A 54,528-nucleotide genomic window follows, 5' to 3' on the forward strand; every position below is an offset into this window, starting at 1 on the left:
GGCGTCGCGGCGCGTACCGCCGACCGGCGGGTACGGGTGCTCGCCCCGCTGGCCGGCCTGCTGCTGGCGATGATCCTGCACGGCACCTGGAACCTGCTGCCCTCGCTGGCCCAGGCCACCGGGCAGACGGTGATCGTGCTCTACGGGTACATCGGCGTGATGGTGCCGATCTTCTTCGCCATGGTGGGGCTGGCGATCTGGCTGCGCGCCTGGGAGGGCCGGCTCACCGAGCGCACGCTGCCGGACTACGTGCGGGCGGGCTGGCTCACCCCGCCCGAGGTGGCCGCGCTGGGCAGCCTGGGTCGCCGGCACGCGGCGCGTACGTGGGCCCGGCGGGTCGCCGGTGACGGCGGGGTGAAGGCGATGCGCGGCTACCAGTTCGCCGCGACCCGGCTCGCGCTGCTGCGCGACGGCATGCGCCGGGGACTGGACCGCAAACCCGCCGAGCGGGAACGGACAGCGCGGGAGGAACGGGAACTGCTGGAGGCGATCTCCGCGTACCGGTCGTTCTTCGTCGGCCGGGACCCGCAGGCGCCGGTCGGGGTCTGGGACGGTCAGCGCTACCACCTGCGGTTCCCGGACGGTTCGCAGCGCCCGGTGGAGGCGCCCGACGACCCGGTGGTGCCGATCCCGGTGGTGCTCGCCGCGCCGCCCGCGTACCCGCCGCCCGGCTACGGCCCGGGCGGCTGGCACGGCCCGGGCGCGCCCTGGCATCCCGGGCGCTGACGGGTCAGCTCATCAGGCCGGTCAGAAAGTCGCCGAGCCCCTGGGCGATCGCCATGAGCGCGGCCCCGATCCCCCTGAACACCTGCGCGGCCCCGTCCGGACGGAACGCCATGAAGTAGATCAGGAACGCGAGGAATCCCCAGGCGAGGATCTTCTTGATCACTACCGGCATGGTGTCCCTCCCCAGGGCGCTCAGGTGCCTGGGCTTCCCGCCGGGAAGCGCCGCAAACGGCGCCGATGCCGGGTCAGAGGGTGGAGAGCCGGATCAGAGGTAGAGACCGGTGGAGCCGGCGGCGGTGCTCTCCACCCGCTCGGCCGCCACGGCGTGCACGTCCCGCTCGCGCAGGAGCACGTACGCCCGCCCGTGCAACTCGACCTCGGAGCGGTCGTCCGGGTCGAAGAGCACCCGGTCGCCGGCCACGATCGAGCGGACGTTCGGCCCGACGCCGACGGCTGTCGCCCAGGCCAGCCGCTTGCCCACGGCGGCGGTCGCGGGGATCACGATGCCGGCGGTGGAGCGGCGTTCGCCCTCGGCGCCCTCGGTGCGCACCAGCACGCGGTCGTGCAGCAGGCGGATCGGCAGCCCGGCGTCGAGACTCTGGTCGGCGGTCACGCGAAGACGCTACCGCGTGCCCGGCTGTCGATTCCGCCGTGGTTCGCAGGAGCGCCGGGCGGGCAATGTGTGGCCGAGCCGCCCTAGGGTGGGGCGAGCAGACGTATCCTGTGCCCCCTGCGACGTGGTGGGGCCGACTTTGCCGGAGGTGCGCTTGAGCCGCTTCGAGCGGATGCGCGGACGGCTCCGCCGCGCGTACGAGTCGGGCCGGGAGGCCGCCCGGACCCGCCGGGCCGACCCGGAAGCGGCGCCGGGGGAGGCAGGAGTGGCCTCGCCCGCGTCACCGGGACCGTCGGCGTCGCCGGAGGCGACTGTGGTGGGCGTCGAGCCGCCGGCCGCGATGCACTCGTCGACTGTGAGCCGGGACGACACCGAGGTGCCGCACGCGCTGCGGATCACCGCCGCGTGGTGCTGGCGGCTGATCGTGATCGGCATCGTGACCTGGGCGCTCATCAAGATCATCGGCACGATCAGCATCGTGATCATCCCGCTGACCGTCGCGCTGCTGCTCTCCGCGCTGCTCGCCCCGGCGGTCGGCTGGCTGCTCCGGGCCCGCCTGCCCCGCTCCCTGGCCACCGGTGTGGTGCTCGTCGGCGGCCTGGCCGCCGTGGTCGGCACGCTGACGCTGGTGGTCAACGAGTTCATCAAGGGCGTACCGGAGCTGAGCGAGAAGTCCTCGCAGGGCATCCGGCAGATCCAGGACTGGTTCAAGACCGGCCCGCTGCACCTGTCCGACAGCCAGCTCGACCGCTACATCAACGAGGCGCAGAACTGGATCAACGGCAACACCGAGCGGTTCACCAGCGGGGCGCTCAGCACCGCCGCCACGCTGGCCGAGGTGCTCACCGGCACCGTGCTCGTGCTGTTCGCCACGTTCTTCTTCCTGCGTGACGGCAACTCCATCTGGCGGTTCCTGGTCCGGCTGCTGCCGGTCGCGGCCCGCTGGAAGGTCGACGACGCCGGTCGCGCGTCCTGGGCGACGCTCGGCGCGTACGTGCGGGCCACCGTGCTGGTCGCCTTCATCGACGCCGTCGGCATCGGCATCTTCCTGGTGCTGTTCGACATCCCGTTCGCGTTCCCGCTGGCCGCGCTGGTCTTCCTGGGCGCGTTCATCCCGATCGTCGGCGCGTTCCTGTCCGGCGTGGTCGCAGTGCTGGTCGCGCTCGTCGACAGCGGCCCGGTGACCGCGCTGATCATCCTCGGCGTGGTGGTCGGGGTGCAGCAGGTCGAGGGCCACGTGCTCCAGCCGCTGATCATGGGCCGGGCGGTGGCCATCCACCCGCTCGCCGTGATCATCGGCATCGCCGCGGGCGTGGTGCTGGCCGGCATCGCCGGCGCGCTGGTCGCGGTGCCGCTGATCGCCGTGCTCAACACCGCGGTCCGGCGGCTCGCCGCGCGTACCGTGCCGGACACCCCACCGGACGCGGTGGTGGTCGCCTCCCAGGCGCCCTGACCCGCACGACCCCCTGACGCCCGTGTCGCCCCGCCCGGGGAGGCGCGGGCGTCAGCTCTTGGCGAGCCGTTCCAGCGCGCCCCGGGCCACCTCGGGCCGGGTCGTGTACCAGAACGGCGGCAGCGAACGGCGCAGGAACGGGCCGTACCCGCGCGCCGTCTCCAGCCGCGAGTCGAGCACCGCCACCACGCCCCGGTCGCCGGTGGCCCGGATCAGCCGGCCGACGCCCTGGGCCAGCCGGACCGCCGCGATCGGCACGCTCACCGCCGCGAAACCCGAGCCGCCACCGGCGTCCACCGCCGCCGCGCGCGCCGCGGCGAGCGGCTCGTCCGGCCGGGGGAACGGCAACCTGTCGATCACCACGAGCTGGCAGGCGTCGCCCGGCACGTCCACCCCCTGCCAGAGCGACATCACCCCGAACAGGCAGCTCTCCCGCACCTCGCGGAACCGGCGCACCAGCAGCGGCAGCGCCTCCTCGCCCTGCAGCAGCACCGGCAGGTCGGTCCGCGCGCGGACCAGCTCCGCCGCCTGCTGCGCGGCCCGTCGCGACGAGAAGAGCCCGAGGGTACGACCACCGAGCGCCTCGACCAGCGCCAGCAGCTCCTCACCGGCCGGCCCGGGCAGCCCGGAGACGCTGGGGCGGGGCAGATGCGCGGCCACGTACAGGATGCCCTGCCGGGCGTAGTCGAACGGTGAGCCGACGTCCAGCGAACTCCAGCCCGGCCCCTCGGTGGCCGGTACGGTGCCGATCGACGCCCGGCTGCCCTCGGCGGCGGCCACCGGCGGCGTGACCGGGGTGCGGCCCGCGGCGGCAGCGGTGGCGATCGCGGCGGCGGCCGGGGACGGCGGGGCGGGCGGCGGCGCGTCCAGCCCCAGCGCCCGGGCCACCGTGTCGAAGCGGCCGCCCAGCGCCAGCGTCGCCGAGGTGGCGACGACCGTGCGCTCGTCGTACAGGTGGGTGGCGAGCGTGCCCGCGACCGACAGCGGCGCGACCACCAGCGCCCGGCGGCTGCCGTTGTCCGGCTTCTCGACCCAGGCGACGTCGTGGTCGGCCTCCTCCAGCAGCCGCTGGGCGGTGGTGGACAGCTCGTCCAGCACCGCCTTGGCCTGCTGCTTGCGTACCGGGTCGGGGTCGTCGGACTTCACGTCGCCGATCGCCTCCAGCGCGGCCCGGGTCGCCGAGTCCAGCAGCGTGCACGCCTCGCGCAGCGCGGACGGCAGACCGGCGGTGAGCCGCCCGGCCGGCGCCTCGGCCAGCCCCACGGCGAGCGCGTCACCGGCCTCGGTGAGCCGCTCGGCCAGGTCCGGGCGCAGCAGCGGCCGGGCCCGGCGGGTGGACCTGTCGATCAGCTCCGGCACCAGCTCGGCCTGGGCCGCCGAGGAGACCCGGTCGGCCAGCTCGTGCGCCTCGTCCACCACCAGCAGCTTGTGCGGCGGCACGATGTGCCGACCGGCGAGCATGTCGACGGCGAGCAGGCTGTGGTTCGTCACCACGATGTCCGCCTCGCGGGCGCGCGCCCGGGACGCCTCGGCGAAGCACTCCTGGCCGAACGGGCAGCGGCTCGCGCCCACGCACTCGCGCGCCGGCATGGAGACGGTGCGCCACACCTGGTCGTCCACGCCCGGATCTAGCTCGTCCCGGTCGCCGGTGGCGGTCTCCTCGGCCCAGTCACGCAGCCGCTGCACCTGCTTGCCCAGGCGGCCCGCCTCGCCGAGCCACTTGGTGCCGCCGTTGCCGGGGCGCGGCGCGTCGAAGAGCGCGTCGTCCGGCTCGTCCTCGACCGAGCTGTCCAACCTCGCCAGGCACAGATAGTGGTGGCGACCCTTCAGCACGGCGAACGTGGGGCGCCGGCCCAGCACCGGCTCGACCGCGTCGGCCAGCCGGGGCAGGTCGTGCTCGACCAGCTGGGACTGCAACGCCAGCGTGGCGGTGGAGACCACCACCGGCCCGTCCACCGTCAGCGCCGGCGCGAGGTAGGCCAGGGACTTGCCGGTGCCGGTGCCGGCCTGCACCAACAGGTGCTCGCCGGAGGCGATGCTGCGCTCGATCGCCTCGGCCATCTGCTGTTGACCGGGCCGGGCCGCGCCGCCGGGAACCGCGCCCACCGCGGCGGTCAGCAGCTCCCCGGCGCCGGCGCGACCACTGCGGCGCTTCTTCGGGACGGCCGGGCCGGTGGCGGTGCGGGACGGGGTCACCGTGCGACCGTACCCGCCGGCACCGACGGGGGTCCGGTCGCTCCGGCGGCGTGGCGGGACGGCGGGTCGCGTCCGGTTACCTCCCGATCGCGTGGCGTGGCCGGAATCGGTTAGGGTGCCAGGCATGCCGAGCGACGTGGTCCGCGTGATCTACCGCAAGTACGACGGCAGCGCCCACCGCGACTACCCGGCCCGCCGCCTCGCCGAGGACGATCTCGGCGTCTGGCTCGGCGTGCCCGCCGGCACCGAATCCGTCTACCACGGCCGCCCGTCCGTCGAGCAGATCCCGTTCGTCCTGCTGGTGCCCCACCACGGCTGGTGGACCGGCATGTTCAACCCGCCGCCGCGCACCAGCGAGGTCTACTGCGACATCGCCACCCCGGCCAGCTGGGAGGGCGCGGAGACGGTCCACCTGATCGACCTCGACCTGGACGTGGTGCGCCGCCGCGAGACCGCAGTGGTCGAGCTGCGCGACGAGGACGAGTTCGCCGAGCACCGGGCCCGCTGGGGCTACCCGGACGACGTGGTCACCGAGGCCGAGGCGGCCGCCCGCTGGCTGCTCGGCGCGCTCGGCGACGGCACCGAGCCGTTCGCCACGTCGTACCGGAAGTGGCTGGCGCTGGTGGTCTGAGCCGGCTCACCAGCGCGGCGGCCAGGCGGCGTCCGGCCCCAGCGGCGGCAGCTCGCCGACCTTGTCCGGGTTGAGCTGGTTGAACACCCCGGTGACCCGCCCCTCGTGGACGGCGAACGAGGTGACGATCCGCATGGTCCGCCCGTCCCGGTAGGGGACCTCCGACTGCCAGCCCAGCGTGCCGTCCACCACCACCGGCCGGACCCGCATCGCGCCCCACTTGCGGGCCTGGTTGAACAGGCCGAGGAGCAGGCGACCGGCCGCCTCCGCGCCGACCACCGGCTGGCGGGCCGCCGGGAAGTGGCCGCCGGAGTCGCCGATCGCCACCACGCCGGGTGCGAGCACCCGGACCAACTGCTCCAGCTCGCCGGACTCCACGGCGGCGACGAACGCGGTGAGTACCCGTCGCTGCTCGGCGAGGTCGGCGCTGTGCTGCGGCGCGTCCGGCCGGTGCACCGCCCGCCGGGCCCGCGACGCGAGTTGACGCGCCGCCTCCGGCGTGACCGCCAGTACGTCCGCCACGTCGGAGAACGGCACCGCGAACACGTCGTGCAGCACGAACGCCACCCGCTGCTCCGGCGTCAGCCGTTCCAGCACCACCAGCAGCGCGGTGCCGATCTGGTCGGCGCGTACCGCCCGCTCGGCCGGGTCGGGCGCGAACCCGTCCGCCGCCGGCACGGTGGTCACCACCGGCTCGGGGAGCCACTGACCCGGGTACGCCTCCCGGCGCACCCGGGCGGAGCGGAGCACGTCCAGGCAGATCCGCGAGCAGGTGGTGATGAGCCAACCGCGCAGATCGCGTACGCGGGCGCGCTGCTCGGGGTCGCTCAACGCGCCGGAGAAGCGCAGCCAGGTCTCCTGGACGGCGTCCTCGGCCTCGCTGCGGCTGCCGAGCATCCGCCGCGCGACCGCCAGCAGATGCCCCCGCTCCGCTTCGAACTCCCCCGTAAGTTCATCCACCCACCCATTCTCCCGCCCCACCACCCGCCCCGGCACCCCGCCGCCCACCCTCGCCGATCTTGCGCTTGCCGCCCCGGCAAAAGCCGCTTTCCGGATGCACCAGGGGCCGCAACTGCAAGATCAGCGGGGTGGGGCGGGCGGGAAAGGGCTTCGGGGGTGAGGATCGGGGGATGAGTGAGGTGGTGGGGCCCGAGGGCGGGCCGATGCGGGAACTGCTGCGGGTGGGGCCGGGGGCGGTGGACCTGGCGGCGATCGACCCCCGGTCGACGCCCGGGCTGCCGGCGGTGGCCGGGCGCGGGCCCGCGCGCAAGGAGTGGGCACGGGCCCAGGTCGAGCTGGTCGGCGCGGAACTGGGGCGGCAGCAGGAGATGCTGTACGCCTCGGCGCAGGGCGCCTCCGGACCGGGCAGCGCCACGAGCGCGCCGGTCCAGGCGGGCGCGGGGCTCGGTGAGGGCCGGCCGCGCCGGCTGCTGCTGGTGCTCCAGGCGATGGACTGCGGCGGCAAGGACGGCACGGTGAAGCGGGTGGCGGGCGCGATGAACCCGCTCGGGCTGCACATCCGCTCGTTCGGGCCGCCCACCGAGGAGGAGCTGCGGCACGACTTCCTGTGGCGGGTACGCCGGGCGCTGCCGCCACCCGGGTACGTGGGCGTGTTCAATCGCTCGCACTACGAGGACGTGCTGATCGCCCGGGTCGAAGGGCTTGTCGACGAGGCGACCTGGCAATCCCGGTACGCGATCATCAACGACTTCGAGCGGGAACTGGCCGAGCAGGCGGTGACCGTGATCAAAGTCATGCTGCACATCTCGTACGCGGAGCAGGGCGAGCGGCTGATGCAGCGGCTGACCGACCCGACGAAGTTCTGGAAGTACAACCCCAGTGACCTGGACACCCGGGCACGATGGGACGACTACCAGGCGGCGTACGCCGAGGCGATCGAGCGGTGCGGCGCCGACGACGCGCCCTGGTTCGTGGTCCCGGCGGACCGCAAGTGGTACCGGGACTGGGCGGTAGCCCACCTGCTGCGCGAGACGTTCGACGAGTTGCATCTGGGGTATCCGCCTGCCGATTTCGACGTTGAACGGGAGCGTGACCGGTTACGGAGCCAACTCGGCGGGTGATCAGGTGAACGGAAGGTGAACGAGCGGTGAATCGGGCTTGACCAGGGGTGGGCCGATCGAAAGCCGCCTGGACGCGATCCCTAGCATGCGCAATGCAGACGCCCGGGCGGCGACGGCCACCCTTCCACCGACACGACGAGGTCCGTGCTGTGAAGTTTTCCTTCCGTCCCACCGAGGGCGCCTTCTACGAGCTCTTCACCAGGGCCGCGCAGAACCTGGTCAAGGGGACCGACCTGCTCAACGAGCTGGGTCTGCCCGGCGCCGACGTGCAGTCGATCAGCGAGCGGCTGACCGACATCGAGCACGACAGCGACCAGATCACGCACGAGCTCTACAAGAAGATCAACTCCACGTTCATCACGCCGTTCGACCGGGAAGACATCTACCGGCTGGGCTCGCTGCTCGACGACGTGATGGACCACCTGGAGGCGGTCGGCAACCTGCTCTACCTGTACGGCCTGACCAAGCTCCCGTCCCTTCCGCGTGAGCTGCACGAGCTGGTCAACGTGCTCGACCTGCAGGCCAAGCTCACCGCCGAGGCGATGCCCCGGCTGAAGTCGATGAAGGATCTTGAGGACTACTGGATCGAGTGCAACCGGCTCGAGAACGACGGCGACCAGGCGTACCGGATGCTGCTGGTACGCCTCTTCTCCGGTGAGTACGACGCGCTCACGGTGCTGAAGATGAAGGAGGTGGCCGACGAGCTGGAGGCCGCCTGCGACGCCTTCGAGCACGTCGCCAACACCGTCGAGACCATCGCGGTCAAGGAGTCCTGATCCAGTGAGTCCCGAACTCATCGCCGTGCTGGCGGTGATCGCGGTCGCCATGGCGTTCGACTACACGAACGGCTTCCACGACGCGGCGAACGCGATCGCCACCAGCATCTCGACCCGGGCGCTGACCCCCCGGATCGCCCTGGCGCTGGCCGCCGTCGGCAACTTCGTCGGCGCGCATTTCGGCGCCGGCGTCGCCAAGACGGTCGGCGACGGCCTGGTCACGTTGCCGACCGGGGTGGAGAGCCTCGGCGTGGTCTTCGCCGGCGTGCTGGGCGCGATCATCTGGAACCTGATCACCTGGTACTTCGGCCTGCCGTCCTCTTCCTCGCACGCCCTCTTCGGCGGCCTGGTCGGCGCGACCCTGTTCGCCGCCGACGGCATCGTCCAGTGGGGCACCATCATCGAGAAGGTCCTCATCCCGATGGTGCTCTCGCCGGTGGTCGGCCTGGTGCTCGGCTTCCTGGTGATGCTGGCGATCATGTGGCTGTTCCGGAAGGGGCAGCCGGGCAAGCTCAGCCGCGGCTTCCGCTGGGCGCAGACCGCGTCCGCCGCCGCCATGTCGGTCGGCCACGGCATGCAGGACGCCGCCAAGACCATGGGCATCATCGTGCTGGCGCTCTACACCGGTGGCTTCCAGGAGAGCAAGACCCACATCCCGGGCTGGGTCTTCTGGACCTCCGCGGCGATGCTGGCCGCCGGCACGTACGCGGGTGGTTGGCGGATTATCCGGACGCTCGGCCGGAAGATCATCGACCTCGGCCCGGCGGAGGGCTTCGCGGCCGAGACCGTGGCCAGCGCGGTGCTCTACTTCAACGCGCTGGTGCTCAAGGCGCCGATCTCCACCACGCACACGATCACCTCGGCGATCATGGGTGTGGGCGCGACGAAACGGCTCTCCGCGGTGCGCTGGAACGTGGCCGGCAACATCGTGATCGCCTGGATCATCACGTTCCCGGCCGCCGCCGCGATCGCCTGCCTCGCGTACCTGCTGGTCCGCCCCCTGTTCTGAGCTCCCGCGCAACGACGTCGAGGGGTTCCCCGCCGTGGCGGGGAACCCCTCACGCGTAGGAGACGCCGATCCGGGCCTTGATGTCGTCGATCAGGCCCATCACCTCGAGCGTGGCGGCGTGCGGCACCAGCGGGCTCTCGGTCAGCCCGGCCGCCAGGCAGCGCTGCACCTCGATCGCCTCGTACTGGTAGCCGCCGCCGGTCAGGTCCGCCGGGATCGTCTCCGGCTCGGCGCCGGCCCGGTGCAGCACGGCGTGCGCGGGCCGGAAGAACAGCTCGGGCAGGTCGATCCGGCCGGTCGTGCCGGTGATCGACGCGGTGATCGCTGTCGCGCCGACCATGCCGCAGCTGAGCGTCGCCACCGCGCCGGAGTCCCAGCCGAGCACCATGCCGGTGTTCTCGTCCACCGCCTCCGGGGTCAGCTTCGCCCACGCCTGCACGTGCTGCGGCACGCCGAGCACCAGGTGGGCCAGGCTCAGCGGATAGACGCCGAGGTCGAGCAGCGCGCCGCCGCCGAGTGTGCGGGCCCGCATCCGGTGCTCCGGCGGGAACGGGCCGGCCACGCCGAAGTCCGCCCGTACGTGCGTCACCTCGCCGATCGCGCCGTCCCGGATCAGCTCCAGCACGCGCAGGATCAGCGGGTTGGTCCGCATCCACATGGCCTCCATGAGGAACAGGCCCCGGGCACGGGCCGTCTCCACCAGCTCGGTGGTGGTCGGCAGGTCCAGCGTGCACGGCTTCTCCACCAGCACGGCCTTGCCGCCGGCCAGGCACGCCAGCGCCGCCTCGTGGTGCGCCGCGTGCGGGGTGGCCACATAGATCGCGTCCACGTCCGGGTCCGCGGCCAGTTCCGCCCACGAGGCGTACGCCCGCGGCACGTCGTGCCGGCGCGCGAACAGTTCGGCGCTCTCCCGGGTACGCGAACCGACCGCGACCAGTTCGGCGTCCGGCACCAGCCGCAGGTCCTCGGCGAAGCGGGCGGCGATGTTTCCGGTGGCCAGGATTCCCCAACGCGTCATGCCCGGCACGCTATCCCTTCCCGCTGCGGGACCGGCAGGGTGATCCACCGGTCGGGACGGCTCAGCGGGAGGTGTCGGCGACGGCCAGGGCGGCCAGTTCGATCGTCGCCCGCCGCGTCGCCAGCGTCGGCCGGTCGGGTTCCAGGTGCGCGTACGCGGCCCATGCCCCGGTCGAGCCGTCGAGCTGTTCCCGCAGGATGTCGGCGTGCCCGGCGTGCCGGTTGGTCTCGGCCAGCACGTGGACCACGACGTTGAACAGCTTGACGTGGGGGCGGGGCCACCACGGCACGTGGCCGGGCGCGTCGATGGGGAGGGCCTCGATGGTCGCGTCCGCGTGCTCCCACGCCCGTCGGTAGCGGCCGATCACCTCCTCGCGGGTCTCGTGCTCGGTCGCCCACATGTCGGCGCCGTCCGGGTCCGGATCGTCCCACCGGGGCAGCGGTTCCGGGAACGGCCTGCCGAACACCTCGCCGAAGTACCGGGCCTCTGTGAACGCCAGGTGCTTGACCAGGCCGAGCAGGTTGGTGCCGGACGCGGTCAGGGGGCGGCGCACGTCGTACTCGGACAGCCCGTCGAGCTTCCACAACAGCACCTCGCGGATCTGACGCAGGTCGTTGTGCAGGTAGTCCTTGGCGAAATCGTCGATCACGGGTCACGACCCTGCCAGGCGCGGCCGGCGCACGCTGCCCCGTGCCTGCCGGTGGCTGCGCCGCGGTCCAGCGGCGCACGGCTGAGCGCACGTGCCGATGCTCCGGCTGCGCCCGCTTCCGGGCGGCTGAAGTCGCTCCATGGTGACCACGTAGCGTAAAGATTGCTGAGAGTGATGGCTTTCGTTCGCCTGATCACCGAGTCGGGCACCCAAAAGCGACCAGGCGGACATAAGACAGCTCTCTTTCGGGCTGACCCAGTCGCCTCTCGCCGACTTTGCTCTGCAGCCGCATGCACACTGCTCACGGAAGGTCGCCGATGCGGATCTGGCTGCAGAGCAAAGTCGGCGGAGGAGTGACCCCTGGTCGGGCGAAAATACTACCCAGTGTGATCGGGTCGCCCGCTGGGGAGCGCGGGTCCCGCGTGCCCCGGCGAGCGCGACCGGACTGCCCACCGTGTCATGCCCGGCACGCCGCCCGTAGGAACGTCAGGCGTCTCCCGTGCCATCGCGCCCGGCCCTGGATGCCCCGGGCTGCGGCGTGGCCACCAACCGCTGGCTCGCCCGGGCCGGACGGCCGTTCATCGTCTCCACTGCGACTTCGCGGCTGGCGACGAGGTGGAAATCGCCAAAGAGATGGTCCAGCCAGTCGGTGGTGTGGTGTCGGCACACCGCCCCGTCGTCGGTCTCGAATATCCCGTAGGTGCCGTACTTGGCTGCGAACCGTTCGTACCGGGAACGGTTACGGTGATCCTCCTGCAGGCACAGGTCACTGACATAGATGAGCCCGCCAGGCCGTAGCACCCGACGCAACTCCGTCACCAGTTCCCGCTGTCCGGCGTCGTCGGGTATGCACGTCAACACCGCGAACAGCAGCACCAGGTCGACGCTGTCCGCCTGGTGGTCGAGCTGCGGAGGATTGGTGAGAACCGTGAATTGCGCGGCGGCCTGCTCGTTCTTCGCGCGGGTGACGAGACGGGGCGCGACATCCACCCCCTCGACATTCTCGAAGCCCTGCTGCACGAGCAGCCCCGCCAGCCGACCGTAACCGCACCCGTAGTCGAGAACGCGTGCCCGCCGATCGATGCCGTTCAGCCACGGAAGTGCGACCGGGTGGCCGAAAGTCTTCGCGGCACCCTTGGAGTTCCAATACCCCACCTGATTGTTGAGATCCGTCATCCGAGGAGTATCGGCGCAATCGGCGCAATCGGCGGAGGGCGGCGGCATCGGGCGGCGGGGCGGCGTCGCCCGTTACGGCACTAGGCTCGGCCGCATGACGATCGACGGCTTCGCCGCACCCCCCGCCCTGGTGGAGCACGCCCGCCGGTTCCGGGCCGAGGGCGCCGTACCGGCCGTGCCCCGGGTCGCCGCCACAGTGCTGCTTCTCCGCCCGGTCGGCGACGGGTTCGAGGTCTACATGATCCGCCGGGTGGCGGCGATGACCTTCGGCGGCATGTACGCCTTCCCCGGCGGCGGCGTGGACCGCTCCGACTCGGAGGCGCACCTCGGCTGGGCCGGCCCGGACCCGGCGGCGTGGGGTGTGCGGCTCGGACTCGACCCGGCGGCCGCGCAGGCGGTGGTGTGCGCCGCCGCCCGCGAGGTCTTCGAGGAGGCGGGCGTGCTGCTCGCCGGGCCGGACCCCGACACGGTGGTCGGCGACGTGAGCGGCGACGACTGGGAGGCGGCCCGGCAGGACCTGGAGGGACGGCGGGTCGGCTTCGCGGACCTGCTGGCCGGGCGCGGCCTCACGCTCCGGTCCGACCTGCTGCTGCCGTGGAGCCGGTGGATCACCCCGGAGTTCGAGCCGCGCCGCTTCGACACGTACTTCTTCGTCGCCCTGCTGCCCGAGGGGCAGCGGACCCGGGACGTGTCCGGCGAGGCCGACCACACGCTGTGGCTGCGTCCGGCGGACGCGCTGGCCCGCGCGGAGGCCGGCGAGCTGACCATGCTGCCGCCGACCATGGTGACGCTCGCCGAGGTCGCCGCCGCGGGCGACCTCGGCGGCGTGGCGCGGGATGCGGCGGAGCGCGACCCGGGTACGCCGATCCTGCCGTACATCGAGGGGCTGGACGGCGCCGAGCCCAGCTTCCGCCTCAGCCGAAGCGGCCGGTGATGTAGTCCTCGGTCTTCTTCTGGCTCGGGTTGCTGAAGATCTTCTGCGTGTTGTCGTACTCGATCAGGCGGCCCGGGTCGCCGGTCTTCTCGATCGAGAAGAATGCGGTCCGGTCCGACACCCGCGCGGCCTGCTGCATGTTGTGCGTGACGATGATGATGGTGAACTTGTCCTTGAGCTGGAACATCAGGTCCTCGATGGCCAGCGTGGAGATCGGGTCCAGCGCCGAGCAGGGCTCGTCCATCAGCACCACCTGCGGCTCGACCGCGATGGTGCGGGCGATGCAGAGCCGCTGCTGCTGACCGCCGGACAGGCCCGCGCCGGGCTTGGCGAGGCGGTCCTTCACCTCGTCCCACAGGTTCGCCGAGCGGAGCGCCCGCTCGGCGGCCTCCTCCAGGATCGACTTGCGCCGTACGCCGTTGAGCCGCAGGCCCGCCACCACGTTCTCGAAGATGCTCATGGTGGGGAACGGGTTCGGCCGTTGGAAGACCATCCCGATCATCCGGCGGACCGCCGTGACGTCCACGTCGCGGTCGTAGATGTCCTGGTCGTCGATGGTGAGGCTGCCCTCGACCCGGGCGCCGGGCAGCACCTCGTGCATCCGGTTGATCGACCGCAGGAAGGTGGACTTGCCGCAGCCGGACGGGCCGATTAGGGCGGTCACCGTCTTCGGCTCGACGGTCAGGTTGATGTTCTCGATCGCCTTGAACCCGCCGTAGTAGGCGGTCACGTTCGTGGCTTCGATGCGCTTGGCCATGGTGGCGGTACCTCCGGGGTTCATCGGCCGAGCCGGTTGCGGCGGGACAGCAGCTTCGCCGCCACGGTGAGGACGAGGACGAGGGCGACCAGGGTCAGCGCGGCGGTCCACGCCCGTGCCGGCGAGTACCTCGACGCCTCACCGGCCTGCTGGTAGACGAAGAGGGCCAGCGACGACTGGTTGTTCTCGAACGGGTTGAAGTTGATCGCCGCGCCGCCGCCGGCGACGAGCAGCACCGGCGCGGTCTCACCGGCGGCCCGCGCGATGGCGAGCATGACGCCGGTGACGATGCCGGGCAGCGCGGTCGGCAGCACGACCCGCAGGATGGTCTTCCACTTCGGTACGCCCAGGGCGTACGCGCCCTCGCGCAGCGGCGCCGGCACCAGGCGGAGCATCTCCTCGGTGGAGCGGACCACTGTGGGCAGCATCAGCACGCTCAGCGCCAGCGCGGCGGCGAAGCCGGAGAAACCGGGCCGCCCGTCGTTGAACCACGGCGAGACGATCAGCACCCAGAAGGCCAGCACGAACAGGCCGGTGACGATCGACGGGATGCCGGTCATCACGTCCACGAAGAAGCGGATGGTGAACGCGAACCGGCCCCGGCCGTACTCGACGATGTAGATCGCGCAGAGCACGCCCAGCGGCACCGTGATCAGCGTGGCGATGCCCACCTGCTGCAGCGTGCCGACGATCGCGTGGTACGCGCCGCCGTTGGCGTCCCGCGACCCGATGTTGTTCATCGAGGTGCCGAAGAAGTTCGCGTCCAGCCGCTCGGAGCCCTTGCTGACCAGCGTCCAGACCACCGAGGCCAGCGGCAGCACGGCCAGCACGAAGGCGGAGTGGATCAGCGCGTTCCAGGTCCGGTTGCGGGCCGACCGGCGGCCCTCCACCGCGTTCGCCGCGACGAACAGACCGGCCAGGTAGAGCAGCGCGCCGACCACCACGACCAGGACCGGGCCGCCGATGCCGGCGCCGTACACGATGCCCGCCGCGAGCAGCAGCGCCGCGACGGCGATGGCCGGAGCGGCGTACGCGGGAAGTCGCCTCGCCCGCAGCGTGGCCGGCTGGGCCGGCGGGCGCGGGCGGCGGGAGGTGAGGGTGGTGGTCATGCGGCCGACTCCGTGAACTCGCGCCGCCGGTAGATGATCGCCCGGGCGGTGATGTTGACGATCAACGTGATCGCGAACAGCACCAGGCCGGAGGCGATGAGCGCGCCCCGGCCGGTGTCGTTCGCCTCGGCGAACCGGTTGGCGATGTTCGCGGCGATCGAGTTGCCGCCGCTGGCCAGGATGTTGAACGAGATGGCGTACGTGGAGCCGAGCGTGAGCGCCAGCGCGATGGTCTCGCCGAGCGCCCGGCCCAGGCCGAGCATCACCGCGGCGATGACGCCCGGGCGCCCGTACGGCAGGACGGCGGTGCGGATCATCTCCCAGCGGGTGGCGCCGAGCGCGAGCGCGGCTTCCTCGTTCGCGGTCGGGGTCTGCCGGAACACCTCGCGGGACAGCGAGGTGATGATCGGCAGCACCATGATCGCCAGCACCACGGAGCCGAGCAGGATCGAGTTCCCGTACGGGCCGTCGCCGAAGATGGGGATCCAGCCGAAGTACCTGTTCAGCCAGGCGGACAGGTCGGCGACCGGCTGGGCGAAGTAGTCCCGGCCCCAGAGGCCGAAGACGACGCTCGGCACGGCGGCCAGCAGGTCGATCAGGAAGCCCAGGGCGTTGCCGAGCCGCCGGGGCGCGTAGTGCGACAGGTACAGGGCGATGCCCAGCGCGACCGGCACCGCCATGAGCAGCGCCAGCAGCGAGCTCAGGACGGTGCCGAAGGCGAGCGCGCCGATGCCGAACTGCGGCGGGTTGTCGTTCGGGAACCAGCCCTCGAACGTCCAGAACGACTCGGTGTTCGCCCGCAACGCCGGGACGGCCTTGGCGACCAGGAAGATCGCGATGGCCGCGATGACCACCAGGACCGTGGTGCCGGCGGCCAGGGTCAGGCCGCGGAACGCCCGTTCCGCGCCGAAGGCGCGGGCCCGGGGGAGGGCGCCGCCGCCGAGGCCACCGTCGGGGCGGCCCGGGTTACCGGGGCGCTCGGCCACACGCGCCGAGGCACCGGCGGGTCCCTCGTGGCTCGTGGCCACGGGAGTCCCGCCGGTGCCGGCGTGGGCCGAGCGCTGAGGGGTGTCACCCATCTGCTCGCTCGCTTCGCGTTGAGGAGGTGTCGGTCGGGAGCGTCAGGAGAGGCTCTTGACCGCGGCCTCGACCTTGGTGCGGACGGTCTCGGGCAGCGGGGCGTAGCCGAGCTCGACCAGCTCCTTCTGCCCCTCGGCGCTGGCGGCGTGGCCGAGCAGGCCCTTGACCAGCGGCAGCTTGTCGGCGGCGAGGCCCTTGCTGCAGACGATCTCGTAGGTCGCCAGGACGATCGGGTACGCCCCGGCCTCCTTGGTGTTGTAGTCGATCGACATCTTCAGGTCGTTGCCCTGACCCTCGAACTTGGCGCCGGCGATGGTCTTGCCGGCCGAGTCACCGGTCAGCTCGACGAACTCGCCGTTACCGTTCTTGACCTTCGCCATCTTCAGGTCGGAGTTCTCGGCGTACGACCACTCGACGTAGCTGATGGTGCCGTCGGTGCTCTTGACCTTGCTGGCCACGCCGTCGGACTTGGCCGCGCCGACGCCGCCCGGGGCCTTCCACGCCTTGGAGTTGCCGAGCGTCCAGTCCGCCTCGGCGGTCTTGGAGAGGTACTTGGTGAAGTTGTCGGTGGTGCCCGACTCGTCGGAGCGGTGCACCGCCTGGATCGCGGTCGACGGGAGCTTGGCGTCCGGGTTGTCGGCCTTGATCGCCGGGTCGTCCCACTTGGTCACCTTGCCGGCGAAGATCTTCGCCAGGGTGGCCGGGCTGAACTGGAGGTTGTCCGCGCCGCTGACGTTGTAGACCACGGCGACCGGGCCGATCACCATCGGCAGGTTGAGCGCCTGGCCGCCGACGCACTTGGCGTCGGCCTGCGGCTGCTCCTCCGGCTTGAGGGGGGAGTCCGAACCGGCGAAGTCTGCGGTACCGGCGATGAAGGCCTGGATGCCGGCGCCCGAGCCGCTCGGCTCGTAGTTGATCGTGGTGCCGGCGCACTTCTGCTGGTACGCCTTGATCCACTCGGCCATGGCGTTCTTCTGGGCCGAGGAGCCCTGCGCGTTCAGCGTGCCCGTCGCGCAGTCCACCGCGGCGGTGGAGCCGGAGGCGCCGGCGGGCTCGTTGTTGTCCGAGCCGCAGGCGCTGAGACCGAGAACCGCGGTAAGAGCGAGACAGGCGATGGCGCCGTGCCGCTGGAGCTTCACTTCAGGGGTTTCCCTTCACGTCTTTGGTCAGGTCGCCCGGAGTGCCGGGGGCCGGCGCTGACCGGCTGACACGAAAGGTAGGAGGGCCAGGTGGACGGTTCGCCGGACGCAAGTGAACGCGCGGTGAACACGTTCAGCCGACGAGATGGCCGTACGCTGAGGAAGGGTTGTCCATTTCGTGAACTAGCAGCCTGGTATCGCCTTTATGGCGATTTTCCGGGGCCGCGGAACGCTCAGCCGCGCTGGTAGTTGACGTGCGCGGACCACATGGCGAAGCCCAGCCGCTCGTAGAGCGCGACGGCGGCGGTGTTGCTCTCGTCCACGTAGAGCATCACCCGGTCCAGCCCGCGCTCGTCGCTCAGGTGGGTCAGGCCGGCGGCGGTGAGCACCCGGCCCAGGCCGCCCCGGTGCGCGGACGGGTCGACGCCGAGCACGTAGACCTCGCCGATACGGGCCGAGCCCGGCCGCTCGTGCACCTTGGTCCAGTGGAAGCCGAGCAGCCGCCCGGTCGTGGAGTCGACGGCGAGCAGGAAGCCGGCCGGATCGAACCACGGCTCGGCGATGCGTACGCGCAGGTCGTCGAGTGTCCACTTGCCCTGCTCGGGGTGCTGGGCGAAGGCCGCGTTGTTCACCGCCAGCCACGCCTCGTCGTCCTCGCCGGGGCGGAACGCGCGCAGCGTCACGCCGTCCGGCACCACCGGCTCGGGCAGTTCGGGGGTCAGCGGACGGCGCATCTGCCAGAGCACCCGCGCCCGGGCGAAGCCCAGGTCGACAGCGAGCGCGGCGGCCGACGGGTGGTCGCCGTGGGCCCAGGCGCGCAGCGGACCGGGCGCGGCGTCCACCACGCCCCGGGCCAGCGCCCGGCCGACGCCGCGCCGCCGGTACGCGGGATGCACGACCAGTTCGGCGCCGACGCCCTCGGCCGGGGCGGTGACGTCGAGATGCGCGTACCCGGTGAGTGTGCCGTCGGCGGTGCGGGCGGTGAGGTGCACGGCGGGCGCCCCGGGGTCGCGCAGCCGCAGCAGCACGTGCTCGTCGAGCGGGTCGGCGCCGTCGGTGTCCCCGGCGGCGCGGGCCAGCGCCAGCACCTCCGCGACCTCGGCCGGCGTCAGCCGGTCCGTCCGGTCGGTTGCGGGGCCACTGGTCGGCTCGGGGCTCATCTGAGTCACGGTAGCCGCCGTCCGGCGGCGGTTCGCGCCGGACGAGTGCGGCGGTCGGTGGCGCTCGTCACTGCGGGCCGACGGGCAACGACTCCAGCTCGAACCGCGCCAGTATCTCGGGCAGGAGTTGCTGCAACGCCGCGACCGTGCCGGAACGGTCCCCGCCCGCGTCGTGCATGAGCACGATCGCCCCCGGTCCCATCTGTGTGCGGATCCTCGACTCGATGGTGAGCGCGCCCGGCGCCCTCCAGTCCGACGGGTCCACGCTCCAGTGCAGCGGGGTGAGGCCCAGGTCGGCGCAGGCCGAGATCACCGGGCGCGTCCAGGCCCCGCCCGGCTGCCGGTAGTACGCGATCCGCGCCCCCGGCGCGGCGGCCAGGATCGCGTCGTTCGTGCGCAGGATGTCGGCCCGGATCGTCGCCGGGGACCGCTTGCCCAGGTCGACGTCGTGCTCCCAGGAGTGGTTGCACAGGGTGTGCCCCTCGGCGACTATCGACCGGATCAGATCCGGATGGGCCTCGGCGTTCTCGCCGACGACGCAGAACGTCGCCTTCACGCCGTACTGGGCCAGCAGCGCGAGCACCTGCGGGGTCCAGCGCGGATCGGGGCCGTCGTCGAAGGTCAGCGCGACCCGGGACGAGCCGGTGACGACCAGGCTGCCGTACGGGCCGTCGCCGCCCGGTTCGACCGGGGCGGCGTCCGGCGCGGCGTCGGGGCTCGGCCCGGCGGTGGCCCGGCCGCCGGGGAAGTCCGTGCTGGGCGGCTGGTCGGCGTAGCGCGGTCCGTTGAGCGCCGTGGTGGCGCCGGCGTTCGACGGCGGGTGTTCCGGGACCAGGCTGCGGCCCAGCGCGAACGCCGAGCCGAGCAGGCCCGCGAGCACCACGGTCACGAGCCCGGTGGCGCGCAGCGTCGGGCCCCGCATCAGCGGCACCGGCCGTTCGTCGCCCCCGTGTTCACCGCACGCACCGCCGCCCCCTTTGCCCGGTAAATCCGGCAGTCAGGATATGTCTGACTGATCGGGCAAAAAGGGCGTTCTGCGGAAATGCCCCCTACCGGAGTGGGGCGTGGGCGGTCAGACCGGCAGCGGCGCGGGCTCCGACTCCGGCAGCGAACGCGACGGCGGGACGACGAACTTGTAGCCGACCTGGCGGACCGTGCCGATCATCGACTCGTACTCCGAGCCGAGCTTGGCGCGCAGGCGCCGCACGTGCACGTCGACAGTGCGGGTGCCGCCGAAGTAGTCGTAACCCCAGACCTCCCGCAGCAGCTGGTCCCGGGTGAACACCCGCCCCGGGTGCTGGGCCAGGAACTTCAACAGCTCGAACTCCTTGTACGTGAGGTCGAGCGGGCGGCCCTTCAGCTTGGCGGCGTAGGTGTCCGGGTCGATGTTCAGCTCACCGGCCCGGATCGAGCCGCCGGCGCCGGCGGTCGCGTTGCTCAGCCGGCCGACGGCGAGCCGCAGCCGGGCCTCCACCTCGGCCGGCCCGGCGCCGGCCAGGATCACGTCGTCGACACCCCAGTCCGCGTTGAGCGCGATCAGGCCCGCTTCGGTGACCACCGCGACGAGCGGTACGCCGAGCCCGGTGGCGTGCAGCATCCGGCACGTGGCGCGCGCCTCGCTCAGTTCGGAGCGGGCGTCCACCAGGACGGCGTCCGGCGTGGGGCCGGAGACCAGCGTGCGGACGTCGCGGGGTGCGGTGCGGACCGAGTGCGGCAGCAGGTCGAGTGCCGGCAACACCGCCGACGGCTCACCGGCCCGTGCGGTCACGAGCAGCAGGAGCTCCACGATCACCTCCGTCCCGGCGGCCCTTCGGCCGCGCGCGACCAGCGACACGCCCGGGTGAGGGCGGCGCTGTGAACTTGCGTGGGTCCCGGCGTCGCTGACGGGCGGGTAACGGCCTGAGCGTAACCGATGGACCCGCCGTCACCTCCGGGGTGCTTTCCCGTTTGCCCCTTCTGCCCTTGATCGCGGTGCAGGTTTTAACGTCACCGAAACCGGGACCTCCGCCGAGCCGCCCGGGTCTGGCACGATCGGGGCGTGTTTCCCTCCACCTCGCGCGACACCGGTCGTGAACCGTGGGCCGACGACCCGTCCGCCGGGCCCTCCGGCCCCGCCCGTGGCTACCCGCCCGCCCCGCGTACCGGCCCCGCCGACGAGGAGGGCGACCGGCCGGAGCGGAAGGGACCGCGTCGGCTACGGAAGGGCGGACCCGGCCGGCGCGCCGACGACGAGTCCGACGAGGCGCCCGAGGAGGAGATGCCACCGGTCCCGGTCCGCCGGCCGCTGGCGCTCACCGTCGCCGGCTTCGCCGCGCTGCTCGGCGTCGGCCTGGTGCTCGGCGCGCAGACCTCCGGCCCCGGGCACCGGCTGCCGTTCGCGGCCATCATCTTCGGCGTCCAGATGCTCTTCGTGCTCGCCTGGACGATGGCCATGCGACCGCCCGCCCTGCTGGTCGTCGCCCTGGTCAGCGCCGGCACGGCCGTGATCGCCGACGTCGCGGCGGTCCAGTCGGACATCGCCGGCCTGGCCCCGCTCGGCTACGCCGCGGCCGCCGGGCTGCTGCTCGCCGTGCTGGGGCAGCTCGTCCGGCGGGTGGACCGGGTCCGGGTGACCGACTCGCTCGGCGGCACCCTGCTCATCGTGGTGGGCGTGGTCGCCTTCGGCACGCTCGTCGTGCTCAGCCGGATTCCCAAGGGCACCCAGGCGATCACGGTCTGCCTCACCGCCGCGGGGGTGGCGTTGCTGGTGGCGCGGCTCACCGACGCGGTGGCGCCGTGGCCGCGGCTCGCCCCGCAGGTGCCGCGCGGCGCGGCCGGCGTGGTCGCGGGCGCGATGCTCGGCACCCTCACCAGCGCCCTGCTCGGCAGCTACCTGGTCGGTTTCACCCCGACCAGCGCCGCCCTGGTCGGCGTGGTCAGCGCCGCCACCGCCGTCCTGGCCGACCTCGCCGTGGGGTACGCCGAGGCGGGCCGCCTGATGGCCGGTGAACCGCCGACGATGTGGGTGGCCCGGCACATGCAGGGGCCGCTGGGCGGATTCGCGCTGGCCGCGCCGGCCGCGTACGCGATGTGCGTGCTGTTCCTCTGACGCGGTTGGGGAAGATTCGCCTCGGGTAAGTACGGTTGCGCCGCGAGACGCGGTGACGGCGGCGAGGACGGGAGGCGGCGTGGCAGAGGCGTATCCGGCGGAGGGCCGACCGCGGCGACGCGGCCGGAAGGTGCTGATCGGCTTCGTCGTCCTGCTGCTGGTGCTGGTCGGGCTGCTCGTCGTCGCCGACCGGGTCGCCGCCGGGGTCGCCGAGCGGGCGATCGCCGACCAGGTGCGGCAGGAGATCGCCAAGCAGGACGCGCAGTCCGCCGCGCCGCAGGTCGAGGTGGGTGGCTTCCCGTTCCTCACTCAGGTGCTCGACGGCCGGTACGAGCGCATCTCGATCCAGCTCACCGACGTGCGGGGCGCCGTCCAGGGTGACGCCGTGGAGGTGCCGAAGCTGGACGTGGACGCGCGCAACGTGACCGCGTCGCTGGACACGCTGCGCTCCGGCCGGGGCGACGTGGTGGCCGAGAGCGTGGACGGGCGGGGCACCGTCACCTACGAGAGCCTGGCCAAGCTGCTGGACCGTCCCGGGCTGACGCTCGGCGAGCGGAACGGCAAGCTCGCCGTCACCGCCCCGGTGGACATCCTCGGCGTCAAGCTCACCGTCAACGGCACCGCCGACGTCACGGTGGCCGGCGGCAAGGTGGCGCTGCGCTTCAACGACCTCACCGCCGACGGCCTGCCGAACGTGCCGCTGGCCCGGGCCGCGCTCACCCGGTACGCGCAGGGCATCTCGATCGACGTGCCGCTGCCGGAGCTGCCGTTCCAGCTCAACCTGCGCAAGGTGGAGCCGAAGCCGGAGGGCCTGGTGGTCACGGCGGACGCGGCGAACGTGCCCATCAACTCCGCCGGCTGAAAGCCGTACACGGCCGGTCCGGGGAGCGGGCCGGCCGTCCCGGATGCTGGTCGGCCTGGTGGCAGCTGTGGCGTGGGCTGGTAATCTCCCTGCCCATGGGGACCCACCTCACCAAACGGCGCGCGGTCGACCTGTGCCGCGTGGCCACCTGCCTGTGTCGCCCCGTCATCTGACGGCGGGGCTGTCTCCGGCCGCCTGAACGGCGGCCACCCAGGGTCCACGAACCTCTCCCGGTTCCCCTCAACGCCCGGCAGCGGCGCCGTCGCACGTACCCGTGATCCGTTCCTAGCTCTGGGTCCCGCGCGTGGTGCGACAACAATCGACATCGATCTCCGCGCGCAGGCTCACCAACCATCCTCACCAGGGAGTGATCTGATGAGTCGCGACACCGCACTCGTTTCGGCCGAGTGGGCCGAGAAGAACCTCGGCGCCCCGGGCGTCGTCTTCGTCGAGGTCGACGAGGACACCTCGGCCTACGACACCGGGCACATCGCCGGCGCCGTCAAGCTCGACTGGCGTACCGACCTGCAGGACCAGGTCCGCCGGGACTTCGTCAACAAGAGCCAGTTCGAGGCGCTGCTGTCCGACCGGGGCATCGCCAACGACGACACCGTGATCCTGTACGGCGGCAACAACAACTGGTTCGCCGCGTACGCGTACTGGTACTTCAAGCTCTACGGCCACGGCGACGTCAAGCTGCTCGACGGCGGCCGCAAGAAGTGGGAGCTGGACGCCCGTCCGCTCGTCACCGACGTGGTGGAGCGGCCGAAGACGCAGTACGTCGCGCAGGAGCCGGACACCTCGATCCGCGCGTTCCGCGACGAGGTGGTAGCCGCGATCGGCACCAAGAACCTGGTCGACGTGCGCAGCCCCGACGAGTTCGCCGGCCGCCTGCTCGCCCCCGCCCACCTGCCGCAGGAGCAGGCGCAGCGGGCCGGCCACATCCCGACCGCGATCAGCGTGCCGTGGTCCAAGGCGGCGAACGAGGACGGCACGTTCAAGTCCGACGACGAGCTGCGCAAGATCTACGCCGACGCCGGGCTGGACGACAGCAAGGAGACGATCGCGTACTGCCGGATCGGCGAGCGCTCCTCGCACAGCTGGTTCGTGCTCCAGGAGCTGCTCGGGCACCGCAACGTGAAGAACTACGACGGTTCCTGGACCGAGTACGGCTCGCTCGTCGGCGTGCCGGTGGCGCTCGGTGACGAGCCGGGGGAGGCCTGATGACCGCCACCTCCGCCACCTCCGCCGCCTCGACGGCTGCCGCCGGCTGCGCCGCGCCGGACCAGGCCGCCCCCCTCCCGGCCAGCCTGGACCTGGAGAAGGAAACCGTCATCACCGGCCGTGTGCTGTCCGAGTCCGGCGAGGTCGTGCCGGGCGCGTACGTGCGGCTGCTCGACTCCACCGGTGAGTTCACCGCCGAGGTGGTGACGTCGCCGGCCGGGCAGTTCCGGTTCTTCGCCGCGCCGGGCTCGTGGACGCTGCGGGCGCTGTCCCGCCAGGGCAACGGCGACACCGCCGTCGCCGCGGCTCGCGGGATCAACGAGGTGACCGTCTCGGTCGCCGCCTGACCCACGCTCTGATCGTGGCCCGCCACCCCAGCCGGGTGGCGGGCCACGAGCCGTTCCGGTGACTGTGCGGCTTGCCCGTGGCTGGCAGGCTGGACGGCGGCGCGCCCCGGACGCGCCGGAGGGGGATCAGGTGCCCGACGACGCCGCCGCCCACGCAGTTCGCTATCTGATCGACTTCATCGACGGCAACCGGGGTGAGGAGATCGCCCGCGAACTCCAGCGCACCGCCGGGTCCGGCCGCGCGCGCCCGTTCGACGTCTCGGTCGCCAGCCTCGACACGGACCTGTCGTTCCTCACGAAGCGGGCCACGCTCGTCACCGGCAAGCTGGTCCTCTCCCAGCCGGGCGGCAAGCACTGCTACCTGGCCAACCGGGAGACCTGCAAGAGGTGCGGCAAGGACCCGGAGCACTGCGACCCGCGCTGCCGGTACGAGGACATCCGAATCGACCAGCTCTACGCCGAATGCGACGACCTGGACCGCCTCGGCGCGTACCTGCGGGACTGCGCGCCGCTGCTGGAGCTGGGGCAGCTCGTCTACTTCCCGCAGACCTTCCGCCGCACCCACCTGGAGTCGCGCGCGCCGGACTCCCAGTCGACCTCCTCGCCGTTCGACACGATGGGCCGGATCGAGCTGGGCGACAACCCGGACCGCACACTCGACCTGATCGTCAAGGGGCACCGGGTCGTCGACGTGCCGAGCGGGGATCCGGTGAAGGCGCGGCTGGTGACCCCACTGCTCCAGCTCGACCTGCCGATGCTGGAGGGCACCTCGCTGCGGGACTACTGCGCCATCCTGACCCAGGAGAGCGACGCGCTCGCCGCGACCCAGGCGTACCTGCGCGGTCGGATGCTGGACGTCGACACGGATCCGGACAAGGCGCTGGTGCAGCTCGCGAAGCTCGACGCGGAGATCCAGGAGGGGGTGCGGGCGGCTCGCTCCGAGGTCGCCCGGGTGGCCCGGCGCTCGGCGGTGCAGGCCGCGGGCGCCGCGGTGGCGACCGTCGCCGCGACGCTGGTGGCGGTCGAGGGCACCCACCTGGCGCCGGTGCTCGGCATGCTGGGCGCGGGCGGGTTCTTCTCCGCGGTGCTCGCCGCCGACCAGTACGCCGACCGTCGTGGCGAGCTGCGGCAGCGCCCCTTCTACCTGCTGTGGCTGCTGTCCCGCCGGTCCGTCCCGGCCTGACCGGGCGTGCCGAGGCGCGGCCGGGCGCCTCGCCGGCACGTGACACCATTGCCGGGTGACTGCCGTCGAGACGGGCTACGCCCCGCCCAACCCTGGAGATCAGCCGGGCGCCGGCCGGCGTCGGCTGCGCTGGCTGACGGCCGCCACCATGGCGTGGGCCGTGCTGCTGGCCGGGCTGACCTGGTGGTCGGTGCGGACCGACCCGCCGACGGTCAAGGAGCAGCGCTCACTGGACCAGGCCGGTCCGGTGGTGGACCGGGCGATCGGCGAGCTGACCGGCGCGATCGGCGCCGACGGCGTACCCGCGCTCGTACCGGACCGCCTGGAACGCGGCTGCCGGATCACGCCGATGGACTCCGGCGCGACGCTCGAGCGCGGCGTCGAGGTGGCGATCGGCGGCGACGACGTACGCGAAGTGCTGCGACGCGTCGCCGACCGGCTGCCGCAGGCGTGGCGGGCGGGCGTGTCGACGTTCGACGGCGAGCCGCTGCTGCGCGCCGACGCGGGCGACTTCGTCGCGGTCGAGGGCCGGGCCGACGGCCCGGGCCGAATCCTTCTGACCGCCGCGACCGGCTGCCGGCCGCTGGGTTCCGGCTACCGCGCGCCGACCGCCGACGCCGCTGCCGAAGCCGCCGCGCTGGCGTCGGCGCTGGGCCGGTGGGGCGGCGCGACCGGCGCGGTCCAGGTCCTGACCGCGCCCTGCCCCGGTGGGGGCGCGGCCCGCACCGCCCGGGGTGAGGCCGCCGCGCCGGCGGATCAGCCGCTCGCCGCCGCGTTCGGCGGTGGCGTCGCGCCGGTGGTGGACTCCGCCGACCGGTACGCGCGCCCCGGCGAGCCGGCCGTGCTGGCCGAGCGGGCCGACGAGCGGGTGCGCGTGGCGGTGACCACGCCCTGCCCGGCCTGACTCACCGGCCGGGCAGCCCGAGCGGCGGCGGTGCCGGTTCCTCGTGCGGTTCCCGGCTGCGGCCCAGCGCGTCCACCCGGCCCCAGCGGCCCGGGATGTCGAGCAGTTCCACCCGGCCCATCCCCGGCGGTACGGCCGGGTCGATGATCAGGTGCTCGCCCTGCGGCTCCAGTCCCAGGATCACCCGTAGCAGCAGCAGAGGCGTACCGGCGGACCACGCCTGTGGGCTGCACGCGGTGGGGTACTCCACCGGGTAGTCGGTGAGGCCACGCTCGTAGCCGGCGAACACCTCGGGCAGCCGCCCGTCGAAGAAGTGCGACGCGCTGAGCAGCGCGTCGCAGATCCGGCCGGCCTCCTGCCGGAAGCCGTACCGCCACAGACCCCAGGCGATGATCGAGTTGTCGAACGGCCACACCGTGCCGACGTGGTATCCGACCGGGTTGTACCGGCCCTGGTCGTCGGCGAGCGTGCGTACCCCCCAGCCGGAGAACAGGCGCGGGCCGAGCAGATGGGCGGCGACCGCGGGGGCCCGGGACTCGTCCACGATGCCGCTCCACAGCAGGTGGCCGATGTTCGAGGAGAGCGCGTCCACCTGCCGCCCGCGCGGATCGAGCGCCAGCGCGTAGTACTCCCGGTCGGCGATCCAGAAGTCGCGGTTGAACCGTTCCTTCAGCGCCGCCGCCTCCTGCTCCAGCCGGTCCGCGTACGCCGGGTCCTGCCAGTAGGTGCGGGCCAGGCGGGCGCCGCGCATCTTGGCGTCGTACGCGTACCCCTGCAGCTCGCAGGTGGCCCGGGGGAACTCCGGCATCCGGCCGTCGGCGTAGGAGATGGCTTCCGGTGAGTCCTTCCAGCACTGGTTCGGCAGCCCCGTCTCCGGGTTGCGGGACATGTACCAGACGTAGCCGGTGCCGAGCAGGTCCCCGTACGTGTCGAGCCAGGTCAGCGCCGCCCGGGTCTCGTACTCCAGCTTGCGTACCAGATCGGCGTCCCCGGTCCACCGCTCGTACTCGTCGAGCAGGATCACGAACAGCGCCGTCGTGTCGGCCGCGCCGTAGTACGGCGAGTGCGGCTGTTCCTCGAATCCGGCGCTCTCGCCGTAGCGCAGCTCGTGCAGGATCTTGCCCGGCTCCTCGTCGCGGAAGTCGTCGACCCGGCTGCCCTGGAGACCGGCCAGCATGATGATCGTCGGTTTGACCAGGTCGGGGAGGAACGGCAGCACCTGGAGCGAGGTGAAGATGCTGTCGCGGCCGAACAGCGTCATGAACCAGGGCAGGCCGGCCGCGAGCAGCCGGACGCCGAGCGTGATCGACTCGTACCGGAGCGCGGCCAGGTCGTTGAGGCTGCGCCGGTACGCGCTGGCCAGCGGCTCGCAGTCGCAGCCCAGCTTCGGCGCACGGCTGATCAGGGCGCTCTGCTCGGCCTCGATCTCGGCTGCCGTGCGCTGGCCGCCCAGCGGCAGGATGGCCCGGATGTCCTCACCACGCGCGCCGTAGATGATGGTGCTGACGTGCAGCCGGGTGGTCCACTCGCCGTGCGGGCTGATCCGGACCCGGAAGGTCATCCCGTCCGCGTCGACCTCGACCGGCGCGCTGCTGGTCACCAGCGTCTCGCGGCGGAACGCCTCCCGGCGGTAGGTGAGCCGCAGGCCGTTCGGTTCCACCGTCGGCGTGGTGAGTCCCTTCTTGTCGCGCCGGTTCTTGATCTCCAGGAGGTCGGCGAAGTCGGAGCCGATGTCCAGCCGGAGGTGGAACTCCTGTTCCTGTTCGGAGTGGTTGAGCACGGTCAGTTCCTCGTCGAGGCTGCCGCCGATGGCGCGGCTGCGGATCACCGAGACGTTGGCGTCCAGGTAGTGCGTCGGCTCGCCGGGGACCAGGAAGAACCGCGTCTTGTACGACAGCGAGTCGTCGATCGAGAGCGCGTGCAGACGTTGCCCGTCGATGGTGAGGAACCAGGTGGAGAGGAACCGGGTGTCGAAGGAGAACAGCCCGGTGGGGAAGTCGTACGACGGTTCGATGTTGCCGCGATCGTCGCTGACCAGGAACGTGTTGCCGTCGAGGATGCTGACCCGGTCCTTCACACCAGCCGCCGGGCGTGCTCGCGGGCGGCGTCCCGGGGGTCCCGCACGTCGGGCCGTTGCGGCAGGAATCGGCGGAACGCCAGGAACAGCACGACGTGGCCGCTGAACGTGGCCTCGTTGCGCAGCACCGCCGCCATGCCGGCCGCCCGCCCGGTGACGAGCTTCTCGAACAGCTCGGTGGACAGCGTCAGCACGCCGTCCGCCGGCCGTAGCTCCTCCCGGCTCACCTGTGCCGTGCCGGGGGCCAGCGTCACGTACCAGTGCTCGGTGCGGTTGCCGTCGGCCAGGTCGATCTGGAGTGTCCCGCCGATCGGGCTGTTCAGAACGGCTGCGGCACGCGCCGGCAGCGACGCGAAGAACTCCTGGATGGCCTGACTCACATTCGCATGGTAGGCAGCATCCGGACATGCCGGGTCAGGATCGGCGCACTGGGCAGAATGGACAACCCGGGCCGGTTGTCAGTAGACCAGCGCCTGTGCGCCCTCGGTCATCGCTTCCTCGACGAACACGGCGGCGCCCGCGATGCGCACGCCGGGGATGACGTCGCCGGTGCCGATGTCCCGCCGGGCCGCGCACTGGGTGCAGGCGGTCACCCGGCCGGTGGCCAGGACGACGTGCAGCAGCTCGCCCAGTGGCGCGGAATGCGGCAGCTCGAACGACTCGGCCCGGCCGGGGAGCGCGAACCAGGTCGATTCGCCGGTGAGCCAGAGCGACACGTCCACCCCGGCCGCGGCGGCGGTGGCGGCGACTGTGAACGCCTGGGCGCAGCGTTCCGGGGAGTCCGCGCCGGCGGTGGCCTTGACGACGAGAGAGCGCGCCATGCCACCCAGCATAGGATGGTCCGGATGGTTACCGAGATCGGGTTCGTCAGCCTGCTGGTCGCCGGCCTGGGCGCGCTCGCCGGTGGCCTGGCCTATCTCGCGGTCCGCATAGCTAGAGGTAAGTGGTGAATCTGTGAGTGAGAATCCGCTTCAGCCGCCGTGGTTGAACGCGCCGCCGGTCGAGGAGTACCCGTACGAGGAGAGCCACGACCTGCGCGTCGGCCCGAAGCTGCACCCGAGCCTGGACGGCCTGCTGCCGTACATCGGGGTGTGGCGCGGCCGGGGCCGGGGTGGGTTCCCGACGATCGAGGACTTCGACTACGCGCAGGAGATCCGGATCAGCCACGACGGCCGGCCGTTCCTGTTCTACGAGTCGCGGGCCTGGATCCTGGACGAGCAGAGCCGCCCGGTCCGGCCGGCCGGCCGCGAGGTGGGCTGGTGGCGTCCGGTGCTCGACGGTGAGCGGGTCACCGACGAGCTGGAGGCGTTGATGACCACGCCGACCGGCGTGATGGAGCTGCACATCGGCAAGCGCAAGGGCACCCAGATCGAGTTCGCCACCGACGCGGTCGTGCGTACCGCGACGGCGAAGGAGGTCACCGCCGGCGCCCGGCTGTTCGGCATCGTCGAGGGCGCTCTGCTGTACGCGCAGGAGATGGCCGCCGTGGGTCAGCCCTTGAGCCCGCACCTCTCCGCCCGCCTCACCCGGGTGGCCGGCTGACCCGTCCCGCTTCCCCGGTCGATCATGAAGTTGACGGCGTCGGCTGCCCGATTTGTCACCGCCAACTTCATGATCAACGGGGGGAGGGCCGGGGGAAGTTCAGGAGGGCCTGGATGCGGGGTGTCAGGGGGGAACTCGGGCGGGGGGTTCCGTTCAGGGTTGTGACCTCCGTGGGGCCGCGTAGGGAGCTGGTCAGCCAGATCGCCTCGGCGGCGTGCAGGTCGGGCACTGTGGGCAGGTGCTCGGCCGGGGTCAGGCCCAGCTCTCCGGCACGGCTCACCAGGTGGTGGGCGGTCACGCCGGGCAGGATGCCGGTCTGCGCCGCCGGCACCGTGCAGAGCGTCCCGCCACGCAGCCACACCACGTTCGCGGTGGGTCCCTCCAGCACGTAGCCGTCGGTCGAGACCCAGAGCACGTCGTCCACGCCCGTCCGCTGCGCCCAGCGCCGGGCGGCGGTGCTGAGCGCGTACGAGGTGGACTTCACGCCGTTCGGCAGCCACCCCAGCTCGGGGCGGGACCGGGCGGCCACCCCGAGCGGCAGCGTGGCCACCGTCACCCCGGTACGCCGAGCCAGCCGGGCGGCGGCGGGCACCTCGCCCAGCGTGGCGTACACCGTGGCCCGCCCGCCGCCCTCCGGCCCCCGGGTGCAGACCAGCCGCAACGCGCCCTCGGTCTCCGGCGGCCAGCCGGCGCGGACCGCGTCCAGCAGCTCGACGAGCGCGTCGTCCGGGGGCAGCGGCAGGTCGATCGCCGCCGCGCCCGCCCGCAGCCGGGCCAGGTGCGGCTCCAGCAGCCAGGGGACCCCGTCGCGCAGGTGCAGCGTCTCGAACAGGCCGTCGCCGTGCAGCACACCCCGGTCGTCGCCGCGCACCACCGGCTCACCGGCCGGTACGAGCCCCCGGCCGAGCACCGCCACCCGCGTCGCCTCCACGGGCGCAGCGTAGTGGCGTACCCCGGCGGCGGACGGACCGGCGCGGCGGCCGAACTATGATCGAAGGGTGTCCGAATCCTCCCTCGCGGAAATGCTCCGCGCGCGCGGGCTGCGGCTGACGGCGCAGCGGCAGCTGGTGCTCCAGGCCGTCCTCGACCTCGGGCACGCCACCCCGGAGCAGGTACACACGGCGGTCCGCGAGGTGGCGGCCGGCGTCAACATCACCACCATCTACCGCACCCTGGAGCTGCTGGAGCGGCTCGGCCTGGTCACGCACACGCACCTCTCGCACGGCGCGCCCACCTACCACGCGGCCGGCGAGCACCAGCACGTGCACCTGGTGTGCCGGGAGTGCGGGGCGATCGACGAGATCTCACCCGAGATGCTCCGCCCGCTCGCCGACCAGCTGGCCGACCAGCGCGGATTCCAGGTCGACATCGGGCACGTCGCGCTCTTCGGAGTCTGCGGCCGCTGCACACTGAACGGGGAACACGCATGATCGACATCGCCGGAGCGGTGACCACCGAGAGCATCGACGACCAGACCCGGGACCAGCCCGAGCCGGCCCACCGGGCGGCCGGTGTCGCGCCGGTGGCGGCGCACTACGGCGACCCGATGCGTGAGCAGCGGCTCCTGGCCACCGGCGTGGGTCTGGTCGACCGCTCGCACCGGGGCGTGGTCGCGGTGCCCGGCGAGGAACGGATCAGCTGGCTGCACACGCTCACCAGCCAGCACCTGGCCGCGCTGGCCCCCTGGCAGGGCACCGAACTGCTGGTGCTCTCCCCGCACGGGCACGTCGAGCAGCACGCGATGGTCGCCGACGACGGCGAGACCACCTGGCTGGACACCGAGCCGGGAATGACCGGCGGCCTGCTGTCGTACCTGGAGAAGATGCGGTTCTTCAGCAAGGTCGACCCGCGCGACGCCACCGCCGAGTTCGCGCTGCTGTCGCTGGTCGGGCCGGAGGCGCCCGGCGCGCTCGACACGCTCGGCGTGACCGGGCTGGCGGCTCCCGACGTAGCGGCGGTGCCGGGTCCGAAGTTCCGTTCCGGCGAGCTGCCCGCGCGGCCCTCCGTGGTGTACGACGTCAAGCCGCTGCCGGTCGGCGGCTGGGCCCGCCGGGTGGCGCTCGGCGTCGACCTGCTGGTGCCCCGCGCCGCCATGGACGGGGTGGTCGCCGAACTGCGCGGCGCCGGGGTGCCGGTCGCCGGGCTGTGGGCGTACGAGGCGGTCCGGGTCGCCGCCAAGCAGGTACGGGCCGGGGTGGACACCGACCACCGGACGATCCCGGCCGAGGTGGACCTGATCGCCCCGGCCGTGCACCTGGACAAGGGTTGCTACCGGGGCCAGGAGACGGTGGCCCGGGTGCACAACCTGGGCAAGCCGCCCCGCCGCTTGGTCCTGCTGCATCTGGACGGCGTGGCGAGCGACCAGCCGCCGGTGGCCGGTACGCCGGTGACGCTCGACGGCCGGACGGTCGGCTTCGTGGGCACCGCCGTGCAGCACTTCGAGCTGGGTCAGGTGGCGCTCGCGGTGCTGAAGCGCAACACGCCCGACGACGCCCGCCTGCTCGTGGGCGAGAGCGCCGCCGCCATCGACGTGTAAGGAAGGGCCCCCTATTAACGCCTCCGGTAGAGGAAGGGTCCCTTCTTAACGCCGCCCGCACCGGAAATCCTCCGGTCGACCCGGCGTCGGGCACCGGTCTAGGATCCGGGGCATGACGACAGGGACGTTGATCACGGTTGCCCCCACCGGCGCGGAGTCGGCGAAGGCTGAGGTGCCGGCGCTGCCGGTGACGCTCGACGAGCTGCTGCTGACCGCCAAGGAGTGCGAGGCGCTCGGCGCCGCCGTGATCCACGTCCACATCCGCGACGACGACGCGCGGCCCACGCTCGACCAGGGGCGGCTGCGCGACACCGTGGCGGCGCTGCGGGAGAGCACCGACCTGATCGTGCAGCTCTCCTCCGGGGGTGCGGTGACCGACCCGGAGTCCGCCCGGCTGGCGGTGCTCGACGCCGCGCCGGACATGGCCTCCTGCACCATGGGCACCGTCAACTTCGGCGACGACGTGTTCCTCAACCGGTGGGAGTTCATCGTCGACCTGCACACCCGGATGCAGGAACGCGGCGTCGTCCCCGAGTACGAGATCTTCGACCTGGGCCACCTCACCGCCCTGCAGCGGCTGCTCGGCAAGTACGGCCTGCCGCACGGCGGGCACGTGCACGTCGACTTCGTGATGGGGGTGCCGGGTGGCATGCCGGGCACCACGGCGACCCTGGTGGCGGCCCAGCAGATGCTGCGTGACCTGCCCGAGGGCACCACATTCGCGGCCACCGGCATCGGGCGCAGCACCATCCCGGTGATGCTGGCCTCGCTGTCGGCCGGCGGTCACCTGCGGGTCGGCATGGAGGACACGGTCACGTACGCCAAGGGGCGCCCGGTGGAGTCCAACATGCAGCTCGTCGCGCGGGCGGTCGGCTTCGCCCAGCTCGCCCAGCGGCCTCCGCTGACCACCGCCGAGGCCCGTACGCTGCTCGGTCTTCCGGCCACCGGCCGGTAAGCGGCGTACCGGCCGGCGGCCCTGTACGGCCCCGGGCGACGCCGCAGGTCACCCCGCCGTCGGCCGGGCCCGCCCCATCGGTACGGTCCATTACGTGGGAAAGACGTACGAGGGCGGCGCGCCGCTCGCCGAGGTGGTCCGGTCCGGTTTCGTGGAGGGCTTCCACCGGGGTTCCGTGGTGGTGCTCGACGCCGCCGGAGCGCCTGTCGCCGGGGCCGGAGACGTGACCTCGCCGATCTTCCCCCGCTCGTCCAACAAGCCGATGCAGGCGATCGGGATGCTGCGGGCCGGGCTGCCGCTCACCGACCCGGCCGACCTGGCGCTCGTCTCGGCCAGCCACGCCGGTGAGGAGTTCCACATCGAGCGGGTCACCGCGTTGCTGCGCGGCGGCGGCCTCACCGGGGACGCGCTGCACTGCCCGCCGGACCTGCCGGTCGGCGAAGCCGCCCGGGAGGCGGTGCTGCGGGCCGGCGGCGGTCCCGCCCGGGTGCTGATGAACTGCTCCGGCAAGCACGCCGGCATGCTGCGCACCTGCCTGGCCGCCGGCTGGCCGCTGGACGGCTACTGGCGGCCCGAGCACCCGCTCCAGCAGCGCCTGACCGCCACGATCGAGGAGTTCACCGGGGAGCGGGCGGCGGCGGTCGGGGTGGACGGCTGCGGCGCGCCGGTGCTCGCCGTCTCGCTCACCGGGCTGGCGCGGGCGTTCCTGCGGCTGGTCGACGCCGAGCCGGGCGCCGTCGAGCGGACTGTGGCGGACGCGATGCGCACGTACCCGGAACTGGTCGGCGGTACCCAGGCCGAGGACACGCGGCTGATGCGCGGCGTACCCGGTCTGCTCGCCAAGATCGGCGCGGAGGGTGTGATCGCGGCGGCGGTCCCGGGGGTCGGCGCGGTCGCGCTGAAGATCGACGACGGCGCCGCGAGGGCCCGCACACCCGTCCTGGTGTCGGCCCTGGCGCGCCTGGACGTGCGCGCCCCCATCCTCACCGAGTACGCCGAACCGCCCCTGCTCGGCGGTGGCCTCCCGGTAGGAGCCATCCGCCCCACCTGGTAACCCTTCCCCGCCCTCTACCCCCGGCGATCTTGCACTTACTGCCCCGGCGAAATGCGCATTCCAGGCGTGCCGAGGGCTGCAAGTGCAAGATCAACGCGGCGAGGGGAGAGGAGCGGGGCGGTCAGGAGGGGAGGAACGGCAGGAGGGCGGTGTTGGTCTCGGTGGGGCGCTCCAGGGGGAGCAGGTGGGCCGCGTCGGGGACGTCCGGCATGCGTATGCCCCGGGGGGCCTCGTCGGCGATGCGGTCGGCCAGGCGGCGGATGTCGGCCAGGTCGTCGGCGCCCGTGCCGACCAGCACCGGTACGCGCAGCTCGCCCAGCCGGTCGATCGCCGGCGGGTCCAGCTCGTCGACGTCGACCGCGCTCAGCGCCTGCTCGGCGGCGAGCGCCCGGCGGTCCATCTCCTCGGCGAACCGGATCAGCTCCGGGTCGACGTCCTTTGGGCGGCGGGTCGGGCCGACCACCCAGAACCGCACCTCCCCGGCGGCGGTGGCGGCGAAGTCCTCCGGGTCCACGTCGCCGACCAGGTCCTCCCAGAGCTGCTCGGTCTCCTCGGACCACTCGTTGCCGGAGACGGGCGCGCCGAAGAGCGCCAGCGCCGAGACCCGCTGCGGGTGGGCGAGCGCGGTGTCCACCGCGACCCGGCCGCCGAACGAGCAGCCGACGAGCGCGGCCTGCTCGATGCCCAGCGCGTCGAGCAGCCCGATCACGTCGTCGTGGTGGGCGAACGGCGCGGGCGGCAATTCCGACTCTCCGTAGCCGCGCAGGTCCAGCGCGATCACCCGATGCCGCTGGGCGAGTGCCGGGATCTGCCCGCGCCACATCCGCCGGTCGGCGATGCCGGCGTGCAGCAGCACCACGGCGGTGCCGGTGCCGCTCTCGTCGTACGCGAGCTGGGCACCGTTGATATCGATCTTGGTCACGGGGGAGAACCGTACGGAACGGACATGGGCTCCGCAACCCGCCATCGGTGACCCTGCTAACTCTGGCTAGCGTTTTGCTTGCAGCAGTTAGCGGACCGAGCTAGCGTTGAGTCATGGCCACCAGCAAGGACCTTCCCGATGTCGGCGGGTTCATTCGCGACCTGCGGCGCAACGCGAAGATCTCACTGCGCCAGCTCGCCGAGCAGGCGGGTGTCAGCAATCCCTACCTGAGCCAGATCGAGCGAGGGCTGCGCAAGCCGAGCGCCGAGGTGCTCCAGCAGCTCGCGAGCGCGCTGCGCGTCTCCACCCCGGCGATGTACCTGCGGGCCGGGCTGCTGGACGACAAGGAGGGGCAGGGCGTGCTCGCGGCGATCGCCGTCGACCCCGAGCTGACCATGGCCCAGAAGCAGTCGCTCACCCAGATCTACGAGACGTTCCGGCGCGAGAACGCCCGCCTGGCCGAGGCGACCGAGGCCGCCGGGGCGGCGGAGACGGCCGAGAAGGCCGCCGCGACCGAGCCGGCCACCGCGCCGGAGGCCCCGGCGACAGTGGCGGCGGCCGCTACCGGTCCGGTCACGCCGGAGGGCACGCCGACCGAGGCGGTCCTCGAATCGGTAGCCGTCACCGAAGCGGGTGCCGCGCCCGCCCCCACCACCGCCCCCCCCCCGACCACCGCGCCCGCCCCGACCACCGCGCCCGCCCCGACCACCGCCGCCCAGCAGGACACGGCCGCCCGCCGGGCGGCCCGGAAGGCCGCCGGTGCGGCCGAAGAGGAGCAGTCATGACCACCCAGCCGAAGACCAACCGCATCCCCGCACCCCTCTACGCCGCCGCCGGCGCCGGTGAGCTGGCCCTGGAGCAGCTGCGCAAGCTGCCCACCGTGGTCAGCGGCCTCGGCACCCGGGTCGTGACCGACCTCGGCGGCAAGGCCGTCGTCACCGGTTTCGAGCTGCGCCAGAAGGCCACCGAGACGTTGAAGACCGCCAACCAGACCGCGACCGGGCTGCGCGAGCGCGCCGTCGCCACCGACCTCGACCAGCTCCGCGAGGCCGCCAACCTGGAGAAGCTGCGCGAGGCGGCGAACCTGGAGAAGCTGCGCGAGGCCGCCAACCTGGACAAGCTGCGCGAGGCCGCCACCCGTAACGCCGCCGTCGTGGTGGCCGGCGCGCACGCCGCGCAGGAGCGCGCGCTGGCCGCGTACGCCGAACTGGTCGCCCGTGGTGAGCGTGTCGTCGGCGCCGGCGTGCTGGAGGCCGCCGACACGGTGAACGCCGACATCCAGGCCACCGAGGCCACCGGCACCGACGTGGCCCCGAAGGCCGAGGTCACCCCGAAGGTCGCGGTCGCGACGAAGACCGAGGTGGCCGCGAAGCCGGACACCGCGGCCGCGACGACCGATGTGCCCAGCCCGGCCGAGGTGGCCGAGGCGGTGGCCGCCAAGCCGGCCGCGGTGAAGCGCACCCGCGCCACCAAGGCGACCGCCACCAAGGCCGTCGCCAAGACGACCGCCACCAAGGCCACCAAGCCGGCCACCCCGTCGGCGAAGCTGCCGAAGGCCACGAAGCGGACCCGCCCGGCCGCCGAGTGACCTGATGCTCCACCGGACCCCGGACAACGTCTTGTCGGACGTTTCCGGGGTCTCGGCATAAGCTTGCCCCCATGGCCATCGCCGCGCCGATCTTCGCGTTCGCAGTCCAAGACGTGATCCAGCTGATCCTGCTCGTCTTCGCCCTGGTCGTACAGGGAGTGGCGCTGGTGCACGCGGTCACCCAGCGCGGCGACGGTTTCGCCGCGCTCGGCACGCTGCCCAAGGGCGGCTGGGTCGCCATCCTGGCGGTCTGCCTGCTGCTGACCCTGCTCGGCTTCGGCCCGATCAGCCTGTTCGGACTGATCGGCATCGCCGCCGGTCTGATCTACCTGCTCGACGTGCGGCCCGGCCTGCGGGACCTGCACGACGGCCGAGGGTCCTGGTGAGAGGTTTCCGCTGGCCTCCGCCGCCGGACGGCGGTCCCCGCACCTGGGGGCCCGGCCCCGGCGCGCCCCGAACCGGGCGTCCCGCGCTGCCCGAGCCGGAGACGGAGCTGGTCGCCACCCCGCACGGGGTGAGCCTGGAACGGCTGGTCACCGGCACGGGTGACCCCGTCACCGTGTTCGCGCACGGGCTGGGCAGTGGCATCGCCACCACCCGCCCGTTCGGCAGCGGCGTCGCCGGGCGGCGCGTCTTCTTCCAGTTCCGCGGGCACGGCCGCTCCGACTCCCCGCCCGGCCCGTGGACCTACCTGGACCTCGCCCGTGACCTGCGCGCGATGGCGGACCTGAGCGGCGCGACCCGGGCGTTCGGCGCGAGCCTCGGCGCGGGCGCGCTCTGCCGGCTGCTCGCGGAGAGCCCGGAACGCTTCGAGAGACTCGTCTTCTTCCTGCCCGCCGTGCTGGACACACCGCGCGGCGAGGTGGCCCGCGCCCGGCTCACCGGCCTGCTCGACGCGGTGGCCGAGGGCGACGCCTCGGCGCTGGCCGACGTGGTGTCGCTGGAGTTGCCGCCGTCGGTGCGCAACACCCCGGCCGGCTGGGCCTACCTGCGGCAGCGGCTCGACCAGTTGTTGCGCGACGGGCTTGCGCCGGGGCTGGCCGACCTGCCAGCCCAGGCCCCGCTCGACGACGCCGGGTCGCTCGCCGCGGTCACCGCGCCGGCGCTGGTCATCGCCGCCGCCGACGACGACCTGCACCCGGTCGCCGTCGCCGAACGGCTCGCCGCCGCGCTCCCGAACGCCACACTGCACGTGTACGACAGGCCCGGCGTGCTCTGGACCGAACGCGCCGACCTGCGGGGGCGCGTCTCGGAGTTCCTGAACGGGTAACGTCGCCGTCCATGGGCGTCACACACCACGGCCGTACGCACCGGCTCGACCTCGCCGACCCGACCCTGCGCGAGTGGACCTGCCGGGTGCTGGCGGCCGATCCCGAGCAGGGCATCGTGCTGGACCGGTCCGCGTTCTACCCGGGCGGGGGCGGGCAGCCGCCGGATCACGGGGTGCTGCTCTGGCAGGGCGTACAGACCCGGATCGTCGGCACCCGCAAGGGCGACGACCTGTGGCTGATCCCGGCCGAGGGCGACCCGGTGCCGCCGGTCGGCACCGAGGTGGTCGGCGCGGTGGAGGACGCCCGCCGGACCATGCTGATGCGTACCCACTCCGGGCTGCACGTGCTCTGTGGCGTGGTGTTCCGTGACTTCGGCGCGCTCGTCACCGGCGGCAACATGGAGCCGGGCGAGGCGAGGATGGACTTCAACCTGCCCGAGGTGCCGCCGGACTTCAAGGCCCGCATCGAGGAACTGGTGAACGCCGAGGTGGCCGCCGACCGGTCGGTGGCGGTGCGGGTGCTGCCACGCGCCGAGGCGCTCGCGCTGCCGGACATCATCCGTACCCAGTCGAACCTGATCCCGCCGGAGGAGCAGGAGGTGCGGATCGTCGACATCGTCGGGCTGGACGTGCAGGCCGACGGCGGCACGCACGTCGCCTCCACCGCCCAGATCGGCAAGGTCCAAGTGGTCAAGGTGGAGAGCAAGGGGCGGGCCAACCGCCGGGTACGCGTACGCCTGGCGGACTGACCCGCTCAGCGCGGCAGGTACGCCGCCCGGACGGCGAGCAGCCAGCGTTCCACCGTCTCCTCGTCCGGGCGCTCCGGCAGCGGTGAGCGGATCCGGTCGAACTCCGCCTCGGCGTCCGCCACCAGCGCCTGCGCCTCCTCCAGCGCGCCGCCGGAAACCCGTTCGCCGAACGCGCGGAACCACTCCGGGTCGGCGAGGCGGATCTCCAGTACGCCTGTCGCGTACAGCACCCGGCCCTGGTGCAGCAGCCGGGCCAGGTGCCGGGCGTGCTTCGCCGAGCGCAGCCGCCCACCGGCGTCGGCGGGCCGGCCGGCGAGTTTGCGGAACTGCTGCGCGGCGTACCCGAGGTAGGCGTCACGGACGCGCGGCGCGCTGAGGAACGCCGACCGGATCGCGATCAGCTCCTCACCGAACCCGGTACGGGTCTCGTAGCAGTCGTCGGGCAGCCACATCAGCTCGGTGGCGGTGGGGTTGCCGCTCAGCGCCAGCAGCGCGTACTTGCGGGCCTCGTGCAGCGTGACGTCCGGGTCGGTGGTGACCACCGACTCGCGGGGCGGGCGCAGGCCGTGGAACGCGACTGTGGGCGCGGCGAACACGCCGAGCCGGTCGGTGTCCGAGCCGGGTCCGGCCAGCCCGTACGCGACCGAGCCGACGATCCCGGACAGCAGCAGGTGCATACCGGTGATGATCGCCCATCCGGTTCGTTCGGGAAACCGGACTTCCGTTGTCAGGTATCGCTGACACGGTGATCCCATGAACTCACCACTGACCGGAACTGTCGCGCTCGTCGCGGGCGCTACCCGGGGCGCCGGCCGGCAGATCGCCGTGCAGCTCGGCGCCGCCGGGGCCACCGTCTACGCCACCGGCCGCACCACCCGCGAGCGCCGCTCCGAGATGGACCGGCCGGAGACCATCGAGGAGACCGCCGAGCTGGTCACGGCCGCCGGGGGCACCGGAATCGCCGTCGCTGTCGACCACCTCGACCCCGAGCAGGTACGCGCCCTGGTCGAGCGGATCGACGCCGAGCAGGGCCGCCTCGACGTGCTGGTGAACGACGTCTGGGGCGCCGACCCGCTGATCACCTGGGAGAAGCCGGTCTGGGAGCAGCCGCTCGACGCCGGTTTCCGTACGCTGCGGCTGGCTGTCGACACGCACATCATCACCAGCCACTTCGCGCTGCCGCTGCTGATCCGCAATCCGGGCGGCCTGGTCGTCGAGGTCGGCGACGGCACCAAGGAGCACAACGACAGCGAGTACCGCCTGTCGGTCTTCTACGACCTGGCGAAGGTGTCGGTGAACCGGCTCGGCTTCAGCCAGGCGCACGAGCTGGCCCCGCACGGCTGCACCGCCGTCGCGCTCACGCCGGGCTGGCTGCGCTCGGAGGCGATGCTCGAACACTACGGCGTCACCGAGGCGAACTGGCGTGACGGCGCGAAGACCGAGCCCCACTTCGTCATGTCGGAGACGCCGGCGTTCGTCGGGCGCGCGGTGGCGGCCCTGGCCGCCGACCCGGACCGGGCCCGCTGGAACGGCAAGTCGCTGGACAGCGGCGGTCTGGCCCAGGTGTACGGCTTCACCGACGTCGACGGCAGCCGCCCGCACTGGGCCCGCTACTACGAGGAGGTGGTCAAGCCTGGTAAGCCGGCCGACCCGGACGGCTACCGCTGACCGTCTGACGGCGGATCGGTGTAGAGCGCCGCCGCGCGGCGGGCCGCCTCGGCGAAGCGCGCCCGCAGTTGCGGCGGCGCCAGCACCTCCACCTCCGGGCCCAGCGCCAGCAACTGGGTGTACGCGACGTCGACCGACTCGACCGGCAGCCGCAGCACCAGCCGGCCCTGCTCGTCCGGCGGACCGGCCGCGTCGACCGCCTCGGTGTAGACGAACGGCGCGTCCACCAGGTGCCGAAGCGCCCGCAGCCCGGCCGGGCCGAGCCGCACGGTGACCCGCTCCCGCAGCAGCTCGCGCAGGAACGCGCCGGCCTGTTCCCGCCAGTACGCCCCGAGGTCGAAGTCCTCGTCCCGGTCGAAGCCGTCGGCGCTCACCTCGGCCGAGACAACCCGGTCCACCCGGTACGTCCGCCAGCCGTCACCGACCCGGCCGACCAGGTACCAGACCCCGTTCTTCAGCACCAGCCCGTACGGCGCCAGCGTGCGGGTCACCTCCCGGTCCCCGCGCCGGTAGCGCAGCTCCACCATCAGGTCCCGCCAGACGGCCCGGGCCAGCTCGGCGAGGGCGGGCGGCGGCGCGGTCTCCCGGAACCAGCCGGGGACGTCCAGGTGGAACCGCTGCCCGGTACGGGCGGGCGCGTCCCGCAGGCTCGGCGGCAGCGCGGCGAGCACCTTCAGCTCGGCGGCGGCCACCGAGTCGGCCAGTCCCATGTCCCCTGCCGGTCCGGGCAGCCCGGCCAGGAACAGCGCCTCGGCCTCGTCCCGGCTCAACCCGGTCAGCCGGGTCCGGTAGCCGCCCAGCAGCCGGTAGCCGCCGGCCCGGCCCCGGTCCGCGTACACCGGGACACCGGCGGCGGAGAGCGCCAGCACGTCCCGGTAGACGGTCCGCTCGGACACCTCCAGCTCGCGGGCCAGCTCGGCAGCGGTCATCGTCTCCCGCGACTGGAGCAGCAGCACAAGCGAGATCAGCCGGGACGCACGCACCGGCCCATTGTGGTGCACCGGCAGATTAGGCTGTGCCGTCGTGAACGCCTCCCGTACGATCGCGCCGGTCACCGGCGCGGCCACCCGCTTCCTCGGCGGCGCCGGGCTGCTGCTGCGCGGCTTCGGCATGTACGTCCGCAGCCCGAAGCTGATGCTGCTCGGCGTGATCCCGGCGCTGATCACCGGCGCGCTCTACGTGGCGTTGTTCGCCACGCTGCTCTACTTCGTCGGCGACCTGGCGGGCTGGCTCACCCCGTTCGCCGACGACTGGTCGTCGCCCTGGCGCAATCTGCTGCGGGTCGCCGCCGGGCTGGCGGTGGTCGGGGTCGCCGGGCTGGTCGGGGTGCTCACGTTCACCGCCGTCACGCTCGTCGTCGGCGACCCGTTCTACGAGGCGATCTCGGAGCGGGTCGAGGACCGGCTCGGCGGCACCCCCGGCGCGGTGGACGTGCCGTTCTGGTCCTCGCTGCGGCGCAGCCTCGCCGACTCGTTGCGCCTGGTGGCGCTGTCCGCGCTGATCGGCGTACCCCTGTTCGCCGCCGGTTTCATCCCGGTGGTGGGACAGACGGTGGTCCCGGTGGTCGGTGCCCTGGTGGGTGGCTGGTTCCTGGCGCTGGAGCTGGTCGGCGCGCCGTTCTACCGGCGGGGGATGCGGCTGCCGGACCGGCGGTCGCGGCTGCGGGCCGACCGGCCGACGGTGCTCGGCTTCGGGGTGGCGGTCTTCCTGTGTTTCCTGATCCCGCTCGGCGCGGTGCTGGTGATGCCGGCCGCCGTCGCCGGCGCCGCGCTGCTGGCCCGCCGCTCGCTGGGCCAGCCGATCGAGGAGAGCTGAGATGGACACGGTCCTGATCGAGGGGGACATCACCGCGCAGCAGGTCGACGCGATAGTCAACGCCGCCAACTCGTCGCTGCTCGGCGGCGGGGGAGTGGACGGCGCGATCCACCGGCGCGGCGGACCGGCGATCCTGGAGGAGTGCCGGGCGCTGCGCGCCTCCCGGTACGGGCGCGGGCTGCCCACCGGCCAGGCCGTAGCCACCACCGCCGGCAACCTGCCCGCGCGTTGGGTGGTGCACACGGTCGGCCCGGTCTTCTCGCCGGGCGAGGACCGCTCGGCGCTGCTGCGCGACTGCTACGCCAACAGCCTGCGCATCGCCGACGGGCTCGGCGCGACGAGTGTCGCGTTCCCGCTGATCTCCGCCGGGATCTACGGCTGGCCGGTCGACGACGCGGTGGCGCAGGCGCTCACCGTGCTGCACGCGGCCACCCCGGCGCACGTCACCGAGGCGCGGCTGGTGCTGTTCGGCGCGGACACGTACGCCACAGCGGTGCGGGTCGCCGCCGGGCTCAGCTGAGCGCGCGCCGGCACGACCACTGGCTGTCCACCGGCCGGTAGCCGAGCCGTTCGTTCACCGCCAGCATCGGCGCGTTCGCCTCGTCGTTTGAGGTGTACGCGGTCCGTACCCCGCGAGCGGCGGCGGCGTGCAGCGCGGCCTGCTTGGTCAGCCGGGCCAAGCCCTGGCCCCGGTAGGCGGGCAGCGTGCCGGTGAAGTCCGACCACATCCGGTCGCCGTCCCGCTTGACCAGGCTCAGCGCGACCAGTTCCCCGTTCACCTCGGCGAGCGTGCTGGCCGCCCGGTCCAGCCCGGGGTTGTCCCAGCACTCGTGGCGCCACAGGTCGAAGCCGAGCGAGTCCGTCGGCACGTCCCCCGGCTCGTCCCGGGACGCCTCGGCGTCGACCCGGTGCACCAGTCGCGGGTCGAGCCCGGCGGCGGACACCAGCCGTACGCCCGGCGGCGCCTGCGGCATCGGCGGGGGCGTGCTCAGGTCCAGTGCCGAGTAGCGCACCTCCCGGCTGGGCGTGAAGCCGTGCCGCTGCGCGAACGGCAGCGACTCGGTATGCGCGTAGGTGAGCACCTCGGTGGACCCGAGCGTCAGCAGGTGCCCGAGCGCGGTGTCGAACAGCGCCGCGCCGGTGCCGTGGCGGCGATGCGCCGGGTGTACGTGCAGCAGGGAGATCATCCCCACGCCGGGCGTCGAGGTCTGCGTGTTGCGGTACGCCGACGCCCAGCCGACGACCTCGCCGTCCGCCTCGGCGACCCAGGCCGCCCAGTCCTCGCCGGGCGGTGGTTCGGCGATCATGCGGCGGGTCGACTCGACGCCGCGCACCAGATAGGGGAAGACGAGCGCGCGCAACGCCACCACGGCGGGCGCGTCGTCGGGACGGGCGGGACGGATCTCGGCTGCACTCATCCGGCGGACCCTAGACCCGCCGCCACCCGCCCCGCGACCGGTTAACGCGGAGCGGGCTGTTAACAAGGGCCCCCTCCTCTACCTGAGGCGTTAAGAGGGGGCCCTTCCTTACGCGGACTCGCGCAGCACCAGCTCGGTGGGCAGCACCAGTGCCTGCTCGACCTCCTCGCCCGCGGCGATACGCAGCAACTGCCGGGTCATCGACCGGCCCAGCTCCACTATCGGCTGCCGCACGGTGGTCAGCGGCGGCTCGGTGTACGCGGCCGTCTCGATGTCGTCGAACCCGATCACCGCCACGTCCTCGGGCACCCGCCGCCCGGCCTCCCGCAGCGTGCGCAGGGCGGCGTGCGCCATCAGGTCGGAGGCGGCGAACACGGCGTCCAGTTCCGGGTCGGCGGCGAGCAGCTCGCGCATCGCGGCGGTGCCCGACTCCCGGGTGAAGTCGCCGTACGCGACCAGCTCCGGCAGCCCGGCCTCGGTGATCGCGCTGCGGTAGCCGATCAGCCGCTCGATTCCGGCGACCATGTCCTGCGGCCCGGCGATGGTGGCGATCCGACGGCGTCCGCTCGCGATCAGGTGCTGGACCGCCGTGCTCACGCCGCCTTCGTGGTCGACGTCCACGTACGGCACGTCGGCGCCGTCCAGCGGCCGTCCGCTGCACACCACCGGGATGCCGAGGCGGGCCAGCCGGCCGGGCAGCGGGTCCTCGCCGTGCAGCGAGGCGAACAGCACCCCGTCGACGTGCCGGCCGGTGGTGTACCGCTCGACCCGTTCGTGTCCGGCCGGTGAGCCGGCGAGCATCAGTACGAGCTGCTTGTCCGCCGCCTCCAGCTCCTGCGCCGCGCCCCTGATGATGCCCGGGAACACCTGGTCGTCGGAGAAGACCCGGGTGGCCGCCTCGGGCAGCACCAGCGCCACCGAGTCGGTCCGCTGGGTGACCAGGCTGCGGGCGGCGAGGTTCGGGACGTACCCGAGTTCCTCGACCGCCCGGCGTACCGCCTGCCGGATCGGCTCGGCCACAGTGGTCGAGCCGTTCACCACCCGGGAGACGGTGGCCCGGGACACGCCGGCCAGCCGGGCCACCGCCTCCAGGGTCGGTCGCTGTGCCGTCGTCATCCCCGTAACCACCACCTCGTCACAGCCCGTTCCGGGCGATCACCTCCTGGTACCAGCGGGCGCTGTGCTTTGGTGTGCGCCGCTGGGTCAGGTAGTCGACGTGGACGATCCCGAATCGCTTCCGGTAACCCTCGGCCCATTCGAAGTTGTCCAGCACCGACCATACGAGATAACCGCGCAGGTCCACGCCGCGGGCGATGGCTTCGTGCGCGGCGCGCAGGTGCCCGTCGAGGTAGGCGACCCGGTCGGTGTCCGCCACCCCGCCCTGCTCGTCGAGGTCGGTGTCCGGAAACGCCCCGCCGTTCTCGGTGATCATCAGGGGCAGCCCGGGGTGGTCGGCGGCCACCCGTTCCAGCAGCCGGGTCAGCCCGGCCGGCTCGATCGACCAGCCCATGTCGGTGAGCGGCCCGGCCGGCGGCAGGAACTCGACGGTCCCGGCGGTGCCCGGGTACGCGTCCCCGCCCGCGCCGCCCGCCCGCCCGGCCACGTAGGTGGGCGCGTAGTAGTTCAGGCCGAGCAGGTCCAGCGGCGCGGCGATCAGCTTCTCGTCCCCGTCCCTGATGAAGTCCGGCGCGACGATCCGGTTGACGTGGGCCAGCACGTCCGCCGGGTAGCCGCCGCCGGTGAGCGGGTCCAGGAAGATCCGGTTGTGCAGGCCGTCGACCAGCCGTACCGCCTCGGCGTCAGCGGCGCTCGCGGCGTCCGCCGGCTGCACGTCGGCCAGGTTGAGCGTGATCCCCAGCGTCTCCACGCCGGCCGCGCGCAGCGCCCGCGCCGCCAGGCCGTGGCCGAGCAGCAGATGGTGTACGGCCCGGAACGCGTCACCGGCGTTCCGCCGCCCCGGCGCGTGCACCCCGGAGCCGTACCCGAGGTAGGCCGAGCACCACGGCTCGTTGAGCGTGGTCCAGGTGCGGACCCGGTCGCCGAGGCGGCCGTGCACGGCGAGCGCGTACTCGGCGAAGTGCTCGGCGGTCTCCCGGACGGTCCAGCCGCCCCGGTCCTCCAGCGCCTGCGGCAGGTCCCAGTGGTAGAGCGTGACGATCGGGTCGAGGCCGGCGTCGAGCAGCGCGTCGGTCAGCCGGTCGTAGAAGTCGAGCCCGCGCGGCTCGACCGGGCCGGTGCCGTCCGGCCGCACCCGGGGCCAGGACACCGAGAACCGGTACGCCCGCAGCCCCAGCTCGGCCATCAGCGCGACGTCCTCGGCGTACCGGTGGTAGTGGTCGCAGGCCACGTCGCCGGTGTGGCCGGCGAACACCGCTCCCGGCGTACGGCTGAAGGTGTCCCAGATCGACGGACCGCGACCGTCCTCGCGGGCGGCGCCCTCGATCTGGTACGCGGCGGTGGCTCCGCCCCAGACGAAGCCCTCCGGGAATCGGACGTTGCTCATGCCTTGACCGCACCTTCCATGATGCCGCCGATGATCTGGCGGCCGAAGACGATGAACACCAGCAGCAGCGGCAGCGTGGCGATGGCCGTGCCGGTGAACACCTGCGACATGTCCTGGTAGTACCCGTCGGAGAGGGCCCGCAGCGACAGCTGCACCGTCGGGTTCTCCGGGTCGTTCAGCACCGCGTACGGCCACAGGAAGTCGTTCCAGGTGGTCATGAACGTGAGCAGGCCGAGCACGGCGGCGGCCGGGCGCAGCGCGGGCAGCACCACGTTCCAGTAGATCCGGGCGGTGTTGCAGCCGTCCATCCGGGCCGCCTCGATCAGTTCGGTGCTGACCGCCTGGCCCGCGTACTGGCGCATCATGAACACGCCGAAGCCGGTGACCAGCGCCGGCACGATCACGGCGGGCAGCCGGTCGTTCCAGTTCAGCTTCGTCATGAGCAGGTAGAGCGGGATCACGCCGAGCTGCGTCGGGACCATCATGGTGGCGACGATGACCAGCAGCAGCGCGTTGCGCCCCCGGAAGCGCAGCTTGGCGAACGCGAACCCGGCCAGCGTGGAGAAGAACACCACCGAGATCGTGACTGTGGTGGCCACGATCGCCGAGTTGATCAGGCCGGTCAGGAAGTACGCGTCGGTGTTGTCGAACAGCCGGGCGATGTTGGCGCCGAGGTTGCCGCCGGGGGTGAGCGGCGGCGGCACCTGGCCCATCGTGTCGCTGGTGCGGCTGGCCACCACGAACATCCAGTAGATCGGGAAGATCGACAGGACGGCCGAGAGCGTCAGCGCCAGGTAGGTGAGCCGGCTTGCCGACCAGAGGCGGGTCATCGGGAGACCTCCTTGCGGGAGCCGCCGCCGAGCCGGCGCAGGAGCAGGACGTTTATCGCCGCGACCACGGCGATGAGCGCGAACAGCAGCCAGGCGACCGCCGAGCCGTAGCCGAAGTTGTAGTGCGGCGCGAAGGCGTTCTCGAACATGTACATGGTCACCGTCTGCGACTCCCGCAGCGGTCCGCCGCGGATCGCGTTGGTGCCGGAGTTGAACATCCGCGGCTCGGTGAAGAGCTGGAGGCCGCCGATGGTGGAGATGATGACCGCGAAGATGATCGTGGGCTTGAGCAGCGGCACCGTGATGGACCAGAACTGGCGGGCCCGGCCGGCCCCGTCGATCGCGGCCGACTCGTACAGGTCGCGCGGGATGGCCTGCATGGCGGCCAGGAAGATCAGCGCGTTGTAGCCGGTCCAGCGCCAGTCGACCATCGTGGAGATGGCGACCCAGGCGGCGAACCGGTTCGCCTTCCAGTCGATCGCGCTGATCCCGACGTGGTCGAGCACCCAGTTGATCATGCCGAACTCGCGGCCGAACAGGACTGCGAACACGATCGCCACGGCGGCGGTCGAGGTGACGTTCGGGATCAGCACCGCCATCCGCCAGGTGGTACGGGCGCGCAACTGCCGGTTGAGCAGGTTGGCCAGCCAGAGCGCGGCGAGCAGCTGCGGGACCGTGGAGATCACGAAGATGCCCAGCGTGTTGACCACCGAGTGCCAGAAGTCCGAGTCGGCGAGCAGCTGGGTGTAGTTGTCGAAGCCGATGTACGGGTGTTCGGCGCCGAGCAGGTCCCAGTCGTGCAGCGAGACCCAGAACGTGTACGCCAGCGGGTACGCCCCGAAGACGCCGAACAGCAGGAAGAACGGGGCGATGAACAGGTACGGCGAGTACTTCGTGTCGAGTCGGCTGAGCCGGTTGCCCAGGCCGGGACGGGTGGGGCGGGGTGCCGGTGCGACCGGCGGGCGGGCGTCGAGCTGGACGGCCATGACCCGGGACTCCTTTCCGCCGTGCGGGCGGCCCCCGTGGCCGGGTGGCCGCCCGCACGCGCTGCTCGGGTTACTTGGCGGCGGCCTTCTCGGCGTTGGCGACCGCGTCGGTCCAGCCCTGTTCCGGGGAGCGCTTGCCCAGCTCGACGCTGCGGACGGCGTTCTCGACCTCGGTGCGTACGGCCTGGTTCTTCGGTCCCATGTAGACCGGCTTCAGGCTCTTGGCGCCCTCGGCGAAGATCTTCCCGACCGGCGCCTCGGAGAAGTAGGCGTTCTTCGAGTCGATGATCGCCGGGTCCTCCAGCGCCTGCGGCGAAGAGGGCAGGGGACCCTTCGCCTTGAACGCGCCGATCTGACCCTTGGCGCTGGTCAGGAACTTGGCCAGCTCGATCGCCTCGGCCTGGTGCTTGCTCTGCTTCGGCACCGCGAGGAACGAGCCGCCCCAGTTGCCGCCGTTGCCGGGGATCTGGGCGATGTCCCACTTGCCCTTGGCGGCCGCGCCCGCGTTGCCCTCGATCACGCCGGTCATCCAGGCCGGGCAGGCGATGGTGGCGAACTTCGACTGCTTGAACGCCGACACCCACTCCTCGGACCACGAGCCGTACTTGCCGGACAGCCCCGAGTCGATGATGTCCATCGTGGTGTCGTACGCCTGCTTCACCGCCGGGTTGCTGCCGACGACCAGGTTGTTGCTGGTGTCGTAGTAGCTGTAGCCGCTGCTGTTGCCGGCGGTCTGGAGCAGGATCGTGTTGAAGGTGTTGGTCGCGGCGTCCAGGAACGACGCGCCCGTCTTCTTCGCGGTGAACTGCTCGCCGACCTTGATGTAGTCCTGCCAGGTGGGCCAGAGCTTGGACACGGCCTCCCGGTCGGTGGGCAGGCCGGCCTTGGCGAACAGGTCGGTGCGGTAGCACATCGCCATGCCGCCTACGTCAGTGCCGAGGCCGATGAGCTGCTTGCCGTCGGCGGTGAGCCCCTGGTTCCACTTCCAGTCGAGGAAGTTGCCCTTCAGGTCGGCCGCGCCGTGGTCGAGCAGGTTGACGAAGTTCTGCGGGTTGGCCTTGTACTCGACGAGCAGGCCCTCCTCGATGGCGACCACGTCGCCGGCGCCCTTGCCCGCGGCGAGCCACTGGGTGAGCTTCGGGGAGTACTCGTCGAGGTTGCCGCCGGTGCCGCGCTCGACGATCTTCACGCCGGGGTGGCTGGCCATGTACTCCTGGTAGAGATCGGCGTAACCGAACTGGCCGAAGACGTCGACGGTGAGCGTTATCGGCCCGTCGGCGGCGGCATCGTCGCCGCCGCCGCAGGCGGTGGTGCCGAGCAGCGCGGTGGCGGCGACCACTGCAACCGCCGCCAGGCGGCGGCGCGTGAAGGTGAGCATGCTGTCCTGACCTCTCGGGTCGTCGAAACGGGTGGTGGAAGGCGGTTCCGGAACTTAGAGAGCGCTCTCACGACAGCGTGGTGGAGGGTCCCGGACCTTGTCAAGAGAGCGCTCTCAGAGCTGTCCGAAAAGAAACGGAGAGGGGCGCCCGCCGCCCCTCTCCGTCCGGTGCCCGTCGTCAGCCGACCCGCAGGCCTCCCAGCAGGGCCGGGTCGCCCGCCACGTCCAGCGCGTCGAAGCTGATCCGGCCCATCAGCGCCAGCAGCAGATCGCTCGCCGTGCCGGCCACCTGTGCCCGGGCCCGGTGGTCGTCGTGGTCCAGGATCGTCGCGGTGTCCAGCAGCGCGACCCCCTCACCCCGCAACCGCAGGTACCACTCCTGGGCCGCGTCGGTCGCGGTCAGCTGCACCACGCCGCGCCACTGCCCGGGCTGCACCCGCCGGCCCGCCGGCAGCCAGGTGTCCAGCACCTCACTCACCCCGTCGGCCGCGAGCTTCGCCTCGATCGGATCACCCGCACCGATCGCGAGTTGGGCGTCCCAGCGGTGCACGGCCGTCTCGTGCGCCATCCGACGCGGCCAGAAGGCCGCCTTCTTCGGCTGCGGCGCGAAGTTCCAGGCCGGCGCCTCCGGATCCGCCGCCTCCAGCAGCGCGGTGATCCGCTCGTACTCCCGCACGTACCACTGGGCCGGCGTCAGGTCCGCCGGCGGCTCCGGGTCGTGCCGCTCCGGGCGGGTGGTGCCACCGGCGGTCAGCACGGTGCCCGCCCAGACGTACACGCGGGTCAGGTGATGGGCGAGATCGGTGACCGTCCAGCCGGGACAGGACAGCACGGGTGTCTCGGGCGGCGCCTCCGAAACCGCCGCGGCGAAGGCGGGACCCTCCGTGCGCAGCGCGCCGATCCAGAAGTCCTTCGTGTGGTGCAGTCTGCTCATCGCCATCCTCCCGGGGGTGACCGGGCCACCAGTGGGTGCGCCGGCTACCCCTCAGCCTAGGGTGAAAGGCGTGTCAGACGTCTACGCCGAACCGGCTACTGCCGGTGAACCGACCGATCCGGCCACCCTGGCGCGCTACACCACGCTCCGGCTCGGCGGACCCGCCGGGCGGCTGGAGATCGCCGAGGACGCCGCCCAGATCGTGCGAAAAGTGCAGGAAGCGGAGGCCCGCGAGCAGGCCGTGCTGGTGCTGGCGGGCGGCAGCAACGTCGTGATCGGCGATCAGGGCTTCCCCGGCACCGTCGTGCTCGTCCGCTCGCGCGGGTTCCAGGCCGTGGCCGAGGAGGGCGACACCGTCACGGTACGTGTCGAAGCCGGCGAGCCGTGGGACGACTTCGTCGCCGCCACCGTCGAGCGCGGCTGGTCCGGGCTGGAGTGCCTCTCCGGCATCCCCGGCTCGGCCGGCGCGACACCGATCCAGAACGTCGGCGCGTACGGCCAGGAGGTCGCCGAGACCATCGTCGCCGTCGAGGCGTACGACCGGACCGAACGCCGGGTGGCGCGGATCGCGGCTGCCGACTGCGGGTTCGTCTACCGGGGGAGCATCTTCAAGTACAGCGACCGCTGGGTGGTGCTCTCGGTCGACTTCCGGCTCACCCGGTCCCCGCGCTCCGGCCCGGTTCGCTACGCCGAACTGGCCCGGGCGCTCGGTGTCGAGGTCGGCGACCGGGTGCCGCTGGCCGAAGCCCGGGCCACCGTGCGGAAGCTGCGCGCCGGCAAGGGCATGGTGCTGGACGCGGCCGACCCGGACACCTGGTCGGTCGGCTCGTTCTTCACCAACCCGGTGCTGCCGGGCGAGGTGTTCGAGCAGGTACGGGAACGCGCCGCCGAGGTGGGTGAGCCGCCGCACTGGCCGGGCGCCGACGGCACGGTGAAGGTCAGCGCCGCCTGGCTGATCGACAAGGCGGGCTTCGGCAAGGGGTACGCGGGCCCGGAGGGCGTCGCCATCTCCAGCAAGCACACGCTCGCGCTCACCAACCACTCCGGCAGCGCCAGCACGGCCGCGCTGGTGGCGCTGGCCCGCGAGATCCGAGACGGCGTCCAGTCCCGCTTCGGCGTAACCCTCCACCCCGAGCCGGTCCTGATCAACTGCACCATCTGACCCGCGCCCCCGCCCCTCCCACTCCCCCTCCCACCCCCGCGATCTTGCACTTCCGGCCCTCGGTCCGAGCGGTTTGACCCGTATTGCCGGGGCAGCAAGTGCAAGATCAACACTTGCCTCGAAGGGTTCCGCCGAGGGTTCCAGGGGAGGGGTGACGCCTCCCTTGATCTTGGAGTTGTGGTGCCTCGTGAACTGGGCCAAACGGGGCAAGGTGGGCGCCACAAGTCCAAGATCGGCGGGGCGGCGGGCGGGGGCGGGGGCGGGCGGGTCAGCGGGGGGAGATGGCGGGCCAGGGGAGCGTGAGGTTGCCGTGGCGCCACGTACGAGGGCTGTCCTGGACGGGCCAGCCTGACTCCTTCACCGCCTCTACCGTCCGCAGCCAGCGCTGCCGGGGGCCGAACGGGGCGTAGCCGGCGGCCGCGCGCCACGCCTGCTCCAGCGCCTCGATCAGGTCGTGGATGCGTTCGCCCGGCACGTTGCGGTGGATCAGCGCCTTCGGCAGCCGCTCGGCGAGCGTGGCCGGGCTCTCCAGCGTGGTCAGCTTCGCCGACAACGTGAGCGTGAGAGGGCCGGTGGCGTCCAGCAGCACCCAGGAGCCGAGCCGCCCCAGCTCGTCGCAGGTGCCCTCGACCAGCAGCCCGCCCGGCGCGAGCCGCCCGACGACTGTGTGCCAGGCGTCGGCCACCTCGCTCTCGTCGTACTGGCGGAGCACGTTGAACGCCCGCACCAGCGCGGGACGCAGTCCGGCCAGTTCGAAGCCGCCCCTGGCGAACGTCAGCCCGGGCGGGTCGGCAGCGGGCAGGGCGGCGGCGACGCGTACCGGATCGATCTCCAGGCCGACCACCCGCACGTCGGCGCGGACCCCGGCCGCGAGACGGGCCCGCAGCTCGACCGGGGTGACCGGGGTGGCGCCGTAGCCGAGGTCGACCACGAGCGGGTCGGCGGCGGCACGCAGCGCGTCGCCGCAGGTCTCGACGATCCAGTTGTCCACCCGCCGGAGCCGGTTGGGGTTGGTGGTGCCCCGGGTGGCCACGCCGAGCGGACGCTCCATCAGGACTCCCGGTGCACCTTGTGCTGCGCGGCCTGGGCCAGCGGGCGGACCACGAGCCGGTCGATGTTGACGTGGTGCGGGCGGGTCGCGCACCAGGCCACGCAGTCGGCCACGTCGTCGGCCACCAGCGGTTCGGCGACACCGGCGTAGACCGCCTCGGCCCGGTCGGCGTCACCGCCGAAACGGACCAGGCCGAACTCCTCGGTCTTCACCATGCCGGGGTCGATCTCGATCACCCGGACCGGTCGGCCACACAGTTCGAGCCGCAGCGTGCCGGCGACCGCGGTCTGCGCGTGCTTCGCGGCCGTGTAGCCGCCGCCGCCCTCATAGACGACGTGCCCGGCGGTGGAGCTGACGATCACGACGGTGCCGGCCCCGGAGCGCTCCAGCGCCGGGAGCAGCGCCTTGGTGACGCGCAGCGTGCCGAGCACGTTGACGTCGTACATCCATTGCCAGTCGCCCACGTCGGCCGTCTCGACCGGGTCCAGGCCGCGCGCGCCGCCGGCGTTGTTCACCAGCAGCGTGACCGGCCCGGGGGCGGCCTCGGCCGCGGCGGCCAGCCCGGCGACCGACTCGTCCGAGGTCACGTCGCAGGCCACCGCGCTCGCCGCGCCGCCGGCCGCCTCGATCTCGGCGACCAGCGCGGCGAGCCGGTCGGTACGCCGGGCGGCGGCGAGCACGTGGAATCCCTCGGTGGCGAGCCGGCGGGCGGTGGCCGCGCCGATCCCGCTGGACGCCCCGGTGACGATGGCGACTGAAGTCATCCGGACATTGTCCACCGCCGCCCGGCTGCGCGCGGTGATGAGGTCCGTCACGCCGGGGACCCGGCGAAGGGCATTTCCGAACCCCGATGGGGAAGATGAGATCCGGCACACGGGTTGACCGAGAAGCGCCGGTCGTGCGGGACGGCATCAACCGTGACAGAGGGAGCGGACGTGGCGGATTTGCACACCGGTGTCGGTCGTCAGCGAGGTGCCCTGCCGTGGCCGCGGCCGCGCCGTATCGCCACGCTCTCGGTGCACACGTCGCCGCTGCACCAGCCCGGCACCGGTGACGCGGGGGGCATGAACGTCTACATCCTGGAGGTGGCCCGGCGGCTGGCCGAGGCCGACGTCGAGGTGGAGATCTTCACCCGGGCCACCGCCGGTGACCTGCCCCCGGTGGTCGAGGTGGCGCCCGGCGTGTCCGTCCGGCACGTCACCGCCGGGCCGCTGGAGGGGCTGACCAAGGAAGAGCTGCCGGGCCAGCTCTGCGCCTTCACGGCCGGGGTGCTGCGCGCCGAGGCGGCCCGCCCGCCGGGCCACTACGACCTGATCCACTCGCACTACTGGCTCTCCGGTCAGGTCGGCTGGCTGGCCAAGGAGCGCTGGGGCGTACCGCTGGTGCACACCGCGCACACGCTGGCGAAGGTCAAGAACGCCCGCCTCGCCGCCGGGGACCGCCCCGAGCCGAAGGCCCGCGTGATCGGCGAGGAGCAGGTGGTCACCGAGGCGGACCGGCTGGTCGCCAACACCCGGGTCGAGGCCCGTGACCTGCTCGACCGGTACGCGGCCGACCCGGACCGGGTGGCGATCGTGGAACCCGGCGTCGACCTGGAGCGGTTCCGTCCCGCCGTCGGTGACCGGGACGCCGCGATCCGCGCCGCACGCCGCCGGCTCGGCCTGCCGGCCGACGGGTACGTGGTCGCGTTCGTCGGCCGCATCCAGCCGCTCAAGGCGCCGGACGTGCTGGTCCGTGCCGCCGCCGCGCTGCGTGAACGGGATCCGGCGCTGGCCGACGAGCTGACCGTGGTGATCTGCGGCGGGCCCAGCGGCAGTGGCCTGGACCGGCCCACCGCCCTGATCGAGCTGGCGCACGCGCTCGGCATCGCCGACCGGGTGCGTTTCCTGCCGCCGCAGACCGGCGCGGACCTGCCCGCCCTCTACCGCGCCGCCGACCTGGTCGCGGTGCCGTCGCACAACGAGTCGTTCGGCCT

At 72.7% G+C, this 54,528-nt stretch carries 60 protein-coding genes (2 of these 60 running past the window's edge); 30 read left to right on the top strand and 30 right to left on the bottom strand.

What is annotated here, in order from left to right; genetic code table 11:
* A protein-coding gene (locus tag HA073_RS27055; protein WP_083296944.1) for a PrsW family intramembrane metalloprotease crosses the window boundary here: on the top strand, positions 1–726 show its 3' portion. The gene continues 711 nt to the left of window position 1, outside the view; 726 of the gene's 1,437 nt are visible here — the last part of the coding sequence; the start codon falls outside the window, past its left edge; the stop codon is at positions 724–726.
* 4 nt (positions 727–730) lie between these two features.
* Here HA073_RS27055 and HA073_RS27060 read toward each other — a convergent pair whose 3' ends face one another.
* Positions 731–898, bottom strand: coding sequence for a hypothetical protein (locus HA073_RS27060; protein ID WP_166457585.1), 168 nt, complete (start codon positions 896–898; stop codon positions 731–733).
* A 93-nt stretch (positions 899–991) separates the two neighbouring features.
* Positions 992–1,339, bottom strand: a complete 348-nt coding sequence (locus HA073_RS27065) for a co-chaperone GroES (RefSeq protein WP_043327996.1) — start codon at positions 1,337–1,339, stop codon at positions 992–994.
* Positions 1,340–1,493: 154 nt separating this feature from the next.
* Here HA073_RS27065 and HA073_RS27070 point away from each other — a divergent pair, with 154 nt between their 5' ends.
* Positions 1,494–2,792 carry an AI-2E family transporter gene (locus tag HA073_RS27070; RefSeq protein ID WP_231915501.1) on the top strand — a complete coding sequence of 433 codons (1,299 nt, stop codon included), beginning with the start codon at positions 1,494–1,496 and terminating at the stop codon, positions 2,790–2,792.
* 51 nt (positions 2,793–2,843) lie between these two features.
* Here HA073_RS27070 and HA073_RS27075 read toward each other — a convergent pair whose 3' ends face one another.
* Entirely contained in the window at positions 2,844–4,988 is a 2,145-nt protein-coding gene (locus HA073_RS27075) for an ATP-dependent DNA helicase (RefSeq protein ID WP_064446720.1), read from the bottom strand.
* A 124-nt stretch (positions 4,989–5,112) separates the two neighbouring features.
* Here HA073_RS27075 and HA073_RS27080 point away from each other — a divergent pair, with 124 nt between their 5' ends.
* Positions 5,113–5,619 carry a DUF402 domain-containing protein gene (locus HA073_RS27080; RefSeq protein ID WP_069087812.1) on the top strand — a complete coding sequence of 169 codons (507 nt, stop codon included), beginning with the start codon at positions 5,113–5,115 and terminating at the stop codon, positions 5,617–5,619.
* Positions 5,620–5,625: 6 nt separating this feature from the next.
* Here the strand turns inward: HA073_RS27080 and sigJ are convergent, their stop codons facing one another.
* Complete coding sequence (sigJ, locus tag HA073_RS27085; RefSeq protein ID WP_166457586.1) at positions 5,626–6,579, bottom strand: RNA polymerase sigma factor SigJ; 954 nt, start codon at positions 6,577–6,579, stop codon at positions 5,626–5,628.
* A gap of 170 nt (positions 6,580–6,749) precedes the next feature.
* Here sigJ and HA073_RS27090 point away from each other — a divergent pair, with 170 nt between their 5' ends.
* From HA073_RS27090 to HA073_RS27100, 3 genes are all read left to right on the top strand, one after another.
* Positions 6,750–7,700, top strand: coding sequence for a PPK2 family polyphosphate kinase (locus tag HA073_RS27090; protein ID WP_166457587.1), 951 nt, complete (start codon positions 6,750–6,752; stop codon positions 7,698–7,700).
* Between the two features lie 149 nt (positions 7,701–7,849).
* Positions 7,850–8,476: a DUF47 domain-containing protein gene (locus HA073_RS27095; protein WP_030504473.1), complete on the top strand. Its 627-nt coding sequence runs from the start codon at positions 7,850–7,852 to the stop codon at positions 8,474–8,476.
* Between the two features lie 4 nt (positions 8,477–8,480).
* Complete coding sequence (locus HA073_RS27100; protein WP_030504472.1) at positions 8,481–9,485, top strand: inorganic phosphate transporter; 1,005 nt, start codon at positions 8,481–8,483, stop codon at positions 9,483–9,485.
* Between the two features lie 49 nt (positions 9,486–9,534).
* Here HA073_RS27100 and HA073_RS27105 read toward each other — a convergent pair whose 3' ends face one another.
* The 3 genes from HA073_RS27105 to HA073_RS27115 all read right to left on the bottom strand — a co-directional run bounded on the left by HA073_RS27105 (position 9,535) and on the right by HA073_RS27115 (position 12,328).
* Positions 9,535–10,503 (bottom strand): Gfo/Idh/MocA family protein, encoded by a 969-nt coding sequence (locus tag HA073_RS27105; protein ID WP_043330895.1) that lies wholly within the window; start codon positions 10,501–10,503, stop codon positions 9,535–9,537.
* Positions 10,504–10,564: 61 nt separating this feature from the next.
* Positions 10,565–11,152 (bottom strand): DinB family protein, encoded by a 588-nt coding sequence (locus tag HA073_RS27110; RefSeq protein ID WP_166457588.1) that lies wholly within the window; start codon positions 11,150–11,152, stop codon positions 10,565–10,567.
* 486 nt (positions 11,153–11,638) lie between these two features.
* Positions 11,639–12,328 carry a bifunctional 2-polyprenyl-6-hydroxyphenol methylase/3-demethylubiquinol 3-O-methyltransferase UbiG gene (locus HA073_RS27115; RefSeq protein ID WP_166457589.1) on the bottom strand — a complete coding sequence of 230 codons (690 nt, stop codon included), beginning with the start codon at positions 12,326–12,328 and terminating at the stop codon, positions 11,639–11,641.
* Between the two features lie 94 nt (positions 12,329–12,422).
* On the opposite strand from HA073_RS27115, the gene HA073_RS27120 reads away from it, so the two are divergent.
* Positions 12,423–13,262, top strand: coding sequence for an NUDIX domain-containing protein (locus HA073_RS27120; protein WP_166457590.1), 840 nt, complete (start codon positions 12,423–12,425; stop codon positions 13,260–13,262).
* On the opposite strand, the gene pstB is transcribed toward HA073_RS27120, so the two are convergent.
* From pstB to HA073_RS27155, 7 genes are all read right to left on the bottom strand, one after another.
* A complete protein-coding gene (gene pstB, locus HA073_RS27125; RefSeq protein WP_013288829.1) occupies positions 13,243–14,019 on the bottom strand; it encodes a phosphate ABC transporter ATP-binding protein PstB in 777 nt (258 codons plus the stop codon). The two genes, HA073_RS27120 and pstB, sit on opposite strands and share 20 nt — an antisense overlap.
* A gap of 20 nt (positions 14,020–14,039) precedes the next feature.
* Positions 14,040–15,128 (bottom strand): phosphate ABC transporter permease PstA, encoded by a 1,089-nt coding sequence (gene pstA / locus HA073_RS27130; RefSeq protein WP_166457591.1) that lies wholly within the window; start codon positions 15,126–15,128, stop codon positions 14,040–14,042.
* Entirely contained in the window at positions 15,125–16,207 is a 1,083-nt protein-coding gene (pstC, locus tag HA073_RS27135; RefSeq protein ID WP_166457592.1) for a phosphate ABC transporter permease subunit PstC, read from the bottom strand. Before pstC ends, pstA begins: the two co-directional genes overlap by 4 nt.
* Before the next feature lie 42 nt (positions 16,208–16,249).
* Entirely contained in the window at positions 16,250–17,347 is a 1,098-nt protein-coding gene (pstS, locus tag HA073_RS27140; RefSeq protein WP_043328009.1) for a phosphate ABC transporter substrate-binding protein PstS, read from the bottom strand.
* A 233-nt stretch (positions 17,348–17,580) separates the two neighbouring features.
* The gene (gene mshD, locus HA073_RS27145) at positions 17,581–18,507 is read right to left on the bottom strand and encodes a mycothiol synthase (RefSeq protein WP_166457593.1); all 927 of its coding nucleotides are present in this window, start codon (positions 18,505–18,507) and stop codon (positions 17,581–17,583) included.
* Between the two features lie 67 nt (positions 18,508–18,574).
* The gene (locus tag HA073_RS27150; protein WP_043330897.1) at positions 18,575–19,429 is read right to left on the bottom strand and encodes a polysaccharide deacetylase family protein; all 855 of its coding nucleotides are present in this window, start codon (positions 19,427–19,429) and stop codon (positions 18,575–18,577) included.
* A 150-nt stretch (positions 19,430–19,579) separates the two neighbouring features.
* A complete protein-coding gene (locus HA073_RS27155; RefSeq protein ID WP_176722767.1) occupies positions 19,580–20,299 on the bottom strand; it encodes a response regulator transcription factor in 720 nt (239 codons plus the stop codon).
* Between the two features lie 246 nt (positions 20,300–20,545).
* Between HA073_RS27155 and HA073_RS27160 the strand changes: the two genes are divergently transcribed.
* The 7 genes from HA073_RS27160 to HA073_RS27185 all read left to right on the top strand — a co-directional run bounded on the left by HA073_RS27160 (position 20,546) and on the right by HA073_RS27185 (position 26,115).
* Positions 20,546–21,595 carry a hypothetical protein gene (locus HA073_RS27160; protein ID WP_064446713.1) on the top strand — a complete coding sequence of 350 codons (1,050 nt, stop codon included), beginning with the start codon at positions 20,546–20,548 and terminating at the stop codon, positions 21,593–21,595.
* 79 nt (positions 21,596–21,674) lie between these two features.
* On the top strand, positions 21,675–22,457 hold the full coding sequence (locus HA073_RS27165) for a DUF2993 domain-containing protein (protein WP_030504460.1): 783 nt from the start codon (positions 21,675–21,677) through the stop codon (positions 22,455–22,457).
* A gap of 95 nt (positions 22,458–22,552) precedes the next feature.
* Complete coding sequence (locus HA073_RS31290) at positions 22,553–22,630, top strand: Ms5788A family Cys-rich leader peptide (RefSeq protein ID WP_310503780.1); 78 nt, start codon at positions 22,553–22,555, stop codon at positions 22,628–22,630.
* A gap of 202 nt (positions 22,631–22,832) precedes the next feature.
* Entirely contained in the window at positions 22,833–23,681 is an 849-nt protein-coding gene (locus HA073_RS27170; RefSeq protein ID WP_030504459.1) for a sulfurtransferase, read from the top strand.
* Positions 23,681–24,028 (top strand): DUF1416 domain-containing protein, encoded by a 348-nt coding sequence (locus HA073_RS27175; protein WP_043328014.1) that lies wholly within the window; start codon positions 23,681–23,683, stop codon positions 24,026–24,028. Before HA073_RS27170 ends, HA073_RS27175 begins: the two co-directional genes overlap by 1 nt.
* A gap of 130 nt (positions 24,029–24,158) precedes the next feature.
* A complete protein-coding gene (locus HA073_RS27180) occupies positions 24,159–25,211 on the top strand; it encodes a hypothetical protein (protein WP_166457594.1) in 1,053 nt (350 codons plus the stop codon).
* Between the two features lie 55 nt (positions 25,212–25,266).
* Positions 25,267–26,115, top strand: a complete 849-nt coding sequence (locus tag HA073_RS27185) for a hypothetical protein (RefSeq protein WP_166457595.1) — start codon at positions 25,267–25,269, stop codon at positions 26,113–26,115.
* 1 nt (position 26,116) lies between these two features.
* Here HA073_RS27185 and HA073_RS27190 read toward each other — a convergent pair whose 3' ends face one another.
* The 3 genes from HA073_RS27190 to HA073_RS27200 all read right to left on the bottom strand — a co-directional run bounded on the left by HA073_RS27190 (position 26,117) and on the right by HA073_RS27200 (position 29,025).
* The gene (locus HA073_RS27190; RefSeq protein WP_043328017.1) at positions 26,117–28,192 is read right to left on the bottom strand and encodes a glycogen debranching N-terminal domain-containing protein; all 2,076 of its coding nucleotides are present in this window, start codon (positions 28,190–28,192) and stop codon (positions 26,117–26,119) included.
* Positions 28,189–28,572, bottom strand: a complete 384-nt coding sequence (locus HA073_RS27195) for an SCP2 sterol-binding domain-containing protein (protein WP_064446708.1) — start codon at positions 28,570–28,572, stop codon at positions 28,189–28,191. The genes HA073_RS27190 and HA073_RS27195 overlap by 4 nt, the downstream gene beginning before the upstream one ends.
* Before the next feature lie 78 nt (positions 28,573–28,650).
* Positions 28,651–29,025 carry a DsrE family protein gene (locus HA073_RS27200; RefSeq protein WP_043328020.1) on the bottom strand — a complete coding sequence of 125 codons (375 nt, stop codon included), beginning with the start codon at positions 29,023–29,025 and terminating at the stop codon, positions 28,651–28,653.
* 12 nt (positions 29,026–29,037) lie between these two features.
* On the opposite strand from HA073_RS27200, the gene mtfM reads away from it, so the two are divergent.
* Both mtfM and HA073_RS27205 read left to right on the top strand, forming a co-directional pair.
* On the top strand, positions 29,038–29,142 hold the full coding sequence (mtfM, locus tag HA073_RS31055; protein WP_043330899.1) for a small membrane protein MtfM: 105 nt from the start codon (positions 29,038–29,040) through the stop codon (positions 29,140–29,142).
* A gap of 4 nt (positions 29,143–29,146) precedes the next feature.
* Positions 29,147–29,734, top strand: coding sequence for an FABP family protein (locus HA073_RS27205; protein WP_030504451.1), 588 nt, complete (start codon positions 29,147–29,149; stop codon positions 29,732–29,734).
* 73 nt (positions 29,735–29,807) lie between these two features.
* Here HA073_RS27205 and HA073_RS27210 read toward each other — a convergent pair whose 3' ends face one another.
* The gene (locus tag HA073_RS27210) at positions 29,808–30,665 is read right to left on the bottom strand and encodes an aminotransferase class IV (protein WP_043328022.1); all 858 of its coding nucleotides are present in this window, start codon (positions 30,663–30,665) and stop codon (positions 29,808–29,810) included.
* 91 nt (positions 30,666–30,756) lie between these two features.
* On the opposite strand from HA073_RS27210, the gene HA073_RS27215 reads away from it, so the two are divergent.
* The 4 genes from HA073_RS27215 to HA073_RS27230 all read left to right on the top strand — a co-directional run bounded on the left by HA073_RS27215 (position 30,757) and on the right by HA073_RS27230 (position 34,279).
* Positions 30,757–31,164, top strand: a complete 408-nt coding sequence (locus HA073_RS27215; protein ID WP_082930986.1) for a Fur family transcriptional regulator — start codon at positions 30,757–30,759, stop codon at positions 31,162–31,164.
* Entirely contained in the window at positions 31,161–32,270 is a 1,110-nt protein-coding gene (locus HA073_RS27220; RefSeq protein ID WP_166457596.1) for a folate-binding protein YgfZ, read from the top strand. Before HA073_RS27215 ends, HA073_RS27220 begins: the two co-directional genes overlap by 4 nt.
* 112 nt (positions 32,271–32,382) lie before the next feature.
* Complete coding sequence (locus tag HA073_RS27225) at positions 32,383–33,225, top strand: 3-keto-5-aminohexanoate cleavage protein (protein WP_166457597.1); 843 nt, start codon at positions 32,383–32,385, stop codon at positions 33,223–33,225.
* Positions 33,226–33,319: 94 nt separating this feature from the next.
* Positions 33,320–34,279: an asparaginase gene (locus tag HA073_RS27230; RefSeq protein WP_281605449.1), complete on the top strand. Its 960-nt coding sequence runs from the start codon at positions 33,320–33,322 to the stop codon at positions 34,277–34,279.
* Between the two features lie 121 nt (positions 34,280–34,400).
* Here the strand turns inward: HA073_RS27230 and HA073_RS27235 are convergent, their stop codons facing one another.
* Positions 34,401–35,201, bottom strand: a complete 801-nt coding sequence (locus HA073_RS27235) for an alpha/beta fold hydrolase (RefSeq protein ID WP_281605450.1) — start codon at positions 35,199–35,201, stop codon at positions 34,401–34,403.
* Positions 35,202–35,314: 113 nt separating this feature from the next.
* Between HA073_RS27235 and HA073_RS27240 the strand changes: the two genes are divergently transcribed.
* The 5 genes from HA073_RS27240 to HA073_RS27260 all read left to right on the top strand — a co-directional run bounded on the left by HA073_RS27240 (position 35,315) and on the right by HA073_RS27260 (position 38,808).
* Entirely contained in the window at positions 35,315–35,986 is a 672-nt protein-coding gene (locus HA073_RS27240; protein ID WP_166457599.1) for a helix-turn-helix domain-containing protein, read from the top strand.
* On the top strand, positions 35,983–36,789 hold the full coding sequence (locus HA073_RS27245) for a hypothetical protein (RefSeq protein ID WP_113973519.1): 807 nt from the start codon (positions 35,983–35,985) through the stop codon (positions 36,787–36,789). The genes HA073_RS27240 and HA073_RS27245 overlap by 4 nt, the downstream gene beginning before the upstream one ends.
* Positions 36,790–36,860: 71 nt before the next feature.
* Positions 36,861–37,175: a DUF2516 family protein gene (locus tag HA073_RS27250; protein WP_013288803.1), complete on the top strand. Its 315-nt coding sequence runs from the start codon at positions 36,861–36,863 to the stop codon at positions 37,173–37,175.
* Positions 37,172–38,059, top strand: a complete 888-nt coding sequence (locus HA073_RS27255; protein WP_043328034.1) for an alpha/beta fold hydrolase — start codon at positions 37,172–37,174, stop codon at positions 38,057–38,059. The genes HA073_RS27250 and HA073_RS27255 overlap by 4 nt, the downstream gene beginning before the upstream one ends.
* Before the next feature lie 11 nt (positions 38,060–38,070).
* Positions 38,071–38,808, top strand: coding sequence for an alanyl-tRNA editing protein (locus tag HA073_RS27260; RefSeq protein WP_064446700.1), 738 nt, complete (start codon positions 38,071–38,073; stop codon positions 38,806–38,808).
* A 5-nt stretch (positions 38,809–38,813) separates the two neighbouring features.
* Here the strand turns inward: HA073_RS27260 and HA073_RS27265 are convergent, their stop codons facing one another.
* A complete protein-coding gene (locus HA073_RS27265; RefSeq protein ID WP_113973518.1) occupies positions 38,814–39,485 on the bottom strand; it encodes a DNA polymerase beta superfamily protein in 672 nt (223 codons plus the stop codon).
* A gap of 76 nt (positions 39,486–39,561) precedes the next feature.
* On the opposite strand from HA073_RS27265, the gene HA073_RS27270 reads away from it, so the two are divergent.
* A complete protein-coding gene (locus tag HA073_RS27270) occupies positions 39,562–40,476 on the top strand; it encodes an SDR family oxidoreductase (RefSeq protein ID WP_064446698.1) in 915 nt (304 codons plus the stop codon).
* On the opposite strand, the gene HA073_RS27275 is transcribed toward HA073_RS27270, so the two are convergent.
* Positions 40,467–41,459: a YafY family protein gene (locus HA073_RS27275; protein WP_064446851.1), complete on the bottom strand. Its 993-nt coding sequence runs from the start codon at positions 41,457–41,459 to the stop codon at positions 40,467–40,469. The two genes, HA073_RS27270 and HA073_RS27275, sit on opposite strands and share 10 nt — an antisense overlap.
* Before the next feature lie 40 nt (positions 41,460–41,499).
* Between HA073_RS27275 and HA073_RS27280 the strand changes: the two genes are divergently transcribed.
* Positions 41,500–42,291, top strand: coding sequence for an EI24 domain-containing protein (locus tag HA073_RS27280; RefSeq protein ID WP_166457600.1), 792 nt, complete (start codon positions 41,500–41,502; stop codon positions 42,289–42,291).
* Between the two features lies 1 nt (position 42,292).
* A complete protein-coding gene (locus tag HA073_RS27285; protein WP_166457601.1) occupies positions 42,293–42,811 on the top strand; it encodes an O-acetyl-ADP-ribose deacetylase in 519 nt (172 codons plus the stop codon).
* On the opposite strand, the gene HA073_RS27290 is transcribed toward HA073_RS27285, so the two are convergent.
* The 7 genes from HA073_RS27290 to HA073_RS27320 all read right to left on the bottom strand — a co-directional run bounded on the left by HA073_RS27290 (position 42,804) and on the right by HA073_RS27320 (position 50,346).
* On the bottom strand, positions 42,804–43,709 hold the full coding sequence (locus tag HA073_RS27290; protein ID WP_166457602.1) for a GNAT family N-acetyltransferase: 906 nt from the start codon (positions 43,707–43,709) through the stop codon (positions 42,804–42,806). The two genes, HA073_RS27285 and HA073_RS27290, sit on opposite strands and share 8 nt — an antisense overlap.
* A gap of 108 nt (positions 43,710–43,817) precedes the next feature.
* Complete coding sequence (locus tag HA073_RS27295; RefSeq protein WP_166457603.1) at positions 43,818–44,825, bottom strand: LacI family DNA-binding transcriptional regulator; 1,008 nt, start codon at positions 44,823–44,825, stop codon at positions 43,818–43,820.
* Positions 44,826–44,844: 19 nt separating this feature from the next.
* Positions 44,845–46,212 (bottom strand): GH1 family beta-glucosidase, encoded by a 1,368-nt coding sequence (locus HA073_RS27300; RefSeq protein WP_064446693.1) that lies wholly within the window; start codon positions 46,210–46,212, stop codon positions 44,845–44,847.
* Entirely contained in the window at positions 46,209–47,042 is an 834-nt protein-coding gene (locus HA073_RS27305) for a carbohydrate ABC transporter permease (protein ID WP_030504579.1), read from the bottom strand. Before HA073_RS27305 ends, HA073_RS27300 begins: the two co-directional genes overlap by 4 nt.
* Positions 47,039–48,028, bottom strand: coding sequence for a carbohydrate ABC transporter permease (locus HA073_RS27310; RefSeq protein WP_064446692.1), 990 nt, complete (start codon positions 48,026–48,028; stop codon positions 47,039–47,041). Before HA073_RS27310 ends, HA073_RS27305 begins: the two co-directional genes overlap by 4 nt.
* A 70-nt stretch (positions 48,029–48,098) precedes the next feature.
* On the bottom strand, positions 48,099–49,406 hold the full coding sequence (locus tag HA073_RS27315; RefSeq protein ID WP_069087791.1) for an ABC transporter substrate-binding protein: 1,308 nt from the start codon (positions 49,404–49,406) through the stop codon (positions 48,099–48,101).
* A 178-nt stretch (positions 49,407–49,584) separates the two neighbouring features.
* Positions 49,585–50,346, bottom strand: coding sequence for a maleylpyruvate isomerase family mycothiol-dependent enzyme (locus tag HA073_RS27320; protein WP_369799322.1), 762 nt, complete (start codon positions 50,344–50,346; stop codon positions 49,585–49,587).
* A gap of 64 nt (positions 50,347–50,410) precedes the next feature.
* Between HA073_RS27320 and HA073_RS27325 the strand changes: the two genes are divergently transcribed.
* Entirely contained in the window at positions 50,411–51,502 is a 1,092-nt protein-coding gene (locus tag HA073_RS27325; protein WP_043328055.1) for a UDP-N-acetylmuramate dehydrogenase, read from the top strand.
* A 268-nt stretch (positions 51,503–51,770) separates the two neighbouring features.
* Here the strand turns inward: HA073_RS27325 and HA073_RS27330 are convergent, their stop codons facing one another.
* Both HA073_RS27330 and HA073_RS27335 read right to left on the bottom strand, forming a co-directional pair.
* On the bottom strand, positions 51,771–52,553 hold the full coding sequence (locus HA073_RS27330; protein ID WP_166457604.1) for a class I SAM-dependent methyltransferase: 783 nt from the start codon (positions 52,551–52,553) through the stop codon (positions 51,771–51,773).
* A complete protein-coding gene (locus HA073_RS27335; protein WP_166457605.1) occupies positions 52,553–53,317 on the bottom strand; it encodes an SDR family NAD(P)-dependent oxidoreductase in 765 nt (254 codons plus the stop codon). The genes HA073_RS27330 and HA073_RS27335 overlap by 1 nt, the downstream gene beginning before the upstream one ends.
* A gap of 171 nt (positions 53,318–53,488) precedes the next feature.
* Between HA073_RS27335 and mshA the strand changes: the two genes are divergently transcribed.
* On the top strand, positions 53,489–54,528 hold the 5' portion of the coding sequence (gene mshA / locus HA073_RS27340) for a D-inositol-3-phosphate glycosyltransferase (protein WP_166457606.1). Its footprint extends 322 nt past the window's final position; the window shows 1,040 of its 1,362 coding nt (coding positions 1–1,040); its start codon is at positions 53,489–53,491; its stop codon lies off the right edge, out of view.

It is taken from the genome of Micromonospora sp. CMU55-4, assembly GCF_011602315.1.
GTDB lineage: Bacteria > Actinomycetota > Actinomycetes > Mycobacteriales > Micromonosporaceae > Micromonospora > Micromonospora chalcea.

Excerpts from the sequence above, each read along its gene's own strand:
- HA073_RS31290 (WP_310503780.1), top strand. The coding sequence starts at position 22,553 with ATGGGGACCCACCTCACCAAACGGCGCGCGGTCGACCTGTGCCGCGTG.
- HA073_RS27215 (WP_082930986.1), top strand. The coding sequence starts at position 30,757 with ATGCTCCGCGCGCGCGGGCTGCGGCTGACGGCGCAGCGGCAGCTGGTG.
- HA073_RS27245 (WP_113973519.1), top strand. The coding sequence starts at position 35,983 with ATGACCACCCAGCCGAAGACCAACCGCATCCCCGCACCCCTCTACGCC.
- HA073_RS27330 (WP_166457604.1), bottom strand. The coding sequence starts at position 52,553 with ATGGAGCGTCCGCTCGGCGTGGCCACCCGGGGCACCACCAACCCCAAC.
- mshD (WP_166457593.1), bottom strand. The coding sequence starts at position 18,507 with ATGAGCCCCGAGCCGACCAGTGGCCCCGCAACCGACCGGACGGACCGG.
- HA073_RS27260 (WP_064446700.1), top strand. The coding sequence starts at position 38,071 with ATGGGCGTCACACACCACGGCCGTACGCACCGGCTCGACCTCGCCGAC.
- mtfM (WP_043330899.1), top strand. The coding sequence starts at position 29,038 with ATGGTTACCGAGATCGGGTTCGTCAGCCTGCTGGTCGCCGGCCTGGGC.
- HA073_RS27295 (WP_166457603.1), bottom strand. The coding sequence starts at position 44,825 with ATGACGACGGCACAGCGACCGACCCTGGAGGCGGTGGCCCGGCTGGCC.
- HA073_RS27250 (WP_013288803.1), top strand. The coding sequence starts at position 36,861 with ATGGCCATCGCCGCGCCGATCTTCGCGTTCGCAGTCCAAGACGTGATC.
- HA073_RS27310 (WP_064446692.1), bottom strand. The coding sequence starts at position 48,028 with ATGGCCGTCCAGCTCGACGCCCGCCCGCCGGTCGCACCGGCACCCCGC.
- HA073_RS27090 (WP_166457587.1), top strand. The coding sequence starts at position 6,750 with ATGAGTGAGGTGGTGGGGCCCGAGGGCGGGCCGATGCGGGAACTGCTG.
- HA073_RS27300 (WP_064446693.1), bottom strand. The coding sequence starts at position 46,212 with ATGAGCAACGTCCGATTCCCGGAGGGCTTCGTCTGGGGCGGAGCCACC.
- HA073_RS27200 (WP_043328020.1), bottom strand. The coding sequence starts at position 29,025 with ATGCTGGGTGGCATGGCGCGCTCTCTCGTCGTCAAGGCCACCGCCGGC.
- HA073_RS27060 (WP_166457585.1), bottom strand. The coding sequence starts at position 898 with ATGCCGGTAGTGATCAAGAAGATCCTCGCCTGGGGATTCCTCGCGTTC.
- HA073_RS27105 (WP_043330895.1), bottom strand. The coding sequence starts at position 10,503 with ATGACGCGTTGGGGAATCCTGGCCACCGGAAACATCGCCGCCCGCTTC.
- HA073_RS27315 (WP_069087791.1), bottom strand. The coding sequence starts at position 49,406 with ATGCTCACCTTCACGCGCCGCCGCCTGGCGGCGGTTGCAGTGGTCGCC.
- HA073_RS27225 (WP_166457597.1), top strand. The coding sequence starts at position 32,383 with ATGACGACAGGGACGTTGATCACGGTTGCCCCCACCGGCGCGGAGTCG.
- HA073_RS27270 (WP_064446698.1), top strand. The coding sequence starts at position 39,562 with ATGAACTCACCACTGACCGGAACTGTCGCGCTCGTCGCGGGCGCTACC.
- HA073_RS27290 (WP_166457602.1), bottom strand. The coding sequence starts at position 43,709 with ATGAGTGCAGCCGAGATCCGTCCCGCCCGTCCCGACGACGCGCCCGCC.
- HA073_RS27175 (WP_043328014.1), top strand. The coding sequence starts at position 23,681 with ATGACCGCCACCTCCGCCACCTCCGCCGCCTCGACGGCTGCCGCCGGC.
- pstB (WP_013288829.1), bottom strand. The coding sequence starts at position 14,019 with ATGGCCAAGCGCATCGAAGCCACGAACGTGACCGCCTACTACGGCGGG.
- HA073_RS27170 (WP_030504459.1), top strand. The coding sequence starts at position 22,833 with ATGAGTCGCGACACCGCACTCGTTTCGGCCGAGTGGGCCGAGAAGAAC.
- pstA (WP_166457591.1), bottom strand. The coding sequence starts at position 15,128 with ATGACCACCACCCTCACCTCCCGCCGCCCGCGCCCGCCGGCCCAGCCG.
- pstC (WP_166457592.1), bottom strand. The coding sequence starts at position 16,207 with ATGGGTGACACCCCTCAGCGCTCGGCCCACGCCGGCACCGGCGGGACT.
- HA073_RS27120 (WP_166457590.1), top strand. The coding sequence starts at position 12,423 with ATGACGATCGACGGCTTCGCCGCACCCCCCGCCCTGGTGGAGCACGCC.
- HA073_RS27080 (WP_069087812.1), top strand. The coding sequence starts at position 5,113 with ATGCCGAGCGACGTGGTCCGCGTGATCTACCGCAAGTACGACGGCAGC.
- HA073_RS27285 (WP_166457601.1), top strand. The coding sequence starts at position 42,293 with ATGGACACGGTCCTGATCGAGGGGGACATCACCGCGCAGCAGGTCGAC.
- HA073_RS27150 (WP_043330897.1), bottom strand. The coding sequence starts at position 19,429 with ATGCGGGGCCCGACGCTGCGCGCCACCGGGCTCGTGACCGTGGTGCTC.
- HA073_RS27335 (WP_166457605.1), bottom strand. The coding sequence starts at position 53,317 with ATGACTTCAGTCGCCATCGTCACCGGGGCGTCCAGCGGGATCGGCGCG.
- HA073_RS27240 (WP_166457599.1), top strand. The coding sequence starts at position 35,315 with ATGGCCACCAGCAAGGACCTTCCCGATGTCGGCGGGTTCATTCGCGAC.
- HA073_RS27220 (WP_166457596.1), top strand. The coding sequence starts at position 31,161 with ATGATCGACATCGCCGGAGCGGTGACCACCGAGAGCATCGACGACCAG.
- HA073_RS27305 (WP_030504579.1), bottom strand. The coding sequence starts at position 47,042 with ATGACCCGCCTCTGGTCGGCAAGCCGGCTCACCTACCTGGCGCTGACG.
- HA073_RS27265 (WP_113973518.1), bottom strand. The coding sequence starts at position 39,485 with ATGCACCTGCTGCTGTCCGGGATCGTCGGCTCGGTCGCGTACGGGCTG.
- HA073_RS27320 (WP_369799322.1), bottom strand. The coding sequence starts at position 50,346 with ATGGCGATGAGCAGACTGCACCACACGAAGGACTTCTGGATCGGCGCG.
- HA073_RS27115 (WP_166457589.1), bottom strand. The coding sequence starts at position 12,328 with ATGACGGATCTCAACAATCAGGTGGGGTATTGGAACTCCAAGGGTGCC.